This window comes from Thermodesulfobacteriota bacterium, from assembly GCA_035325995.1.
GTDB lineage: Bacteria > Desulfobacterota_D > UBA1144 > Nemesobacterales > UBA2774 > JADLGH01.
This window is the reverse complement of record DAOKYU010000001.1, coordinates 346,681-403,077: the sequence shown is the minus strand read 5'-3', so window position 1 is coordinate 403,077 and position 56,397 is coordinate 346,681. Positions and strand designations below refer to the sequence as shown.

General features: G+C 57.7%; 58 protein-coding genes and 1 tRNA gene (1 of these 59 only partly in view). 25 read left to right on the top strand and 34 right to left on the bottom strand.

Annotation, left to right across the window (positions count from 1 at the left end):
* From PKC29_01875 to PKC29_01860, 4 genes are all read right to left on the bottom strand, one after another.
* A protein-coding gene (locus tag PKC29_01875) for an LLM class flavin-dependent oxidoreductase (GenBank protein ID HML94157.1) crosses the window boundary here: on the bottom strand, positions 1 to 71 show its beginning. The gene continues 889 nt to the left of window position 1, outside the view; 71 of the gene's 960 nt are visible here — the first part of the coding sequence; it begins with the start codon at positions 69 to 71; its stop codon lies off the left edge, out of view.
* 32 nt (positions 72 to 103) lie between these two features.
* Positions 104 to 409 (bottom strand): superoxide dismutase, encoded by a 306-nt coding sequence (locus tag PKC29_01870; protein HML94156.1) that lies wholly within the window; start codon positions 407 to 409, stop codon positions 104 to 106.
* Between the two features lie 43 nt (positions 410 to 452).
* Positions 453 to 1,088: a TetR/AcrR family transcriptional regulator gene (locus PKC29_01865; protein HML94155.1), complete on the bottom strand. Its 636-nt coding sequence runs from the start codon at positions 1,086 to 1,088 to the stop codon at positions 453 to 455.
* Between the two features lie 200 nt (positions 1,089 to 1,288).
* Positions 1,289 to 1,657 carry a hypothetical protein gene (locus PKC29_01860; protein HML94154.1) on the bottom strand — a complete coding sequence of 123 codons (369 nt, stop codon included), beginning with the start codon at positions 1,655 to 1,657 and terminating at the stop codon, positions 1,289 to 1,291.
* Between the two features lie 156 nt (positions 1,658 to 1,813).
* On the opposite strand from PKC29_01860, the gene PKC29_01855 reads away from it, so the two are divergent.
* Positions 1,814 to 2,344, top strand: a complete 531-nt coding sequence (locus PKC29_01855; protein ID HML94153.1) for a hypothetical protein — start codon at positions 1,814 to 1,816, stop codon at positions 2,342 to 2,344.
* 168 nt (positions 2,345 to 2,512) lie between these two features.
* Complete coding sequence (locus tag PKC29_01850) at positions 2,513 to 4,327, top strand: putative Na+/H+ antiporter (GenBank protein HML94152.1); 1,815 nt, start codon at positions 2,513 to 2,515, stop codon at positions 4,325 to 4,327.
* Positions 4,328 to 4,465: 138 nt separating this feature from the next.
* Here the strand turns inward: PKC29_01850 and PKC29_01845 are convergent, their stop codons facing one another.
* The 8 genes from PKC29_01845 to recF form a co-directional block, all read right to left on the bottom strand.
* A complete protein-coding gene (locus tag PKC29_01845; protein ID HML94151.1) occupies positions 4,466 to 5,566 on the bottom strand; it encodes a universal stress protein in 1,101 nt (366 codons plus the stop codon).
* A gap of 13 nt (positions 5,567 to 5,579) precedes the next feature.
* Positions 5,580 to 5,957: a glycine zipper domain-containing protein gene (locus PKC29_01840; GenBank protein HML94150.1), complete on the bottom strand. Its 378-nt coding sequence runs from the start codon at positions 5,955 to 5,957 to the stop codon at positions 5,580 to 5,582.
* A 57-nt stretch (positions 5,958 to 6,014) separates the two neighbouring features.
* On the bottom strand, positions 6,015 to 6,701 hold the full coding sequence (locus tag PKC29_01835; GenBank protein HML94149.1) for a hypothetical protein: 687 nt from the start codon (positions 6,699 to 6,701) through the stop codon (positions 6,015 to 6,017).
* A gap of 184 nt (positions 6,702 to 6,885) precedes the next feature.
* Complete coding sequence (locus PKC29_01830; protein ID HML94148.1) at positions 6,886 to 8,919, bottom strand: FAD-dependent oxidoreductase; 2,034 nt, start codon at positions 8,917 to 8,919, stop codon at positions 6,886 to 6,888.
* Between the two features lie 156 nt (positions 8,920 to 9,075).
* Entirely contained in the window at positions 9,076 to 9,480 is a 405-nt protein-coding gene (locus tag PKC29_01825; protein ID HML94147.1) for a DoxX family protein, read from the bottom strand.
* Positions 9,481 to 9,512: 32 nt separating this feature from the next.
* On the bottom strand, positions 9,513 to 10,385 hold the full coding sequence (locus PKC29_01820) for a protein-disulfide reductase DsbD family protein (GenBank protein ID HML94146.1): 873 nt from the start codon (positions 10,383 to 10,385) through the stop codon (positions 9,513 to 9,515).
* 38 nt (positions 10,386 to 10,423) lie between these two features.
* Complete coding sequence (locus PKC29_01815; GenBank protein HML94145.1) at positions 10,424 to 10,891, bottom strand: PaaI family thioesterase; 468 nt, start codon at positions 10,889 to 10,891, stop codon at positions 10,424 to 10,426.
* 98 nt (positions 10,892 to 10,989) lie between these two features.
* The gene (recF, locus tag PKC29_01810; GenBank protein HML94144.1) at positions 10,990 to 12,090 is read right to left on the bottom strand and encodes a DNA replication/repair protein RecF; all 1,101 of its coding nucleotides are present in this window, start codon (positions 12,088 to 12,090) and stop codon (positions 10,990 to 10,992) included.
* A 117-nt stretch (positions 12,091 to 12,207) separates the two neighbouring features.
* On the opposite strand from recF, the gene PKC29_01805 reads away from it, so the two are divergent.
* The 5 genes from PKC29_01805 to hemG all read left to right on the top strand — a co-directional run bounded on the left by PKC29_01805 (position 12,208) and on the right by hemG (position 19,606).
* Positions 12,208 to 14,370, top strand: a complete 2,163-nt coding sequence (locus tag PKC29_01805; protein HML94143.1) for a CDC48 family AAA ATPase — start codon at positions 12,208 to 12,210, stop codon at positions 14,368 to 14,370.
* Entirely contained in the window at positions 14,363 to 15,196 is an 834-nt protein-coding gene (locus tag PKC29_01800) for a prepilin peptidase (GenBank protein ID HML94142.1), read from the top strand. The genes PKC29_01805 and PKC29_01800 overlap by 8 nt, the downstream gene beginning before the upstream one ends.
* A gap of 93 nt (positions 15,197 to 15,289) precedes the next feature.
* Positions 15,290 to 16,792, top strand: a complete 1,503-nt coding sequence (locus tag PKC29_01795; GenBank protein HML94141.1) for an ATP-binding protein — start codon at positions 15,290 to 15,292, stop codon at positions 16,790 to 16,792.
* On the top strand, positions 16,764 to 18,125 hold the full coding sequence (locus tag PKC29_01790; protein HML94140.1) for a sigma-54 dependent transcriptional regulator: 1,362 nt from the start codon (positions 16,764 to 16,766) through the stop codon (positions 18,123 to 18,125). Before PKC29_01795 ends, PKC29_01790 begins: the two co-directional genes overlap by 29 nt.
* Before the next feature lie 62 nt (positions 18,126 to 18,187).
* A complete protein-coding gene (hemG, locus tag PKC29_01785; GenBank protein ID HML94139.1) occupies positions 18,188 to 19,606 on the top strand; it encodes a protoporphyrinogen oxidase in 1,419 nt (472 codons plus the stop codon).
* Here hemG and PKC29_01780 read toward each other — a convergent pair.
* Both PKC29_01780 and PKC29_01775 read right to left on the bottom strand, forming a co-directional pair.
* A complete protein-coding gene (locus PKC29_01780) occupies positions 19,603 to 20,202 on the bottom strand; it encodes a DUF4126 domain-containing protein (GenBank protein ID HML94138.1) in 600 nt (199 codons plus the stop codon). The two genes, hemG and PKC29_01780, sit on opposite strands and share 4 nt — an antisense overlap.
* A gap of 93 nt (positions 20,203 to 20,295) precedes the next feature.
* On the bottom strand, positions 20,296 to 20,718 hold the full coding sequence (locus PKC29_01775; GenBank protein ID HML94137.1) for a peptidylprolyl isomerase: 423 nt from the start codon (positions 20,716 to 20,718) through the stop codon (positions 20,296 to 20,298).
* Positions 20,719 to 20,928: 210 nt separating this feature from the next.
* Here PKC29_01775 and PKC29_01770 point away from each other — a divergent pair, with 210 nt between their 5' ends.
* Together PKC29_01770 and PKC29_01765 are read left to right on the top strand one after the other, a co-directional pair.
* Positions 20,929 to 21,699, top strand: a complete 771-nt coding sequence (locus tag PKC29_01770; GenBank protein HML94136.1) for an SDR family oxidoreductase — start codon at positions 20,929 to 20,931, stop codon at positions 21,697 to 21,699.
* Positions 21,700 to 21,829: 130 nt separating this feature from the next.
* Positions 21,830 to 22,156 (top strand): hypothetical protein, encoded by a 327-nt coding sequence (locus tag PKC29_01765; GenBank protein ID HML94135.1) that lies wholly within the window; start codon positions 21,830 to 21,832, stop codon positions 22,154 to 22,156.
* Between the two features lie 402 nt (positions 22,157 to 22,558).
* On the opposite strand, the gene minE is transcribed toward PKC29_01765, so the two are convergent.
* Genes minE through minC form a run of 3 tightly spaced genes read right to left on the bottom strand, consistent with a single transcriptional unit; the run spans position 22,559 to position 24,225 of the window.
* The gene (minE, locus tag PKC29_01760) at positions 22,559 to 22,810 is read right to left on the bottom strand and encodes a cell division topological specificity factor MinE (GenBank protein HML94134.1); all 252 of its coding nucleotides are present in this window, start codon (positions 22,808 to 22,810) and stop codon (positions 22,559 to 22,561) included.
* A 3-nt stretch (positions 22,811 to 22,813) separates the two neighbouring features.
* Positions 22,814 to 23,596, bottom strand: coding sequence for a septum site-determining protein MinD (gene minD, locus PKC29_01755; GenBank protein HML94133.1), 783 nt, complete (start codon positions 23,594 to 23,596; stop codon positions 22,814 to 22,816).
* Between the two features lie 11 nt (positions 23,597 to 23,607).
* The gene (gene minC, locus PKC29_01750) at positions 23,608 to 24,225 is read right to left on the bottom strand and encodes a septum site-determining protein MinC (protein ID HML94132.1); all 618 of its coding nucleotides are present in this window, start codon (positions 24,223 to 24,225) and stop codon (positions 23,608 to 23,610) included.
* 324 nt (positions 24,226 to 24,549) lie between these two features.
* Between minC and PKC29_01745 the strand changes: the two genes are divergently transcribed.
* The 7 genes from PKC29_01745 (at position 24,550) to PKC29_01715 (ending at position 31,580) form a co-directional block, all read left to right on the top strand.
* On the top strand, positions 24,550 to 25,623 hold the full coding sequence (locus PKC29_01745; protein ID HML94131.1) for a hypothetical protein: 1,074 nt from the start codon (positions 24,550 to 24,552) through the stop codon (positions 25,621 to 25,623).
* Entirely contained in the window at positions 25,620 to 26,621 is a 1,002-nt protein-coding gene (locus PKC29_01740; GenBank protein ID HML94130.1) for a glycosyltransferase family A protein, read from the top strand. Before PKC29_01745 ends, PKC29_01740 begins: the two co-directional genes overlap by 4 nt.
* Positions 26,621 to 27,997 carry a hypothetical protein gene (locus PKC29_01735; protein ID HML94129.1) on the top strand — a complete coding sequence of 459 codons (1,377 nt, stop codon included), beginning with the start codon at positions 26,621 to 26,623 and terminating at the stop codon, positions 27,995 to 27,997. Before PKC29_01740 ends, PKC29_01735 begins: the two co-directional genes overlap by 1 nt.
* Entirely contained in the window at positions 27,990 to 29,501 is a 1,512-nt protein-coding gene (locus PKC29_01730; protein HML94128.1) for a glycosyltransferase, read from the top strand. Before PKC29_01735 ends, PKC29_01730 begins: the two co-directional genes overlap by 8 nt.
* A complete protein-coding gene (locus PKC29_01725; GenBank protein HML94127.1) occupies positions 29,498 to 30,673 on the top strand; it encodes a hypothetical protein in 1,176 nt (391 codons plus the stop codon). The genes PKC29_01730 and PKC29_01725 overlap by 4 nt, the downstream gene beginning before the upstream one ends.
* A gap of 119 nt (positions 30,674 to 30,792) precedes the next feature.
* Positions 30,793 to 31,446, top strand: coding sequence for a hypothetical protein (locus PKC29_01720; GenBank protein HML94126.1), 654 nt, complete (start codon positions 30,793 to 30,795; stop codon positions 31,444 to 31,446).
* Between the two features lie 62 nt (positions 31,447 to 31,508).
* Positions 31,509 to 31,580: transfer RNA gene (locus tag PKC29_01715), tRNA-Thr, on the top strand.
* A 198-nt stretch (positions 31,581 to 31,778) separates the two neighbouring features.
* Here the strand turns inward: PKC29_01715 and PKC29_01710 are convergent.
* Together PKC29_01710 and PKC29_01705 are read right to left on the bottom strand one after the other, a co-directional pair.
* Positions 31,779 to 32,141, bottom strand: a complete 363-nt coding sequence (locus PKC29_01710; GenBank protein ID HML94125.1) for a hypothetical protein — start codon at positions 32,139 to 32,141, stop codon at positions 31,779 to 31,781.
* A gap of 362 nt (positions 32,142 to 32,503) precedes the next feature.
* Entirely contained in the window at positions 32,504 to 33,754 is a 1,251-nt protein-coding gene (locus PKC29_01705; GenBank protein ID HML94124.1) for a M23 family metallopeptidase, read from the bottom strand.
* Between the two features lie 283 nt (positions 33,755 to 34,037).
* On the opposite strand from PKC29_01705, the gene PKC29_01700 reads away from it, so the two are divergent.
* From PKC29_01700 to PKC29_01680, 5 genes are all read left to right on the top strand, one after another.
* On the top strand, positions 34,038 to 35,105 hold the full coding sequence (locus tag PKC29_01700) for a Gfo/Idh/MocA family oxidoreductase (protein ID HML94123.1): 1,068 nt from the start codon (positions 34,038 to 34,040) through the stop codon (positions 35,103 to 35,105).
* Entirely contained in the window at positions 35,098 to 36,093 is a 996-nt protein-coding gene (locus PKC29_01695; GenBank protein ID HML94122.1) for a glycosyltransferase, read from the top strand. Before PKC29_01700 ends, PKC29_01695 begins: the two co-directional genes overlap by 8 nt.
* Before the next feature lie 18 nt (positions 36,094 to 36,111).
* Positions 36,112 to 37,335, top strand: coding sequence for a glycosyltransferase family 4 protein (locus tag PKC29_01690; GenBank protein HML94121.1), 1,224 nt, complete (start codon positions 36,112 to 36,114; stop codon positions 37,333 to 37,335).
* 38 nt (positions 37,336 to 37,373) lie between these two features.
* On the top strand, positions 37,374 to 38,897 hold the full coding sequence (locus PKC29_01685) for an alkaline phosphatase family protein (protein HML94120.1): 1,524 nt from the start codon (positions 37,374 to 37,376) through the stop codon (positions 38,895 to 38,897).
* A gap of 206 nt (positions 38,898 to 39,103) precedes the next feature.
* Positions 39,104 to 39,979: a glycosyltransferase gene (locus tag PKC29_01680; protein ID HML94119.1), complete on the top strand. Its 876-nt coding sequence runs from the start codon at positions 39,104 to 39,106 to the stop codon at positions 39,977 to 39,979.
* A 46-nt stretch (positions 39,980 to 40,025) separates the two neighbouring features.
* On the opposite strand, the gene PKC29_01675 is transcribed toward PKC29_01680, so the two are convergent.
* The 5 genes from PKC29_01675 to PKC29_01655 form a co-directional block, all read right to left on the bottom strand.
* A complete protein-coding gene (locus PKC29_01675) occupies positions 40,026 to 40,187 on the bottom strand; it encodes a DUF1328 domain-containing protein (GenBank protein ID HML94118.1) in 162 nt (53 codons plus the stop codon).
* Between the two features lie 183 nt (positions 40,188 to 40,370).
* Positions 40,371 to 40,532, bottom strand: a complete 162-nt coding sequence (locus tag PKC29_01670; GenBank protein ID HML94117.1) for a hypothetical protein — start codon at positions 40,530 to 40,532, stop codon at positions 40,371 to 40,373.
* A 34-nt stretch (positions 40,533 to 40,566) separates the two neighbouring features.
* On the bottom strand, positions 40,567 to 40,701 hold the full coding sequence (locus PKC29_01665; GenBank protein HML94116.1) for a DUF3096 domain-containing protein: 135 nt from the start codon (positions 40,699 to 40,701) through the stop codon (positions 40,567 to 40,569).
* A 21-nt stretch (positions 40,702 to 40,722) separates the two neighbouring features.
* Positions 40,723 to 41,043, bottom strand: a complete 321-nt coding sequence (locus tag PKC29_01660; GenBank protein HML94115.1) for a BON domain-containing protein — start codon at positions 41,041 to 41,043, stop codon at positions 40,723 to 40,725.
* 34 nt (positions 41,044 to 41,077) lie between these two features.
* A complete protein-coding gene (locus PKC29_01655) occupies positions 41,078 to 41,437 on the bottom strand; it encodes a YHS domain-containing protein (protein HML94114.1) in 360 nt (119 codons plus the stop codon).
* 310 nt (positions 41,438 to 41,747) lie between these two features.
* Between PKC29_01655 and PKC29_01650 the strand changes: the two genes are divergently transcribed.
* On the top strand, positions 41,748 to 42,803 hold the full coding sequence (locus PKC29_01650) for an endonuclease/exonuclease/phosphatase family protein (GenBank protein ID HML94113.1): 1,056 nt from the start codon (positions 41,748 to 41,750) through the stop codon (positions 42,801 to 42,803).
* A gap of 49 nt (positions 42,804 to 42,852) precedes the next feature.
* On the opposite strand, the gene PKC29_01645 is transcribed toward PKC29_01650, so the two are convergent.
* The 8 genes from PKC29_01645 to PKC29_01610 form a co-directional block, all read right to left on the bottom strand.
* On the bottom strand, positions 42,853 to 43,287 hold the full coding sequence (locus PKC29_01645; protein HML94112.1) for a low affinity iron permease family protein: 435 nt from the start codon (positions 43,285 to 43,287) through the stop codon (positions 42,853 to 42,855).
* A gap of 35 nt (positions 43,288 to 43,322) precedes the next feature.
* Complete coding sequence (locus tag PKC29_01640; protein ID HML94111.1) at positions 43,323 to 43,832, bottom strand: ferritin-like domain-containing protein; 510 nt, start codon at positions 43,830 to 43,832, stop codon at positions 43,323 to 43,325.
* Positions 43,833 to 43,848: 16 nt separating this feature from the next.
* Positions 43,849 to 44,001: a DUF3309 family protein gene (locus PKC29_01635; protein ID HML94110.1), complete on the bottom strand. Its 153-nt coding sequence runs from the start codon at positions 43,999 to 44,001 to the stop codon at positions 43,849 to 43,851.
* 110 nt (positions 44,002 to 44,111) lie between these two features.
* Complete coding sequence (locus tag PKC29_01630; protein ID HML94109.1) at positions 44,112 to 44,309, bottom strand: CsbD family protein; 198 nt, start codon at positions 44,307 to 44,309, stop codon at positions 44,112 to 44,114.
* 245 nt (positions 44,310 to 44,554) lie between these two features.
* Entirely contained in the window at positions 44,555 to 44,815 is a 261-nt protein-coding gene (locus tag PKC29_01625; protein HML94108.1) for a UBP-type zinc finger domain-containing protein, read from the bottom strand.
* A gap of 13 nt (positions 44,816 to 44,828) precedes the next feature.
* Positions 44,829 to 46,487, bottom strand: a complete 1,659-nt coding sequence (locus tag PKC29_01620) for an FAD-dependent oxidoreductase (protein HML94107.1) — start codon at positions 46,485 to 46,487, stop codon at positions 44,829 to 44,831.
* A gap of 274 nt (positions 46,488 to 46,761) precedes the next feature.
* Positions 46,762 to 46,989, bottom strand: a complete 228-nt coding sequence (chaB, locus tag PKC29_01615) for a putative cation transport regulator ChaB (GenBank protein HML94106.1) — start codon at positions 46,987 to 46,989, stop codon at positions 46,762 to 46,764.
* A 36-nt stretch (positions 46,990 to 47,025) separates the two neighbouring features.
* The gene (locus PKC29_01610) at positions 47,026 to 47,454 is read right to left on the bottom strand and encodes a hypothetical protein (protein ID HML94105.1); all 429 of its coding nucleotides are present in this window, start codon (positions 47,452 to 47,454) and stop codon (positions 47,026 to 47,028) included.
* A 369-nt stretch (positions 47,455 to 47,823) separates the two neighbouring features.
* Here PKC29_01610 and PKC29_01605 point away from each other — a divergent pair, with 369 nt between their 5' ends.
* Together PKC29_01605 and PKC29_01600 are read left to right on the top strand one after the other, a co-directional pair.
* Complete coding sequence (locus PKC29_01605) at positions 47,824 to 49,152, top strand: ATP-binding protein (GenBank protein HML94104.1); 1,329 nt, start codon at positions 47,824 to 47,826, stop codon at positions 49,150 to 49,152.
* Entirely contained in the window at positions 49,152 to 50,528 is a 1,377-nt protein-coding gene (locus PKC29_01600) for a sigma-54 dependent transcriptional regulator (protein ID HML94103.1), read from the top strand. The genes PKC29_01605 and PKC29_01600 overlap by 1 nt, the downstream gene beginning before the upstream one ends.
* A gap of 49 nt (positions 50,529 to 50,577) precedes the next feature.
* Here PKC29_01600 and PKC29_01595 read toward each other — a convergent pair whose 3' ends face one another.
* Both PKC29_01595 and PKC29_01590 read right to left on the bottom strand, forming a co-directional pair.
* A complete protein-coding gene (locus PKC29_01595; protein ID HML94102.1) occupies positions 50,578 to 52,326 on the bottom strand; it encodes a cation:proton antiporter in 1,749 nt (582 codons plus the stop codon).
* A gap of 488 nt (positions 52,327 to 52,814) precedes the next feature.
* Positions 52,815 to 54,392, bottom strand: a complete 1,578-nt coding sequence (locus tag PKC29_01590; protein HML94101.1) for an FAD-dependent oxidoreductase — start codon at positions 54,390 to 54,392, stop codon at positions 52,815 to 52,817.
* A 592-nt stretch (positions 54,393 to 54,984) separates the two neighbouring features.
* Between PKC29_01590 and PKC29_01585 the strand changes: the two genes are divergently transcribed.
* Positions 54,985 to 56,100, top strand: a complete 1,116-nt coding sequence (locus PKC29_01585; GenBank protein HML94100.1) for an AI-2E family transporter — start codon at positions 54,985 to 54,987, stop codon at positions 56,098 to 56,100.
* The last annotated feature ends 297 nt before the right edge of the window (positions 56,101 to 56,397 follow it).

Genomic DNA, 56,397 nt, shown 5'->3' with positions numbered 1-56,397 from the left:
AGCTCCTCCACGCCGGAGCCCCTTACGGGCGACACCGTGGCTATACGATTCGTAGATGAATTTGCGGTCATGTCCGTTATCCCCCTGTCGGTTATGTCCAGTTTTAATCTTCGTCTTCAGCCCTGAATATCCTCTCGTAGGACGTGTATGGCGCGACCGGCATTATGTCAGTTATGGACAGATATCCCTCTCTCGCGAGCGGAAGCCCGGCGAGCATTTTTTCAACATAATCGAGGCTGTCGGCTTCGAGAAGGAGCACGACGCCCCTTACGTCGAGACGGTGATGCACGGAGCGGAGAAAGCCCGATTTATGAAGCCCCCAGACATAGCGCGCCTCCTCGTGGACGAGGGAAGGATTCTCCTCGTACTTTATCCTGTCCGACAATTCTCCGATTGCGAAGTATTGCATGGTTTCTCCTCCCTGCCTGATTTTTACTCCTCAGGGCCGAGCGTCAGGAGCCGGAATCCCCGGCTTCCGTCCCGCTTTCGCACGGCACTATCAGTCTGTACGCTTCCCTGCTGAGGCGCATCATGAATCCGGGGTCGTTGAACGTCTTTCCGAGTAGAGCGAGGCCCTCGAGGTATGCGATTATGGAACGGGCGGAAGCCTCGGCGTCCGTATCCGGAGGCAGATCTCCGGCTGCGACCGAGCGCCTGAGCGCCGCCTCGAAATGCCCTATCCAGCCGAGGAAAATCCGCTCGAGCCTGAGACGTATCGCCTCGTCCTGGGTGCTGAGCTCGACCGCGAGGTTCCCGAGCTTGCAGCCGCGCATGAATCCTTCGGACTCCTTCTCGCGTGAGTAATAATCATAGAATGCCGATGAAAGGCGGTCGAGCTTTTCACGGGCTGTGAGGTCCGGGCCAAGGGCAGGCTCGATAAAATCGTGAAGGTAGACATCCCAGATGGCGTCTATCGCGGCAAGAGTCAGGTCCCGCTTGGATGGGAAGTAGTGGTAGAAACTGCCCTTCGTCACTCCGGCGCTGTCGCAAAGCTCCTGCACGCCGACAGCCGAGTAGCTGCGCGAGCTCAGGAGCTCGATCGCCCTCGTGATGAGTTTTTCCCTCACGCCGCCAGACTCTCTCGTCACTTCGCAGACCCCCCTTTTTTTACCGGCACGGGCAGACTTTATTTAACATACCGACCGGTCGGTATAATAATAGCACCAGGGACTATGTTGTCAAGGATATAAAGCCGAAAAGACAGATGGCGCAACGAGGCCGGAATACGGGAAGAATAGAAAAAAAGCCGTCCGGACAAGACATTACGCTTGAAATTTCACCTTCCGGGTTATTTTCTAAGGACGCCGGCGTCGGCGCATACTGCCCAGGCCCGGGCTCTTATCTCGCCCGGGTTCCGGTTAAGGTTGGTGCACTCGACAAGCCACGCGCCTTCGTCCGGGCGGGGGGCGTTTATGGTGAGGGCCGCGCTCCCCAGCGTGTTGAGATAACCCGTGCACTCCCCTCCCCCGCCGATGAGACTCTTCCCGGAAGGGCACGTGCTCTTTACCGAAATGCTCTTGCCCGTGGCGGCGGACACGATTTCGGATTCATTGGGGACGAAAGTGACCCCGTCCTCCGCCCTGGCGATGTGAGTCGAGACGCCCGAAAAGTAGAGCGCGGCGGCTATGAAAGCCGCTGTGAGAAAACGATTATTCATGAAAAACCTCCTTATTCTTTAATACCGCTTAATAATCTATCACATAATAGACGGGGAGAGGGCATTAAAACCCGTGCGATCCGGTGAGGGACAATCGACGGCCGTTTCGATGAAAACCGTTCTTTCGGAAACCGTGCGGGTGTATAATCAAGCCTCATGTTTACCGGGACTAAAACGACCCGTCTCCTTCATACGGCGCTGGCCGCCCTTCTTCTTGCCGTCGTCCTGTCATCCGGGACCATGGCGCAGGAAAGCGGGGGAGAGGGAGGAAGCGAGGAAACGCAGGCCGCCCCCGGGGGCGGCGGGGCGCCGGTCGTAATAGAAGAAGAGCCTTACGAATACTACTACTGGCCGGACGAGGACCTCGACAACTTCGGACTCTCTTCCATGGGCCGGGGAACGACCATGGGCAAAACCCCGGAAAGGAAAAGCAATCTCGAAGCCAACCCGGTCAAGCCCGGGCCCACCCCCGCGCCCGAGGACGAAGAGGAAGTTCCCCCCGGCGAATCCCCCGGCGCCGGTACGGCCGCGGAGCCCGATGCCGGGAGACAAACGGGCGCTTCCGGCGCCGCCTTCTATAAATGGGTGGATGATAAAGGCGAGCTTTACATCACGAACAACATAGGCGAAGTGCCCCTCGAATACCAGCGGCAAATCTACCGGCAGGAAACCCGGGCCGGAGAATAAAAAGAACCGCCACCCCCCTCGGCTTTGCATTGCACGCTGGATTGTATAAAATCAATCCGCGAATAAAAGGGATTCGCTCCCGGGCTCGATCCCAGGCCGGAAAATGGGCAGTCCAGCGCGCAGCCTGTCGGGCCGCGTAAAAAAATTCACCTAAAACGGATACTCATCATGCGACAGAAAAGATTCTTCATACTGGCAGGGTTCTCGCTCCTGGCCGTAACTGCCTTCGCCGCCTATGCCTACGCGTCTTCCTCTCCATCGGACGCCCTCGCCTTTCCGCCCCCTCTCGAAAGCTATAACGATTCCGGTCTGGGCAGTGTTTCGGCGATATTGATCGATCGTATAAAGCAGGAGCCCTTCAACCTCGTAGTAACCCTGATCTTTTTATTCGCCATCTTACATACGTTCATGGCGAGTAAATTCATGAACGTCTCCCACAGGCTGGAACACGAGCACGAGGAGAAAATCAAAAGAGGCGAAGCTCCGAGGGACTCGACGAGCATTCCGGCCAACGCACTCCACTTTCTCGGTGAAGTCGAGGTCGTGTTCGGGCTCTGGACGGTCGTCCTGTGCGGCGTGATAACGGCTAAATTCGGCTGGCCCACATTCGTCGGCTACATCACGCACAACGTGAATTTCACGGAGCCGGCGTTTGTGGTGGTCATAATGACGCTCGCGGCCACGAGGCCCATACTGAAGCTCGCCGAAGGCGCTATGTGGAAGGTCGCAAAGCTCTTCGGGGGCACCATGGCCTCGCTCTGGCTGACGATACTTACGATCGGCCCCCTCCTCGGCTCGTTCATAACGGAGCCCGCCGCCATAACCATTTCGGCGCTCGTCCTTTCAGAGAAATTTTATTCGCTCAATCCCAGCAGCAGGCTCAAGTACGCAACCCTCGGGCTGCTCTTCGTAAACATCTCCGTCGGCGGCACGCTGACCCACTTCGCCGCCCCGCCGGTCCTCATGGTGTCCGCGCCCTGGAACTGGGGGACCGACTTCATGCTCATGCACTTCGGCTGGAAGGCGTTCACCGGCATCGTCATCGCAAACGGCCTCTATTTCCTCTATTTCCGGAAAGAGCTCGCGCGGCTCCAGAAAGAATTCGCGCTCCAGAGCCTCATGGACCAGATCGAAAACAAATACGTCCCGAAGTACCTCGTAGAATCCGAGTTCGAAAAAATTAAAGACTCCGTCAAGACCGAATCGGGTTACGTAGAGTCCATAAGCGAAAAGACGAGCCAGCTCCTGGCCGTCGTACAGAAAAAAATGGAAGCGGACGTCCTGCCGAAGCTCAAGGCCGAGGGAATAAGCGAGAGTCTCATACACCAGGCGTTCGAGAAGCGCCTCGAGCAGGTAAGGCTCGGCAAAATGAGAAGGCTCCTTCCGGGGCTTCTGCCCGAAGACGAACGCCCGGAATACAGGGACCCCGACTGGGACGACCGCGAAGACCCGGTCCCGCTCTGGGTTACGGTAGTGCACCTCTTATTCATGGGATGGACCATCGTCAATTCCCACAACACGCCCCTTTTCATGCTCGGGCTCCTGTTCTTCCTCGGCTTCGCGCAGATAAGCGCTCCCTATCAAAACAGGATCAACCTCCAGTCCCCTATACTCGTGGGCTTCTTCCTGGCGGGTCTCGTGATCCACGGCGGCCTTCAGGGGTGGTGGATAGCCCCCGTGCTCGGGAGCCTCGGCGAGGTGCCGCTCATCCTGACGGCGACCGTGCTCACGGCCTTTAACGATAACGCGGCCATTACATATCTCAGCACACTGGTGCCGGATTTCACCGACGGGCTCAAGTACGCCGTCGTCGCCGGCGCGGTTACGGGGGGCGGCCTTACGGTTATCGCCAACGCGCCCAACCCCGCCGGTCAGGCGATACTGAGGAAGCACTTCGGCGTCGCCGTATCGCCCCTGGGGCTCTTCCTGGCTGCGCTCCTGCCGACCATTATCATGCTCTGCTGCTTCCTGTTCCTCGGTTAGGCCGCGGCGTAACAGCCGGGGGGCCGGCTCCCGTCTCCCGGTAACGCAGCCGGACTATCCGAGAGACGGCTGTGGCTCAGCCGAATAAAAGTGCGAGAATATTTGGAATGCCCGAAAAGGCAAGGCGGCCGCGAGCTGCTATCTCGCCCACCTTCTCCTTTCGGGGACGGCGAGTATCGGGCAGGTGCTCGTCCTCAGAACCTGCTCCGTCGTATTCCCCCTCAGCGCGTCGAGGAAGCCCAGGTGCCCCTGCGTGCCCATGACTATGAGATCGGCGGGGATATCCGAGGCGACTTTGAGTATGGTCTCGACCGCGTTACCCTGAAGAGTGAGGTGATTCCATTCCCACGAATCCTTGTCGGGATGTTTAATCTCCGGAAGACGCGCAGGGTCGCCGACGTAAAGCAGCGTGAAGACACACGAGCCGTTACCGAGAAGGCTAGCGAACTTCATGGCGGCGTTGACCGCGAGGTGCGGGTCGGGCTCTACGTCTACCGGCACGAGTATGTTTTTGAGATTGATGCTCCCGTCGGCCACAGAAACGAATCCCTCGTTGGCCTTTTTAAGGAACAGCGTCATTCCGCCCGATTCCCTCGATACCCTCTCGGCGACGGATTTGCGTAAGAGCCTTTCGACGCCGCTCCTGCCGTGTGTGGCGATCACGGTGATATCCGAGGGATAAGACTTCAGGTAATTAAGAATGGAGCTCACGGGGTCGCTGTGTACCCCTATGACCTTGCTGTAGGAAAACCCCATTTTCTGTATGTCTTCCTCCGGGTTCTCGGCGGAAATCGTATTCCATTTAATGAGGGTGTCCCTTATCTTCGGGAATTCGGGGAGGACGTTCCGGTCCTTGTCGGGGGACACGTGGAACAGGTTCAGCCTGGCGTTCGCCACTAGGGCGATCTTGAGAGCGTGCGCGAAGGCGGCGTCGCTCTCGGGTGAAAAATCCGTCGGGTGAAACACGCTTCCGAGCAGGCTCGGCCTTCCCCCGGCCATGCGGCCGCCGTTCACAGCCGTGTCGTTCCTCGCCTCGAGGAGCGCCCTCAGCGTGCCGTAGGCCTCGTTTATCTCTTTTATCTTGGTCTCGGCGCGCTCTTTGAGCCTGTCGTTATTCTCGTACTTGTCCGGATGCCAGACCTGCACGAGATCCTTATAGGCGCTTTTTAGCTGTTCGTCCGAGAAATCGTTACCGAGATCGAAGAGATCAAGTAGCTTCCCGATATTTTTGTTGCTCATTCGGATAAGAGTATCAATTCAGAACGTTATACCCTCTGCCTCTCATGCAGTTGCGATATATTTGTTCGTATCCCTTTTCCGAATCATATACCCCTTTCGCTCCGCCCGCAAGACCCCCGATTACGGCGCCGTACGCGAGTCCCGAAACCGTGCTTCCGGCTATGGTTCCGAGCAGCGCACCGGTGCCCGTGCCGACTGCGCCCCCGATTACCGTATCCTTGGCCGTATCCTTCCAGCCGGGCGAGCTCTGCTGCGCTATCGCCTTACACTCGGCCTGGTCGCGGTAATAGGCGTCCTCGTTGCCCACGCTTCTCGGGTCGATGACGGGGCTGTAGGTTTTACATCCTGCAAGAAGCGTAACAACTGCCAGTAACAAGAATACTTTTTTCAATTTTTTGCCTCCCTTTCAGGTTTAAGAATGTACCGTATATCACTATAAATATAACTGTTAATTCCCGACTTCCCGAGCGGTTTCTACGAAATCGCCGCCAATAGGCTCGAGGAGCCGATAACCGACGAGCGGCGTGTAGTCGCCGAGCTTGTAGTCCCTGACCGTAAGAACACACTCCGTCACTCCCTCCGCGGGGTAGCAGGAAAATGAAAGATTCGAGCCCGCCATGGTGGACGAATCGCCCTCCACTTCCACCGAGGGAATCAGGCCGAAGTTGTGAACGTCGAACCCGCCCTTGTCATTTTTCGACGCGCGGAAAAGGCCTACGAACTCTCCCTCCTCCGTGGTGCGGGGCTCGGCACCGTCCTCTTCGACGACCATATTCCTCGCTTCCTCGTATATGATGGGTTTTCCGCCTATGGAGCTAACCCTGTCGAGTATGTTTATGGTCACTTTCTGCACCTGTGCGCCGTCCCTGGTCTTCGTTATAACCGTGGTCGTGGTTATGTCAAAGCTCCCGTCGCTGGCGTTCATGGGCTGGCCGAAGGTCCTTGCCTTCGTGGCGGTGACGCCGTCCTCTTCGCTGGTCGAAACGAGCGTCTTTCCGGCGAGAAGGCTCGTGTAAAGCTGCCTGAACTCCGCCGTGGTGATGTCGCTTTCGGCCGCCGATGCAGCGCCGCCGAAAAGTATCGATGCCCCGAAAAGTATTAATACTGCGTATAAGATGCCGAGAGTCCTGAACATTTACGCCTCCTTGAGCTGAATTTATCCCCCCTCGTTCCGCTGAAAACCATTCTAACCCCAAACAAATTTCAATTCAAGTTGATGCGCGGGCGGCAATGACGCGCGGAGGGAAATCGCACGGAATGCAGGGCGCGAAACGCACGCTCACGGGTTTTGCGGGTATGAAAGGCGGGGAGCAAGTCCGTCAGGTTATGTATCCCGACTCCCTTAATTTCTGTATCACGAAGCCGATCATGACGTCCCTTCTGACGTAACCGAGAATGCGGGGGTCGCACGTATCCTTGACCACCGGAACCCATTTCAAGTCGCGGTCGTGCATGACTTCGGCGACGACTATGCTCGTATCCCCCGAGCTCGCGAGCACGGGGGCCTTGTTCATGAAGCTCGAGACGGGGGTCGTGGTCGCTACGCCGTCGTCCACCGCGCGGAATACGTCCGCATGCGTGATGATTCCCGACAGCTTCTCATCCCCGTCCACGATGCAGCAAAAATCCACGTCTCCCCCGAGGACGTCCACGGCCTTTTCGAATGTGTCGTCCGGGCCGAGAACAGCCGGCACCGGCCTCATGAACGTGCCCAACGGCTCCCTTTCGAGGATCTCGTAGGCCACGGGAAGACGCTGCCATATGTCGCTTCCGCGTTTCCTTACGGCCTCGCTCAGAAAATCCCTGAATGGCTTCAGCGTGCCGGATATCTGCTGGAAGACCTTCTTGCCCATAACGGTAAGCTCGACCCCCGTCTTCGCCCTTATGCCGGCCTTGTGGTCCCTGCCGTCGAGGAGCGCCATCTCCCCGAAGAAATTCCCCGGCCCGAGGACGGCGAGCACTATCTCCCGGCCCGTCTCGGGGGACTTCCTCAGCACCTCGACCTCCCCCGATTCGATTATGTAAAAGTCCGTCGCCGGATCGCCTTCCCTGAATATGTAATCGCCCGGCTGGAAGTGCGCACGCGAGACCCTGTCCGTCTTGTCGCCTTTCGGGTGAGCGAGGTCCCGCGAATAGAAGATCTCCCACGCCCAGTCGAAGCCGACCTTCAGCCTGTGCGAGATGCTCGGGAGCTTGAAGAGATATACGGAGCGCCAGAGAAACCACGCCATGAATCCCGAGATGTGCATACCCAGGAACTCGGCGACGGCGTTGTGCCCGCCGATGGCGCAGAGCTGCCCTAACGGCTTGAATTTAAACGGTTTCGTCTCCTCGCCCTTTATCACGCGGATTATATTCTCGGCCGCCTGCCTGCCCTCCCGCTCGGCGAACTGCCCCGTAGTCGGGCTCATGCCCTTGTCGTAGTCGTTCACGATAAGCGCGCAGTCGCCTATCGCCCAGACGTTCCCCATGCCCGAAACGCGCATGTCGGGCTCCGTTACCAGGCGCCCCTTTTCCTTGGGCACGTCGAGCATCTGCACCATCGGCGAAGGGGCGTTCCCAACGGTGCACACGATGGTCGCGCCGTTCACCCAAGCCCCGTCCGTCATGCCGACGCCTTCGGGGGTGACGCACGAAACACGGCGGTTCAGCATCACCTTAATCCCCGCTTTTTCCATCTCCATACGGGCGAAGTCCCTCAGCTTCGAGCTCACCTCCGGGAGAATCTGGTCGCGGGAATGTATGAGCGTTACCTTTATCTCTTCCTTGGGGATGTTCCTGTAGTATTTATAGGTCGAGCGGACGAGGTCGTTTATCTCCCCCGCAACCTCGACGCCGCTGAACCCGCCGCCTACTATCACGAACGACAGGTACCACTTCCTGAGATCGACGTTATCGCATATCTCGGCGTTCTCCATCTGCCTGAGCACGTGGTACCTGAGTGCGACGGCGTCGCCCACTGTCTTGAGCGGGAAGGAATGGTCGGCCATGCCCGGTATCATCGAGAGATTCACGTCCGAGCCGCAGGCTATCACGATGTGGTCGTAATGCATGAATCCCATGTGCCCGAGGTCGTCGACGAATTCGACGGAGCTCCTGTCGAGGTGAATCTTCGTGATGTCCTCGGTCCTGCAGTAAACCCCGGGGAGCATCTGTCGAAGCGAAACCGCAACCGGCTCGGGGCTTATCGACGCCCCCACGACCTCGGCCAGGAGCGGCTGGAAGACCATGTAATTCTCGCTGTTGAAGAGAACGACGTCCGCCTCGTGACGCTTGAGCTTTTTCCGGAGGGTCTCGGCGCACTTTACACCTGCGAATCCGCCGCCGATTATGAGTATCTGTTTTTTTACCATGTGACGAGAGCTCCGTCCTGAAAGTCTACGCGGGTGCGGTTAATTTTCCGTTAAGAATAACCCGGAAAAAGATAGCGGTGAAAGGCCGCAAAAATAAAACCGGCGGATACGTGAAACCGGGCGCCCGGGAGCCGCCCGCGGCTGTAAAGACCGGTTCTACGAGCGTACCTTCATCCCCGTCAGCCTGCCGAGGGTCCACCTGCCCGGGCCGGCGAGCGCGAGGAACCCGAAGGCAAGGAAATAAAGGAGCGCCTTTTCGGTATCGGCGAGCGAGTCGCCGCTCATGATCAAATGATGGACGGCGGCGGCGACGAGCATGTTTCCCGCCGCTATCACGGACGAGACGCGCGTGAAGAGGCCGAGAATAATAAGGAGCGGAAAGAGGGTCTCGGCGGAGATGGCAGCGTATCCCATGACCTCCGGGAGCGGATAGCCGCTGTTTTCGAGGTGCCCTATAAACTTAGACGGGTCCGAGAGCTTCTGCAGGCCGTGCCACGCTATCATCATAGCGCCCGAAATTACGCGGAGCAGCAAGAGTCCCAGGTCGTTCAGAAATCCCATTTATATCCCCTCCAGGTTAAGCCGTGGTGTGATTATTCGGCAATATCCAGTGTAACCGGCAGCTCGACGCCCGACCTCGCGCCGTCCTTTTCGGTAAATGCGATAAGCGTGTCGAGGTTTATCTGTGTCGTGCCGCTCCTCCTGAGCCTTTTTACGAGGAACGATATCTCGGTGTGATTTTCGCCTGGCCTCGGCGTTACCCTTATGTCCTCGACTACGAGCGAATCGCCGGGGACGGGATAAAGCGCGATGTCCGTAAGCTCGCGCCGCGCGTCGAGGAGAATATTCACCGAGGTCAGGTTCTTCGCGGTGCTCTCCGTATTCACCTCTATGTCGAACGGGTTACGGGGATCGAACTCCCCCATCGGGAGCCGCTTCTCCCATTCGGTAAAGAGAGGCGTATTGGCCGGTTCCGATTCGCCCGAGACTGGAAGCACAATTTCGAGCTCCGCCTTCCCGGGTATGCATATCTCCTTACAGCTCACCCACGACACGACGGCCTTCAGCGGAACATTCTCCTCCTCCGAAAGCCCTTCGGGGACCATGACGTTCGAATAGAGGAAGAGCGAATCCTCGTACCCGTAATCGACGACGTCCCCCGCGCCGACGAATACGACAGGGACGGGCCACCTCGGCTCGCCTGCGTGAAACCCCTCGGGGAGCGTATATTCCACCGACGTCGGAAGCCCCGAATCGCCCGAGTTCTTCCAGTAAACGTGCCAGCCGGGGGAGACGTTCAGCAGTACGCCGAGATTGAACGTCGAGCCGGGGGTGATCGACGTTACGTCGGCCGCCAGCTTGGCCTTCACGGTCTTGGGCGCGTTCCTGGCCCCGGCCGGGGCGGAGACTAAAGCAAAAAAAGCACACACTAAAAAAATTGCGGTTATCGGTTTATGTAATTTCATTCACGCCTCTCGGTTATATGCGGCCGGAACGAAAGCCCCTACCCGTACCATTTCTCCGGCGGCACCCTCACGGCCAGCACCTCGCCCTTTGCGCAGAGGACGCCGCCCGAATACACGCCGCACGTGACGACGCTCTTCCTGCCCTCCCTTCTTTCGACGCTGGCCCTGAGACTTACGGGGGCGTCGATAGGCGTGGGCTTGTAGTAATCGACCTTGAGCGAGCCCGTCACGTACCATATGAAGGGCTCCGAGTTGAGCGCCCTCCCCTCCTGCCTGTACGCGTCGGCTATGGCCGTGCATATGGAATGACAATCGACGACGGTGCAGATTATCCCGCCGTTAAGATAATTATCGGGGCCCGCCTTATGGTACGGTGACGGGATAAATTCCGAGACGGCCTCGGCCCCGGCCCAGCGGCTCTTTAAGTGAAGACCGTGCTCGTTCTCCCCGCCGCAGCCCCAGCACCTGTTCTTTTCCCAGTAATCCTGAAACGCTTTTTCACCCATGATTCCACATGCTCCGGTTAAATTATATCAAGCTTTACGGCATAAACCGAGAAATTTTAGTCATGGACGCCCAATATGGGGAACCCGGACGCGCCGTTTTATCTTTTCACGAGCGCGGGCTCGGCGCGGCCCTTTCGGATGCGGAAGGCCTTCATCTCCCCTTTAAGAAGTATCTCTTCCGGGTTGGTCGTCGTTATGAAAATCTGTCCGGGGAATCCCCCGAGCATGCCGAAGAGGAACTTCCTCCTCCGCTCGTCGAGCTCGCTCGTCACGTCGTCCAGGAGAAGCACGGGCGTCTTCCCGAGCGTCGCCTTTATGAGGTCTATCTCGGATGCCCTTAAAGCGAGGGCGAAATTCTTCGACTCCCCCTGGGACGCATAGACCGACGCGTCCCTCCCGTCTATGAAAAAGGAGAGATTATCCCTGTGCGGCCCGACGGTCGTGTGCCCGCGCGCACGGTCCCTGGCGAAGGACGCCCGAAGGCTCTCGGCGTACGCCGCCTCGACGTCGCCCCCGGCCGCGAATGACGCCGCGTACCTTAGCCCCGCCTCCGAACGGCTCCCCGAGCTGTCCGCGTATATCCTGGCGAGGAGCGGCGTCATCTTCTTCACGTACTCAAGCCTCCGGGATATGACCCGGCTACCCGTCTCGACGAGCTTCTCGTCCCATATCTCGAGGCTCTCCGGCGTGACGTTCCGCCCCTTGGAGAGTACGGCGTTACGCTGCACTAAAAACCTGTGGTACTTCCTGAGCTCTGCAAGGTGCGCGGGCTCGAGCGAGAATATGAGCGCGTCCAGGTACCGCCTCCTCGCCTGCGGGCTCCCCTTCACGAGCTCGATGTCCGACGGCAGGAACGCGACGACGTTATACCTCCCGAGGGCCTTCGAGGCATTGTATACGAGCTTTCCGTTCAGCTTTATAGTCCTCTTCTCGCCGCCGAGGACGATGTGCACCTCGTCGAGCCCGGCCGGCGATTCTATCTCGCCCTTTATCCTCGCTTCGGAGGCCCCGATGGTGATAAGCTCCTCGTGCCTGACCTGCCTGAACGGCCGGAAAGCCAGGAGGAAATGGACGGCTTCCAGAAGGTTCGTTTTCCCCTGGGCATTCTCGCCGTATATGAGGTTGACCCTGTCGTGGAAAGCGAAATTCTCCGCCGCGTAAGACCTGAAGTTTCTTAGGGTTAGGGAGCGCAGCTTCACTGGTGTTTCATTGCGTAGGATTTGAGAGATTATAATAAATGCAGCATCTTAATTCAAACGGCCGTTAGGGACCCAAAATTTTCTTGACCGTAAAAATCGCGAGCGGTAATATCTTTATTGGGATTAGCCATGATATCGTTCAGGATTTGCGAGCTGCCGAGAAAGGACTCCGGCAAGGGCCTCGCGCGTATAAAACCGGTCGACATGAAGGAATTGGGGGTAAGCGCGTGGGACCTCGTCGAGATAGGCGGGAAGAGAAAGACTGTGGTGCGCGTCGCGCCGCTGGACAAGAGCGCGTCCGGGCAGTCCGTCATCGAAATCGACGACACCACGCGTGAAAACGCCCGCGTCGAGCTCGACGATCACGTCTTCGTGAAGAAAGTAGGCACCAAGTCCGCGACGAAGGTCGTCCTTTCGCCGCGCAACACGGACATGCTCTATAACGGCAACGAGAACAAGTACCTTCTCGAAAGGCTCGACGGCTATCCGATAACGGTCGGCGACAGGATACGGGTGAAGCTCCCGACAACGGGGCTCGAGGACTTCCAGGTCCTGGGAGTCATCCCATCCGACTCGGTCGTCATAAGGGGCTCCACACGCCTCGACATACGAAAGAAACCCAAAACCAAGTTCGACAGCTCGCGCGTCAGCTTCCAGGACGTGGGCGGCCTCAGGGAGCAGATAGCCAAGGTGAGGGAGATAGTCGAGCTCCCGCTCAAGTACCCGCAGCTATTCGAAAAACTCGGCATAGACCCGCCGAGAGGCGTCCTGCTCGTCGGCCCTCCGGGGAGCGGGAAAACCCTCCTCGCCAAGGCCGTGGCCCATGAAACGAACGCTAACTTCCAGGTCATAAACGGCCCCGAAATAATGCACAAGTTCTACGGCGAAAGCGAGGCCCGGCTCCGCGACATATTCGAAATCGCCTCGCGGAACCAGCCGTCGATAATCTTCCTCGACGAGCTCGACGCCATCGCCCCCAAGAGGGACAAGGTCTCGGGCGACGTCGAAAAACGCATCGTGGCCCAGCTACTGTCCCTCATGGACGGGCTCAAGCACAGGGGCAACGTCGTCGTCATAGGCGCGACGAACCTCCCCTCCGCGCTCGACCCGGCGCTCCGGAGGCCGGGCCGCTTCGACAGGGAGGTCAGCCTCGACGTCCCCGACCGTAACGGCCGGGCGCAGATATTAGACATACACACGCGCGGGATGCCGCTCGACGACGACATTGAGCTCGAACGGCTGGCCGACATGACGCACGGCTTCGTCGGCGCCGACATCGAAAACCTCTGCCGCGAGGCGGCGATGAAATCGCTCCGGAAGTCGCTGTCCGAATTCGAGGACGCCGACGACGGCTACCTCCTCCAGAACGGCGAGATAACACCCGTCAAGGTCTGCATGGGCGATTTCATGGACGCGCTAAAGGAAGTCGAGCCCTCCGCGATAAGAGAGATTTTCGTCGAGATATCCAAGATTACGTGGGATGACATAGGCGGCCTCAAGGACATAAAGGAAAAGCTCGTCGAGGCCGTGATATGGCCCTTCATTCACAAGGACCTCTTCGAGATAACGGACACCAAGGCCCCCAAGGGCATACTCCTCTGCGGGCCTCCCGGCACGGGTAAGACGCTTCTCGCCAAGGCCCTCGCCAACCAGAGCGGGGCCAACTTCATATCCGTAAAGGGGGCGGAGCTCCTCTCTAAATACGTCGGTGAGTCCGAGCGCGCCGTGAGGGAAGTGTTCAAGAAGGCAAAGCAGGTCGCGCCCTGCATAGTCTTCTTCGACGAGATAGACGCCCTCGCTCCGCCGCGTAAGGAATCCGACGGGACCCGCGTCTCAGAGCGCGTCGTAAGCCAGCTCCTCACCGAAATGGACGGCGTCGAGGACCTCCGTGAGGTCCTCATACTCGGCGCGACGAACCGCGTCGACATGGTCGACCCGGCGATACTCAGGTCCGGGAGGTTCGACCTCATCCTGAATATCCCCTACCCGAGCGAGGAAGAGCTCTACGAAATACTCAAAATCCACACGCGCGGAAAACCGATTTCCAAGGACGCGGGCCTCAAAGAGCTCGCCTTAAGGGCGGCCGGGCTCTCCGGCGCGGATGTAGAGCTCCTCTGCCAGCGCGCCTCCATCATCGCAATAAGAGAGCACCTCAAGAACCGGAAGAAAAAGCTCAGGATAACCGAGAAACATTTCGCCGAGGCCCTCGACGAGATAAAGAGCAAGATCATCGCCAACGTCGAATTCAAGAGCGAGCCGCCGGAAAGGTTAAGTGTCTGAAAACTCCGCCCTGCTGTACGTCTTCGCTTTCATATTCGGCTCCGTCGTCGGCAGCTTCCTGAACGTCTGCATCTACAGGCTCCCGCGGGAAGAATCCATCGTCTTCCCCCCTTCCCGCTGCCCCTCCTGCGGAAAGGCCATAAGGTTCTACCACAACATCCCCATATTCGGATACCTGGCCCTCCGCGGTAAATGCGCAGACTGCGGCTCCCGTATCTCGCCCGTCTATCCGCTCGTCGAGGCTCTGGCCGGTGTCATGGCCGCCGCGGTGCTCTGGAAATTCGGGCTCTCGATGGACGCCGGCTTCTACCTCGCGCTCATTTACGCGCTCATAGTTATAACGTTCGTAGACCTCGAGCACATGATCATCCCGAACGTGATTACTATCCCCGGCATACTCGTCGGGCTTATCTTCGGCGCTCTCTCGACCGACTGGGGCGCGAGCCGGGCGCTCATGGAGAGGGTCGGCTACGACCTCGGCGGCTTCCTTATCCTCCTTAACGAAGTGCCGTTCCTCGATTCCGTCTTCGGGCTTTTGATCGGCGGCGGCGTCCTGTACATAATAGCCTTCCTCTACGTCGCACTGAGAAAGAGGGAAGGCATGGGCATGGGCGACGTCAAGCTACTCGCGATGCTGGGTGCGTTCCTCGGATGGGAAGGCGTCGTCTTCATAATGCTCGTAAGCTCCGTCCTCGGGACGGCAGCGGGGCTTCTCGTCATATTCCGTAAGAAAGGCGACCTCAAATACGCCCTCCCCTTCGGGCCATTTCTCTCCATAGCCGCCGTGATATACATATTCACCGGCGGCTTCCGCGCTTTGACATAACTGGCAATCCCGCGCGAACAGACCTAAACTTATGAAAACCCATTCCGCCGGCGCGCCGTCTCCCCCGCGCTCCGCGGGCAAGGTCGAAAAACCGTGCGACAAACTGGCCTCAGGGCCGAGATACTCGTAAATATTATCCTCATAACGGCGGTCGCCATGTTCCTCATCGGGGTCATAGCGTTCAAGCTCACCGAGCGCTCCGCCGTCGAGGGCAACGTCAACGGCGTCAAGGCCGTAATCGCAGCGCTCGAAGGCTCTTATCTCACAAAAGGCGACCTCGGCGGCGGGGCGGAATTCCTGAAGCACGCCCTTAATCCCGGGTCATGGGGGATAATAGAGCTCGGCGGAAAACGCGTGTACTTCGATACGCGGGAGACAAGCGAAGCGAAGCCGAAGACCGACCCGCTCCTCCTTCAGGCCATAACTACCGGCAACACCGTAATCGGCTTCGAAGGCGTCAACTTCCCCCCGTTCACAGCCTTCGACGGCCTTAAGGTCGCGGTCCCCGTAAGGCCGGCCGGCGGCCCCTCGGGCGCAGTGTTCGTATACCAGCCGCTGGGGCCGCTCCAGGAGAACCTCCTCCTGAACCGCAGGCTCATAGCGCTCTGGATAATCCTCTTCCTCGTGATAATCACGCTCTTCGGGTTCTACATTCTCTCGCGAAGGATAGTCCGCCCCGTCCACGAGCTCATAAAAACGACCGAAAAGATCGGCGCGGGGAAGTTCTACGAATCGGCCGACATAGGCGGCGTGAAGGAGATAAACCGGCTCTACGACGCCCTCAGGAAAATGTACGTTGAGATTGAGAGCGGCAGGAAAAAGCTCGGCGGCAAGATAGCCGAGCTCGAAGAGGCCAACGCCGAGCTCAGGCTCGTCCAGAGGGAGCTCGTCGCGGCGGAGAAGCTCGCCTCCCTCGGAAGGCTTTCGGCGGGCGTAGCCCACGAGATAGGTAACCCCCTCTCGGCCATAAAGGGCTACGCCGAGGTGATGATGCGCGCCCCCGGGATGGACGACGAGAAGCGGGCCGCATTTCTCCGGGACCTCCTCGACGAGGTGGGACGCATAGACCGCATCATAAGAACCCTGCTCGACTACTCGCGGCCGAAGAGCGTTTCGCTAAGGCCGCTCGACGTAAACGAGGCGGCCTCTAAAACGGCCGACCTCGTAAACAGCCGGGGCGTTCTCAAGAACGTCGGGCTAAGGCTCGACCTCGCCCCGGGAATCCCGCCAATCGAGGCCGACCCCAATCAGCTCTCCCAGGTCATAATTAACCTTATACTTAACGCGAGGGACGCCCTCGGCGGCGAAGGGGAAATAGCCATATCGACCTCCGACGGCGGCGGTAAGGTAACGATAAAGGTGAGCGACACCGGGCCGGGCATCGGCCCTGAAATCCGGGACAAAATATTCGACCCCTTCTTTACGACGAAGGACCCCGGGCAGGGGACGGGGCTCGGGCTGTCCGTCTCGGCCCGCATAGTCGAGACGTTCGGCGGGCGTATAGAGGTCTATAGCGAGCCGGGAAAGGGGGCTTCGTTCAGCCTCGTATTCCCTGCGGCAGGTGATTATGAAAACGCAGAGAGTTCTGGTAATTGACGACGAAAAGGGAATAAGGGAGACGCTCTCCCTCATACTCGGGATGGAGAATTTCGAGGTCGAGGCCGTGGAGAACGCGGCCGGGGGCCTTTCGCGCCTCGGCGCAGGAGAATTCTACGACTTCATCATATGCGACATCAGGCTCCCCGGAATGAGCGGCATCGAATTCCTTAAAGAAGCGCGGGAAAGAGGCGTCGAGGCGGTAATAATAATGATCTCCGCCTACGGGACGATGGAGAACTCGCTGGAAGCCATCAAAGCCGGGGCGGCGGACTACATAAACAAACCCATAAACTCCGAAGAGCTGATCCTGAGAATGCGAATGGCCGAGGAGCGGCAGAAATTAAAGGCCCGTAACGACTACCTCGAGCGCGAGCTCGGAATGGCAGGGGACACCGGCGGGATAATCTATACGAGCGCCGGGATGGCGGACGTGATGGAGCTTTCCCGGAAGGCCTCCCGGTTCAGGACGACGGTCCTCATCACCGGCGAGAGCGGCACAGGTAAGGAGCTCGTCGCCAAGGCCATACACGCGGGCGGCCCGCGCAGGGACGCGCCTTTCGTCGCCGTCAACTGCGCCGCGATACCCGAAACACTGATCGAGAGCGAGCTATTCGGTTACGCCAGGGGGGCCTTCACGGGGGCCGAAAACGCCAGGCGGGGTCTCATCGAAGAAGCCGACGGAGGGACGCTCTTCCTCGACGAGATAGGCGAGCTCCCCATGCTCCTTCAACCCAAGCTCCTCAGGGTGCTCCAGGAAGGCGAGATAAGACGGCTCGGTGACACGAAGGTCCTGAAGGTGGACGTCAGGGTCATAGGGGCGACGTCCCGCGACCTCGGGCAGGACGTCTCCGACGGCAAATTCAGGAACGACCTCTACTACAGGCTGAACGTCTTCCCCGTGAGAATACCCCCGCTCAGGGAAAGAAAGGAAGACGTCCCCGCGCTCGTCGCGCACTTTATCGCGAAGTACGGGAAGCACGTCAACAGGCGCGTAAGGGAAGCGACCCCCGAGGTAATCTCCGAGCTCTCGTCCTACGACTGGCCGGGCAACGTGAGGGAGCTCGAGAACGTCGTCGAAAGGGCGATAATACTCTCCGACTCCGAATACATAACACGGATCGACAAGCTTGCGGGCGGCTCCGGGCCCGGGGCGGCGATAAAGGACTGGATGGGCAGGCTCAGCTTCAACGAGGCCAGGCAGGAAATAGAAAGGGCGTACATCGAGCGGGCGCTGACAGAGACGGGGGGCAACAGGACCCGCGCGGCGAAGGTGCTCGGCATAAGCAGACGCTCTCTCCTCTACAAGCTGAAGGAGCAGGAAGAATCCTGAAATCCGGACGGCCCTCCCCAATGGCGCATTGAACCCGGGCCGCTTCATGGTTAAATAATCCTATGAGCAAACGAATCGTCGTCATCGGCGGCGGCATCACGGGACTCGCCGCGGCCAACCGCATAAAGGAAATAGCTGCCGAGAAGCATCCCGGACTCGAAGTCCTCCTGATAGAAGCATCGGAAAGGACCGGCGGCCCGATACGCACGATAGAGAGGGACGACTTTCTGGTCGAGGAAGGCCCCGACGCCTTCATCACGACAAAGCCCTGGGGGCTCAACCTCTGCCGCAGGCTCGGGCTCGACGGCGAGCTCATCGAAACCGACGATAGCAAGCGCAGGACATATATCCTCCGAGGGAGCGATCTCGTCGAGATCCCCGAGGGGTTCGTCATGCTCGCCCCCTCGCGCCTCGCGCCTTTCCTGACCTCGCCCCTCTTCTCGTGGCGGGGAAAGCTCCGTATGCTGATGGACCTCGTCATACCGCGCAGGCGCGGCGGCGACGAGAGCGTGGCCGGCTTCGTCAGGAGGCGGCTCGGCCGCGAAGCGCTCGACCGCGTCGCCCAGCCGATGATAGGCGGCATCTACACGGGCGACGCCGAGCGGCTCAGCCTCCGGGCCACGATGCCGCAGTACATGGAGCTCGAAGAAGAGCACGGGAGCGTCATCGCCGGCATGCTCAGGAACTACAGGCAAAAGAGCCGTGCGCGGAAGAAAGACAGCGGCGCACGCTACAGCATGTTCGTATCGTTTAAAAAGGGCATGAGCACGCTCACGGACAGGCTCTCGTCGGGCCTCGGAGAATCACTCAGGCTCGGGGAAAAGGTGAGCGCGGTATCTAAATCCGAAGGCGGATATACCGTCTCCACGGACAAAGGCGTCTATGAGGCCGAAGGCGTCGTGATTACGACCCCGGCGTTCGTGGCGGCGAAACTCGTCGAGAAGCTGGACCCGGAAACGGCTGCCCTCCTCGCGGGCATAGATTACGCCTCGTCCGCCGTCGCCGTACTGGCTTACAAGCTCTCGGACATAAAACGCCCCATAGACGCGTTCGGATTCGTCGTCCCGGTGCTGGAGAAAAAAAGGCTCATCGCGTGCTCCTTCAGCAGCGAAAAATTCCCCGGGCGCGCGCCCGGGGGCTATACGGTGCTGAGGGCGTTTACGGGCGGAATGCTCGACCCCGGCGTGCTCGACTTGGGCGACGATGCGATAATGGAGACACTGAAATCCGAGCTCCGCCCCGTGCTCGGCATAACGGGCGAGCCCGTGTTCGGCTTCCTCAAGAGATACCCGAGATCGCTTCCGCAGTACTACGTCGGTCATCCGGATCTCGTGCGGAAGATCTTGTCGGGCGTCAAAAAATTGAAGGGGCTGGAAATAGCCGGGAGCGCCCTGGGCGGCGTAGGCATTCCGGACTGCATAAACTCGGGTGAAAGCGCGGCCGAAAAGGTCGTCGAAACCGTTTACGCACCCGGCCGCTAGGGATTGAGCCGGGGATTATCCGCTTCGGCCCCCAGCTTGTTCCGCCTGAAAATCCAGGCGTATATCTTCCTGAAAGCGACTATTAAAATGGCGAGGACAAGTATCGCCGCCAGCACGGGAACGGCGAGCGCGAGTATGGACATTACGAGCGAGCCGCCCGCCTCGGCCGTCGAGACGACGGAATTCCCGAGCCCTCCCGTCGTGGCCGTGGACGCGATTCTGGTGATGGCGGTGAACCCCTGCACGGTGCCCGCTACACCGCCCCCGACTATAACCGCGAGCCCCCACTTAAGGAACGGGCTCATGTCGGACACGGCCGAGGCCATGACGATAGTCCCCGCAACCGTAGCGGCCGGGACGGCCACGGTGTCGAGGAGGTTATCTATCCACGGGACATAATATGCGGCGACCTCGAATATGGTGGCGATGGCGAAGGCCGCAAGCGCCGGGTAAGTGCCTATCCAGCCGAACTCCGGCGAAAGCGCAATCTGCCCCGACAACGACGCGACGCTCATAACGAGCAGCGGTACGAATATCCTGAATCCGCACGCCGCCGCCAGCCCGATGCCGACGAAGATGGCCAGAAGAGTTTCCATTCCGCTTTCTCAATTAAATAGTATATGAAGGCCGGGCTGCGTTGCAAGCCGGATTTACAGGGCGGTGCGGCGGATCAACGGGCCGCGCGGCGGCTACTTCTTGGCGACGTTGATTACCTTCACGTGATAGTCGAGCGTCCTCCCCGCAAGCGGGTGATTGTAGCTTATCTCGACCTTGTCGTCGAGAACGCGCGTGATGTGGCAGTTGCCGTTAGGCGTCTTGAAGACGAGCCCCGGCTCGGGGTTCATGCCGGCGTCCGCGAAGAGCTTCTTCTCCACGGTCTGAACCAGGTCCGGGTTTTCCACGCCGTACCCCTTTTCCGGCGCGACCCGGAAGGTCTTCTCCTCCCCGGCGGCCATGCCGATAAGCTCTTCCTCGAGGCCCTTTACGAGCGCCCCCGTCCCGAGCTCGACAGCGAGCGGCTCCTCGTCGAACGTGTGGAACGTCGAGCCGTCCTCGACCTTGCCTTCATAGTTGAAAGTTACGGTGTCGCCCATATCTATTGTAGTGCTCATTTATAGCCCTCCGGAGAATTTAACGTTTATGCCTGTGCGAATGCGGCATCGGAGGCGGAATATTTATACGCCGCCCTCGTCTCTCTGACTGTGATAATATCATCTTGCGCCCCCGATTTCGAGCCCCGCCGGGCGGGCGCGCCGACGGCTTGATTAAAATCGCGAGTCTATTATAATCATCTTTCTAAATATCCAAAGGAGACTAAGTAGATGAAGCTTAAAGACAAAGTAGCTCTCATAACGGGGGGGAGTCTCGGTCTTGGGCAGGCCACGGCCTACCTTTTCGCGAAGGAAGGGGCCAAGGTGATAATTACGGGAAGAACCGAGCAGACCCTTAAGGACGCAGTCGAAGAAGGAAAGAAGCAGGGCGTCGATATCGAATATCTCGTCGCCGACGTATCGAAGGAAGAAGACTGCAAAAAGACTGTCGATCACATAATCGGCAAGTACGGCAAGATAGACATACTCTTCAATAACGCCGGCGTGCTCTACACCTCCCATACCCACGAAACGGCCACCGAGATATGGGACAAGACCTTCGACATCAACGTGAAGGGCACATTCTTCATGTCGAAGTACACTATACCCCACATGCTCGAAAAGGGATACGGAGTCATAATCAACAACTCCTCCATCCTCGGACTCAAGGCCGTCCCCGGTCTCGCCGCCTACAACGCGACCAAGGGCGCTGTAACGCAGCTCACGAGGAGCATGGCGCTCGAATACGCCGCCAAGGGCATCCGCGTTAACGCCGTCTGCCCCGGCACGATCGAGACCCCAATGGTCGACGGGCTCCTGGACCAGGTGGCTGAAGGCAGCAGCAGGGAATCGGCCGAGGAGCTCTTCAAGTCGTTCCATCCGATAGGAAGGCTCGGAAAAGCGGACGAAATCGCGCACGCCGTCCTTTTCCTCTGTGACGACAACGTGCAGTTCATGACGGGGAGCATGCTGTCCGTAGACGGCGGCTGGGTCGCGACGTAAAACCGGGCCTAGATTTCTGTTTAAGTTTGCATAAGAACCATCACGCAGCACTGGACAATTAGCCGTGTGATATGCTAGATTATTAGTGGCCTCCGGGACAGGGGGCCACATCACCTTAGAGGAGGCCCGGATGAAATTTGTCATTTCGGCGGTAATAGCCATAGCGGCGGTGCTCGCTTTGTTTGCGCCCGAAAGTCAGGCCCTTAGCCCCTATTACAAGCCTACCGCTTCCCAGCACCACTTCACGACAATCATCGACCAGTTGAAAACCTTCAGGAACGTAACCTGGGAATCGCCCGTATCAATGTGGGTACAGATACCCGCAAGCCAGCAGGGGAGAGCGGCCGAGCTTGCGGATACAATAGAAGACAGGGCGAGGGGCGCCCTGATGCAGCCTTTCTGCGTACACATCTACGTAACGAAAGACAAGACCCTCGCAAGGTCCTGCGTCTATTAATTACAAACCTCTAAATGCTTCGGGGGCGGCGCGCGGCTGAAGCCGCACGCTGTCGCCCTCCCTCTCCGCCCCCTTCATCCGGCGGCCGCGCACCCCGGCCGGTTACGCACGCTATATCCAGTAACAAAAATATACGAATCCCTCTCCCGGGACTCGAAGTTAAATTCCGAGCTTCCGTCCTGCCGCCTCTCGTACTTATCGCGCCGCGGATTTAGAAAAATCGCGGCGGCAAACCGGCGGAATTTCAGGAATCGATTGTCGAAGCAAACGAGGCTGGTTTCAGGGGCGGCGGCGCAGAGGATTCGAGGGGCAAACGGAGAGATAAAAGCTTTTCAGGGGCATGACCCGTCCGAAGCCTCCGGCGCAGGCCTTACTCCGGATTATCGGGCACATACCCCGCCGTCAGTTGTGTCCGCGCTGCGCGAACGGAATGGAAATCGAAAGCTCGTCCCTCTGGTTTCCCTCTTTCACGTTTATCTCTATGGCCGAGACGTTCAGCTGAGGGTACTTCTTAAACACACGGATCAAGTCCTTCTGGAGCTTGTCCGCGAAGTTCGGAGGAAGATCTTTTCTTTCGTAAGAAAGAACCATCCTGAGCCTTTCTTTCGCTACGTTGGCAGATTTGTTCCGTCTGAAAAATCCGAATAGAGACATTGATCATCCCCCTAGAAGTCTGCTGAAAAATCCTTTCTTGTCCTCGAGCTCGCTGAAAGCTACATCCTCTCCCATTAGTCTCCGGGCAACGTTCGTAAGGGCGGCGCCGGCTCCGGTATTATCGGAGAGGACAATGGGCTCGCCCTTGTTCGTGTAATCGACCATCTTTTCCTCGTCGGGGATTACGCCGATTTTCTTTATGCGGAGGACGTCTTCTATATCTTCGACCGAAAGCATCTCGCCCTTCTTTACGCGAGCGGACCTTATCCTGTTTACGATCAGATGGATTTTATCCTTCCCCATGGATTCGAGGAGCCCTATCACCCTGTCGGCGTCCCTTACCGAAGAAACCTCGGGGTTGACGACGACCAGGGCTTCCTCGGCCGGTGTCGCTGCGGTCCTGAACCCGCCCTCTATTCCCGCCGGCGAGTCTATTATTATGAAGTTGAAGTTGTACTTAACCCTCTCCACTATCGAAGACAGCTGCTCGCCGCTGACGGCCTCCTTGTTCTTCGTCTGCGCGGCCGGAAGCAGATACAGCGACTCGCTCCTCTTGTCCTTGACGAAAGCCTTTTCGGGTGTGACCGTGCCCTCGACGACGTCTACTATGTCGTACACAATGCGGTTCTCGAGCCCGAGTATCATGTCGAGATTCCGAAGACCTATGTCGGCGTCTATAGTGAGCACCTTGTTGCCCATGGACGCAAGCGCGGCCCCGAGATTCGCGGTAACCGTCGTCTTTCCGACACCGCCCTTCCCGGATGTAATAACTATAACTTTCGCCATTTGCTTACCCCTCAGCTACGAATTTTTTCTATTATTATCTGGTTGTTCCTGACGTACGCCTTCTCGGGATACTCGGGCCCCTCGGAATCGTCCGGCGACCTCGTAATCCACTTGGCTATCCGGAGCTGCTGTGCACGGAGCTTGAGCGCTATGACTATCGCGCCGTCGTCGCCTCCCGCTCCCGCATGCACGATGCCGCGGAGCGTGCCCATGACTATGATATTCCCCGAGGCTGTTATATAAGAGCCCGGATTCACGTCGCCGATTATGAGCACATCGCCGTCGTGCTCGACGTTCTGGCCGCTCCGGATGTTCTTGTCTATGAGCTTGAGCGTCCTGACGCCCGCGGCCGGCGGCTGAGGCGCTTCCGCCTTTTGATTTTTCTCTAGCTTGAGCGAGGGCTTGTACCCGACAAACCTCGTGTTCGTGCTCCGGACGGCCTCCTCGATTTTCCTCATGTCCCCTTCGGAGAGTCTCGCACTCTCGTAATCTATTACAGCGAGGGACCCCTTGAAGAAATCACTTCCGAGCTTGGCTTTTATCTGCGAAATATTCTCTTCGACAGACAGGCTTTCGTCCAGCTTGACAAGTAAGGCCGGCACAGTCATGCCTTTAACGACTATTCCCATTTGGCTTCTCTAAGTACGGCGAATAAGAAGGTCCTCTCTTCCCCTGTACAAATTATCATATGTTGAATGACAACACAAGAAATTAACCATGGCGGCGGGATATCCTGAAAAAACGGCGCGAAAGCTACGGGAAACCCGACCGCTGAAGCGCCCGAAGCTCGCGGGGAAACCAGCCCGAACGGCGGCGAGGGAGCCCGGCGGAGTCTCCAAACGGCGATTTTCCGGGTTCTCGAACGACGATTGTTTTAAACCTCTCATATGCTATACTCACACGATTGATCGCAGCTTCTTTTAGCGATTTCCCCTAGCCGGATGCTGTAAGAGATGCCGAAACAAAACCCGAACACGGAACCCCCTGCAAGACAGGCGGGCGCCACTTCCCCCTACGCTGTAATAAATATCCACGGGCTCGTAATCGAATGCAGATCGGGCTCTCCCGATCTCGTGCGCGGGATGGTCAGGCCGTTTAATTTCTTCAAGGTCGAGACGGGCCGTCCGGCGGTAACTGTAACGGCGATCGAATCAGAGCCGCCCTACTCTTCCTTCCCGAGCCTTAAGTCGAGCTTCTCGACGCCGAGGAACATCGTGTTCACAAAAGGCGGCACCAAGATCATAGACTACTTCGGTAAGGGCGTCGTGCTCGTGGAGGGGGGCGGCCGCATCTATACGATTTACGGCACGGACCCGAATTTTCTCCAGGAAGCGTTCTACCTCCTCGTTCTGTCGCTCCTCGGCCAATACTGCGACGAGAAAGGGATTCTCCGAATACACGCGCTCACGTTTTCACTGAACGACACGGCCGTGATATTTTCTGCGCAGTCGGGCGGCGGCAAATCGACAATGGCGTTTTCCGTCCTTGAAAGGAGCGTGTTCAAGCTCATATCGGACGACGAGGCGCTCGTCGACGGCGGCGGCCGCGTGCTCCCCCTGCCCCTCCGCATGGGGACGCTCGACGAGGAAAAGATAAGCTCCATCCCTCCGGAATATGTCTACCATATCGACCGCATGGAGTTCGGCGGCAAGTATTTCATCGACATAGACTACTGGGGAAATAAGCTCGAGCGGCGGCTCCTCGAGAAAAAAATCCTCTTCACGGCAAAACGTCTCATTAACGGAAACCCGTACATTGAAAAGATGTCCCGCTTCGCCACGCTGAATTCGCTCATGAGCGCGGCCGTAATAGGGCTCGGGCTCTACCAGGGCATGGAATTCGTGTTCAACAGCTCGCCAGGTGAGATTTTCTCCCGCGTGCCCGTCTTCATCAGGCGGCTTTACACGGCGCTCAAGCTGACCGCGACGGCCGAGAGCTATAGAATATTCCTCGGCAGGGATCAGTCCGAGAATATAAAGATATTGGAAGAATTTTTAAGGAAGAGAGAAACCGGGGCACGGCCATGAACCCGAAAGTAGACGTCTCGCTCATCGTGCTTACGTATAACCGCCCTGCCCCCCTCAAACGCTGCCTGGAATCGATAGCCTGCATGGATAAGGGAGGGGCTTCCTTCGAGGTCCTGGTCGTCGACGACGGCTCGACGTCCGACAACAAGAGCGTAATCGACGGATTCCGTGGCAGGCTCGATATCGAATATCTCCTCAAACCGAGGGGCGGCGTGGCCTCGGCCAGGAACCACGGCGGCGCTCATGCCCGGGGCGGTCTCATAGCCTTCATCGCCGACGACTACATACTTCCCCCGGATTACATAAAAGACACGACGGAATTCCTGGCCGCGAACCCGGACGCCTGGATCATTACCCACAACATACTCCCCACGGGCCCGAGCATTTTCAGGTACGCCCAGAGGCTCTACTACCAGATGACCCTCCTTCAGAGATTCAGCAGTAAAGATTTTCGGAGCAGCGTCCTCGAGAGCTTCGGCCTCCCCCCATCGCGGGCGGCGGTGTTCAGGAAGGAGATGTTCGACATCACCGGATGGTTTAACGAAAAGCTCCTCACGGGCGAGGACGGCGATCTCGGGATGAGAATGGCCGCCGAGGGGATACCCGTATATTTCTTCGTCGATAAATACATTAAACACTGGGAAGAAAAAGACCTCTCCGGCTATCTCGAGCAAAGAACCCGCTACGGCGCGAGCTTCTACAGGGTCTTGAAAGACAGGGACGGAAACCGGATGACAGAGCCCTCTTTATCGTGGGTCGTTAAATCAGTATCGGAAAGATACATATCGTGGCTCCGTCTCTCTTTCAAGCTCGGGAGAAAGACGGAGTTTATACTCCTGACCCCTCTGACGCTCCTCTTCCTGTCATTCTACTTCCGGGGTTATTACTCTGAATCGAAAAGAGCGGCCCCTTCGGAAGGCGTCGTCGCGGCGCAGGCGGAGCGGCCGGGTCAGGGAGCCCCGGACGAGCAGCGCAAAACGAGCCTGAACCCCGAATAATGAACCTTAAAGAAACCGTCTACAAAATATCCAGCCACCCGGCCCTGGGCCCGGTAGGCAAATCCCTCTACTTTCTCTGCGAGCGGCTGCTCACCCATACGTTCAAGGGCTTTCCCGAAATACGCTCGGCATACGTAGCCGGCAGCATGGCCGAGGGCGACATAGTCCCGGGCCTGAGCGACATCGACTGCGTCATAACCATAGACGACCTCGACGCACGCGAAGAGTACGGGCTAATGACCGGGCTCGAGCGCAAAACGAGATACAGGATGCCCCCCTTCGGAAAGGACAAAATCGGGGTTCACGTGGTCGCCTATTCCTTGGCCGAATGGGCCCTCCTGGGCGACCTCTTTCTCGGGAAGAAGGCCGGCAGGCCGAGGGTGCTTTTCAGGGATCGCGAAATAGCGCCGGATAATACAATAAGCGATAGGGTAAAAATCCTTCACCATCTTTACAAGGCCTACTGGAAGATAATAAACCTTCAGGACAGCACCCTTAACCCCTCCGGGAGCCCGCTCGAACGAGAGTTAACGAAACGTATCGCCGAAAGGACGATGACTGCTTTGGACAATGCGATGAAGGAGGCGGGAAGCGGTAACGTGCCACGGGGATATTCAGGCCTTGGAGACCGCGCCCGCGAATCATGGGAGCTTTTAAAAAGATCGGACGACGAATCGAAGTACATAGAAATGCTGGCTATCCTGCTTCATCTTTTCGACGTCGCGGCAGGGGCGGTCTGCCAGAGAGGGACAAATGCGGACGGAGATTCTTCCGGCGAGGCTTCGGCGGCCGGCGAGATACCGGCCCCGCCCGCCGGGATTACGGATGTCGTGGCCGCTATTCGGCAGCGGCGGAAAGACAGCGCCGCGGTCGTATACACAAACGCCGACAAAGCTGATATATTCCTCTTCGATCCCGCTGATAACGGGCTCACAGCGGCCATCGTCGAACACTATAAAAGAATCGGGGATTCCGGCCTCAGGGTCATGTCTATAGATAAATTCCGGCAGTTTTTTCTCAATTTTTCAGACCGGGCCGCCGTCGATCTTTTAAGCGGCGAGCCTCTCGCGCTCGTGGGAGCACGCGACCCCGAGGCGCTCCTGCTCGACGCCTATTCCATACTTCCCCAGTTAAGGTCTCCCAGGACCTGGCAATCGGCGGAGATGTACGAATCTTTTCGCGGCAAGGCGGGGAGAATCATCCGGGAGCTGAAGACATCCGCCCCCGGGGGCGGAGCTTCGTATGACGGCCCGAACGAGGGGCGAGGCATACCGCGGGACGAATACGAACGTTTCGTCAATTTAAAGGTCCTCTCGCAGACGCTTACGGAAACGCTGCGCGAGTTTCTATCTCCGAGGCAAGAGTCACATGATTAAAACAGGCTTCGTAATACTCGTAGCGGGAAAACCCGACAGGCTCGGCGAAACCCTCGGCGGCATCACAGGGCAGACGGGAGAACCCGGAGGCATTGTCTGTATCGTCGACGGCGCATGGAGAGAAACCGCTGCCGGAATCATCGAGCGCAGCCGCGTCCCCGTCACCGCCGTCTATTCCGACATCGCTTCGGAAGGAGCCGGGGCGGCGCTTAACCGGGGCATATCCCTCTCGGGATGCGACGTCGTATTCCTCGTAACGCAGGCAGTAACGCTCCCTCCGGGATTCGTCGCCGCGTGTATCGAGAAGCTCTACTCCTCACCCTCCGTCGGACTTGTCTACGGAAACTATATAGAACAAAAGGGGGAAGACGGAGAAGTCTTCATACAAACCGGGACAGACAATTACGACTTCTCCGAATCGTCCAGGCTCGGCCCTGTGCGGGCTATAAAAAGAGAAGTCTTCGACACCGTCGGCAATTACGACACGTCCCTTAAATACGCTTTCGATTACGAGCTCAGGATGAGAATTTTCGAGAAATACGATATCGCGGCGCTAGACGATGTCATCTACAAAGTCCTCCACAGCGGGGACGATGCCAATAACCACGACCCCGCACTGCCCCGCGAGTCGTATACGGACTATAGCCCGGAAAAGGAAGCCGAGTTCAGAGAAGCCTGCTTCGCCTCGCTTAAAAGACGCGGGGCATTTCTCTTCGGTCCGCCCGCCCGCGCGCCCGAAAGCGAATCGAAGAACCCCGGCGGGCCGGATATAAGCGTCGTCATTCCCCTCTATAACCGTGAGAAGTACGTAGGACGAACCATAGAGAGCGTTTTAAAGAGCGAGTGGAAAGGGTACGAGATTATAATAGTGGACAACGGCTCGACGGACGGGAGCTTCGAAGCTGCGTCGAGATATATCGGCGCGGGGCGCGTAACCATCCTCAGGAGCGAGGCCGCGCGCAACACTGCCGCCGCGCTGAATGCGGGAATAAAATACGCGAGGGGAAAGTACGTTTGCCAGCTCGACTCGGACGATCTTTACACCTCCGACGCGCTCTCTATAATGTATGACTACATGGAATCCAACCCGGGATTCGCCCTCGGCGTTTCATATTACGACTGGATAGGGCCCGACGACGATGTGCTGGAAGAATACGGCGTCGTAAAACACCAGGAATACGACAGGAATAACATCCTCAGAACGGAAGGAGTCGGCGCCGCACGCATATGGAGGCGTAGCGTCCTCGACGAGATGGGAGGATTCGACGAGATAAACCTCGGGAGTTATGCCGAGGATTACGACCTGGTTCTGAAAGTATCCGAGAAATACGACATTTTACGCATACCTTACGTGCTTTACCATTACAGGATTAACCACAAGGAAACCGGGGAGGAAGCTGATTATATATCGAGGCACGAAAAGAAAACCTTCGCGAGAAAATCGGCCATTGAAAGAAGGCAGATGATTAACGATTCGCTTTCTAGGGTGCGGCTCGTAAAATGATAATCCATCATCCGGAGATATCTTCTAAAGACGGGAAGCTTACAGTATCTGCCGGGATAGAATTCGACCCCACCGTCCCGGGCATGCCGGAAAGGCTCTGGTTCGAGTTTCCCGAGGACTGCGGCGATCTCGTTACAGACAGGGCCGACGCCTTCCTTTCCACGATGCTGCTCGTGGCCATGCGGCGCGGCGAGAAGGTAATAGAGGTGAGAGGGAAAGTCTCCCCGCGGTTCCTTATCGGGATCAACGAATATCAAACGGCCTTTTGCATATGGCCTGTCTGGAGGTTCGAACCGGTCCGTATAGAGTGCGAATCCCTCGTCCCCGCGGGCGCTGAGAACGGCCCGGATATCGTGATGTCGGCCTTCTCCGGCGGATTGGATTCCTTTTTCACCTTAAAGTCTTTTCTGCCGGGAAACGGGCTTCCGGAATCCGTACAGATATCGCACCTTCTATTCGTACACGGCTTCGACATAAAGCTGGAAGACACCGAATCCTTTACGCTCCTGAGAGACGCCTACTCGACCATGTGCGGCCGGCTCGGTATAAAGCTGATAACCTGCAGAACGAACTGCCGGCAATTCGGCATGGAGCGTAACTGGGGGCTATTCCACGGCTCGGCCCTGATCGGCGCGGCGCACGCAGCGGGGCGGCGGGCCGCCATGTTCCACGTCCCCTCGTCACACAGCTTTACGAGTCTCATGCCCTGGGGGTCCGATCCGGGAATCGACTACCTCCTTTCTACGGAAGCGACGCAGGTCCTGCATCACGGCAGCGGCTACACAAGGACTGAAAAAACGGAGGCGATAGCCCATTGGGAAGAAATCCGGGACAAACTGAGGGTCTGCGCCTTCGGCGACGGCACCCGTATCAACTGCTGCAAATGCGAGAAGTGCCTCCGCACTATGATGACCCTCGACATGATCGGGGTCCTGGAACGCTACTCGGCATTTCCGGGCCCCCTGACCGCCGGCCTCGTACGAAACTGCAGATACTGGAACAGGAGCGATTTTTCATTCGCACACGAGATTATGGGCTACGCCCGGCAAAAGAAGAGATGGGACATCGTCGCCAATCTCTCGTACGCATACGTAAGAAGCCGCATACTCCAGACGCTCAGGTTTGCGAGAATAAAACTGAGCGACGCAATAAAAAGAACTCGGGCCAGCTAGCCCGCTTTATCGCCTCGCCCCCTGTAAAAAATCCCTTTTAGCTATATTATTTCAGGTATTATTGGACCGAAAGCCGCGCATTTATCGGCCCGGCAATCTCACAGCTAAAGGGAGAAAACATGACACCAAAATTTCAGGCCTCCGGCGCCTCTTTATACGGAATCATACTGCTGGTATTTTTAATCCAGGCAGGGCTTGCGTTCGGCGAGGAATCCGACAAGTGCTCTTCGGCCGTAAAGACGGTCAAGATGGAATCGACCCAGGCGACCGCGTCCTTTTTCGCTAACGAGAGGAACAAGCCCGGATCTATAAGGTACGAATCCGGCGCTATCCTCGAAAAGGCCGACAGCGGCCTGGCGTCGGCCGAAAAGCCCGGAGGCCTCTGCCCCGCCGGATGCACGCTTCCGGAAAAGCCGGTCATCGTATTCCGCGCCGTGCCGCAGAAATTCCTGACTGATTATTCCGATTACAACATGTGCCAGAAGCTCCTGGAGCAGACCGAAAAGGCGCCCTTCGAGTACAACAAGGACTTCAGCTCCATGCCCCAGGTACAAAGCTGGTTCTCCGATTTTTCGAGGGGTAAAGGGCCCGACGGGCAGAATATGTACGAAAGGTGCAGCGGCCAGTGCAGCCCCCAGTATGAATTTTTCATCGTGAACACGAACGGCAAGCTCGCTCTCGACGCGGACGTCGTCTGCGGACACGCGAGGGACAAAAACAACAATATGTACGACATTTCCTACAGCTATAAATGGCAATGTCGGGCGCAGTAAAAAATTCGCTCCGGGCTTTGAAAAATCCGTAAGTTCGTATATTATACTTTCCCTCGATTGAAGCCGACGTAGCTCAGTGGTAGAGCAGCTCACTCGTAATGAGCAGGTCGGAGGTTCAAATCCTCTCGTCGGCTCCGTTCCCTAACTCCCTCATTGCCGCAATCATTTCCTGCTTTCCAGCTAAACGGTCAAAATTATTTAAAGACGGCAGCGCAGCGGGAACTGCGGGACTACTCACCTCGTTGATTTCTCCCAACGATACGGATACCGCTCAGAAGAATCTTGATAAAACGTAAGCTTTGTACGAGAGCCGTGCATCGTTCTTCACTCGACTAAGGAAAATAATAAGGAGTCCTGTCGCTTATCGACTTCTTCTCCCCGGTTTTCCAGTCTATAACGTTATACGTGCCCGAATCGTTGGGGAACTGTAAATAGCGTACGCCGTCCCTGTAAAGAATCTCCTTCACGCTCCCGATCTCGGCCAATACCTTGATCGCGTTTATCTTCGCGGTATTAGACGTCCAGTCGATCTTTAAAGTTCTGGTGAAAAACCCCGTCAGCTCCGCCTTGCAAACGCGCCCGTACTGCGTATTGAGAAGATAAACCACGTTCTCCGCGTCCCCCGCCTCCGCTGAATCTATAACAGCAAAGTGAGAAGCGGAAACAAAAGCTATCAGCAGTAGCACCCTTCTCATATCCCCTCCTTCAACTTCACCAGTAGCATTTAATTATATAATCTGCAATCTGGCTCGGTAATCAGGCGACTCTCACCCCGGCCCCGGAATAAGTAAAATACGGGGCTGGCGCGGTCGGTCGCTTCCGGTAAGAGAACGAATGCGAACGAGCGAGCATTAGAACATCCGCTCTGTCATTCCCAACGATTTCGAGCGAGCGAGGAATCGGACGCCGCACCCTTGAAATGGAAACGTTTATCCAGTACTGCTCAGGCCCTGCCTTCTTTAGTATCAAGGCCTGTATCGGGAATCCATTCTTTTCATCTTTTACTTTTTCTCACACTCCCTCTTGTCCGCGCGACCGCCTTCGAATCCCCGCCGAATCATTCCGGAAAAACGACTATGCTCTGGTCGAGATAGAGGTCGTTCACATGCGGGCCCGGGTTCGACACCGAAACCATTTCCAGCGGCACCCCGTTTATCTCGGCGTTGTCGAACGCCTCGGTCGAGGCGCTCCTCGCGAGGAGCTCGTACCCGTCCGCCACGTACGGCAACCCGTTCGATCCCAGGCTTGCCGGCCCGGCCAGCATATGAAAATGAAGATGCGGGGCCGACGTGTTGCCCGAATTCCCGAGATGCCCTATAACCTGCCCGCGCGTGACGAAATCCCCTTCCTTTACAGCTAAGCTGCCCTTTATCATGTGCGCGTAAAAGGCGAAGTTCCCGCCGCCGATGTCTATAACAACGTAATTGCCGTCGGCCTCCTCTATAGGAAGCCCCGGCGGTAGCTGCCCCGGTACCTGGTCTTCGTATTTATCCACGGCCGTTACGACGCGCCCGCCGGCCACCGCCAGCACATCCTCGCCGTACGAGAAATAGCTGTGGACGTCCTTCGGGTCCCCGGCGTAAATGAGGTCGTCGTCGTTCAGCTTCTCCCAGTCTATGGCGAAGCGCTGGGCGACCGTGAACTTGCCGTTTATCGGAAGCGCCGCGCGCACGTGCCTGTGGGCGAGGCAGCATCCGTCGGCGGCCACCCATCTGCCCCCCCTGAGCGGCGGGCCTATAACCGCGGCCTCCCGGCTGCCTACGCCCGTCTCTGCGTATACAAAGGCGATTTCCTGCGTCCCGGGCGTAAGGCTGAGGAACGAAAGAAACCCTTCCGGGATACCGCCCGGGACGGTAATGGCAAGGCGGTGAATAATCGCGGCCGGGATTTCATTCTTCGAATCCACAGAGAATGTTATGAAGAAGAGTGATGTTTTGCCGGCGCCGATATCCGCTGACAATTCATTTCCCGGGATTATACGGTTCTTCGCCGCGACGTCGTCGCCGGAGAACGACGTGAGGACGCGGGACCGATTATTCTTGTCCAGCGCTTCGAGCGAATTTATATGCCAGGTTAGCTGAGTCGTGTTTGTAAGCTGAAGCTCGTATACGAGATGATATTTTCCGTCCGACCCGAGGACGGGACGAGGCTCGGCAAGAAATGACACGATAATCGGCGTGAACTGGTTTGAGCCGGATTCGACAGGCACGCCGCCCTTCCCTCTCTCGCCGGCGTAGCCCACCGGCTGAAATGCGTCGTTCGCTATGAGTGCAGCAAGAACTATAAACAGAAAGTAGACTTTCCTCATTTTATCCCCCTCCTTCGTATCTGGAACTTAAGAGCGATTCCCAATTATACAACAACGCCCGGGAAAAATCGGTAGTGCGAAATCCCGGAACCCGGAATCCGGAGCGAGCGGCGGCTCTGCCGCGCCGGGACGTACAATGAGAATATAGTATTCGGCACTTGGGTTATATCAGGCTTTATACACCGCGCCGCCTGCGGATTCGAGACAATTATTTCTCTTTGACTCCACAGACCAATTAACAATCCGGCGAAAATTAATTATTATAGAACCACCTCTGATGACCATGCCAATAAATCTGGGACTAATAGGCTGCGGACGGATAGCCAGGCTCGTCCACTTGAGCAGCATCAAAAAACTGCACGGCGCGAGGCTGGCGGCCGTTTCCGACATTGACGGCGACTGCGCCAACGCCGCCGCCAGGGCCGCGCCCGGCGCCAGGGTTTACACGGACTACAAGGAGCTCCTTCGGAGCGGAGACGTCGACGCAGTGGTTATATGCCTCCCGACATTCCTCCACGCCGAAGCGGCTTCCGAGGCTTTCGATCATGGAAAACACGTCTACCTCGAAAAGCCGCTCGCGCAGAACTCCGAAGAGGCGGCCCGGGTCATGGAGGCGTGGGAGAAAAGCGGAAAGTGCGGGATGTCCGGCCTTAACCTCCGCTTCAATCCGATATACGCCGCGCTTAAGGAAAAGGTCGGCTCCGGGGCGGCCGGTAGCATTAACGCCGTGAGGACCGTATTCACGTCCTCATCAAGAAACCTTCCCGAGTGGAAGCGGAAAAGGGAGACGGGCGGCGGCGTGCTTCTCGACCTCGCCTCGCATCATGCGGACCTCCTGAGGTATATATTCGGGGCCGAAGTCGCCTGGGTGAAGGCAGGCATGGAATCGAGGGAATCCGAGGACGACAACGCATTCGTGGAATTGAGAATGGAGAACGGAATAAGAGTGCAGTCTTTTTTCTCCCTCAACTCGACGGACGAAGACAAGATAGAGGTTTACGGGAGTAAGGGCAAATTGACGGCCGATAGATATAATTCGTTCGGCGTGACGTTCACACCCGCCGGGCGAGCCAGAGGCAGCCTCGGAAAACTGGCCGATCGCCTCTCGCAAATCCCAGGGAGCCCCGTGCTCAAAGACAGGCTTCTCGGAACCGGGCGCGAGCCCTCGTTCGAGCTCGCGCTCGGGCACTTCGCCGCCTCCATTTCCGGCGGCTTTCATCCGAGCCCCGGCCTTGCAGACGGGCTCGCCTCGCTCAAGATAATCGAAGCGGCCGAGGAATCGGCCGGAACCGGAAGGGCCGTATCGACGGGCGGGCGTCCCCGCTCCGGGCGGGAGGAAGCGAATGCCTGAGAGGGAAACCGGAAACGCACCGCTCATGACCGTCATAATCACGACTGTCTCCGGGGGCGGCTCCATGCGGGTCGCAATCGAGCACCTGAAGAATCAGACGGTCGCCGGCGATCTAGAGATAATAGTCCTCGGCCCGACCGGCGCATGGCCGGAAGGCATGGAAGAAAATCTCGGCGGCTTTTACGGGTATGAAATCATGGACGTAGACCTCGATGAAGACCCCTACGCCGCCTGGGCGGAGGCCATCGGGAAGGCCCGGGCCCCCATAGTCGCCCTCGGGGAAAACCACGCCTTTCCCGAGCCCGAATGGGCCGAGGCCGTCATAGAAACGCATAGAGGTCCGTGGACGGTAGTGGGATGTGTCTTTAAAAACGCGAACCCCGGTACCCATAACAGCTGGGCGCAGCTCTACATGACCTACGGGCAATACACCGAGCCCGTCCGCTCCGGCGAAGTCGGCGACCTCCACGGGCACAACGGCTCCTACAAACGGGACGCGCTCCTTGATTACGGGGACAGGCTGGGGAATATGCTGATAAGGGCGAATATACTTCACATGGACCTTCGGGCGAAAGGCCACAGGCTTTACATGGAGGACAGGGCCGTCATACACCACGTTAACGTATCGAAAACCGTATCGATACTCTTCGACCTCTTTTACAACGGGTGGCTTTACACGGCGGCGCTTGCCGATTACAAAGGGCTTTCACGCGCCGGGCGGCTCAAGGGAATCATCATGGAGCCGCCGATAATCGCGAAGCATTTCCTGGGCGCCCTCGGGAGCATTCGACGCGCCGGGAAATCGAGAGAGCTCCTTCCCCGGGCGCTTCCTATAATCATATCCGGGCTCGCCGTCCACATGGTTGGGAAAATGTACGGTTACGTCGCCGGGTACGGCAGCGCACAGAAGCACATTAACTCATATGAATTCGACAGGTACGAACATATAACCGCGGAAGATATCGAGCACATCGAAAAGCTCGCATAACAACTGTGGATGCCGACGATGAAAATACTGCTTGTCAACGACTACGGCACCCCGGACGGCGGGGCGGAGATACAGATTTACAGGCTTCGCCGGCTACTGAGGGAAAGGGGCCACGATGCGAGGCTCTTCACAACCGGCATCACGAGCCCCGGGATGAACAACGCCTCGGATTATAAATGCACGGGAACCAGGTCGCCCTTCCGCGTCCTGCTCCAGACGGCGAATCCCTGGGCGTATCTCAGGCTGAAGGATATAATCCGCGAATTCAAGCCCGACCTCGTCCACGTAAAGATATTCCTCACGCAGATGTCCCCGCTCATACTCCCCCCGCTCAAGAACGTTCCCAGCGTTTACCACGTTGCATGGTACAGGCCGATCTGTCCGACGGGCTTAAAGATGCTGCCCGACGGCTCCGCCTGCACCTTCAAAGCCGGCCCCGTCTGCTACGCGAAGGGATGCGTTCCCGCCAGGGACTGGATTCCGCTCATGCTCCAGATGAAGCTCTTCAGGTCGTGGCACGGGGTATTCGACTCCATCATGGCGAACAGCGACTGGGTCAGGAAACGCCTGGCCGAGGAGGGGATCGAGCCCGTCGAGGTCCTTCGCTACGGCGTAGAGAGCGTAGGAGAAGAAGCGCCTCTCTCAGAAGAGCCGACGGCGGTCTTCGCCGGGCGTCTCGTAAAGGAAAAAGGAGTGGACGTCCTCCTTCGGGCGTTCGGCAAGGTCTCGGCGAAGGTGCCCGCGGCGAGGCTTGTAATAGCCGGGGACGGCCCCGAAAGAAAAAACCTCGAAGCCCTGGCTTCGAGGCTGAACCTGACGCCGAGCGTCAGGTTTGCCGGGTATCTCCAGCAGGAAGAGATGAACGACGCATTGAAAGGGGCATGGGTCCAGGTTATTCCCTCCCTCTGGGACGAACCGTTCGGGATAGTGGCGATAGAGGCGATGGCCAGGGGGGCGCCGGTCGTGGCGAGCAGCTCGGGCGGCCTCGGCGAAATAATCGAGCCCGGCGTCGACGGATTCCTGGTGCCCCCGGGCGACGCCGACGTCCTTTCGGAAAAGCTGACGGCGCTCCTTACCGATAAAAACCTCGCGGCGTCGATGGCGTCTTCGGCCAGGAAAGCCGCCTCCGGGAGATTCAGCGAAGAAGCGTTCCTGCGCCAGCTCCTCGGAATTTACGATTCGGTCCTCGCGGCGAAGAGCGGGGGCACGGGGAAACGCACGCAGAGCGAGCTCCCGGCTTGAATGTTTTAGACATCCGTCAAAGGAAGGCATAATTGAACATGATTTCAAAAGAGAAAAAACCGCCCCTGATAGTCTTGGGGATAGATGCCGGAGACCCCAGATTCATAGAGGAATGGGCGGCCGAGGGGCGTCTTCCGGCTATAGACTCGATAATGAAGAACGGCTTTACGGGAAGGACCGCCGGGCCCGAGCTCGTCACGGAGCACGGCGTCTGGATATCCATATTCAGCGGGCTTTCGAGGGGGCAGCACGGGTATTACTACTTCAGGCAGCTCGTTCCCGGAACATACGGGCTGGAACCGGTAACGGGGCTCGATGTGGACGCCCCGCCGTTCTGGTCGAGGCTCGCCGGGACAGGCCTTAAGTCGCTCGTGATCGACGCGGCCGACACGAAGCTCTGCCCCGGAGTCCCCGGGGTCCAGGTAGCCAACTGGGCGACCCACAACAACTGGGACCCCGATCACTTCGTCACGGCCTCCGAGCCCCCGGGCGTCATCGAAGACGTAAAACGGAGATTCGGGGAAAAGCTCGAGGTGAGAGAGAACCATTCGAGCACGTTCCGGGAAGACCTCGAAATCTACGGCAAGCTGCTCACACATGTCGAAAAGAAAGGAGAAATGTCCCGCTATCTTTTGGAGAAGGACGAGTACGACCTGTCCGTGATTATCTTCGGCGAATCCCACGCAGCGAGTCACCAGTTCTGGAAGTATCACAGGCGGAACAGGGAGAAAGGGGCCTCCGACAACGAGCTCACAGACGCCATACTCAACGTATACAAGGCGATAGACAGGGAAATAGGGCGTATCGTCGAAACGAGGAAAGACGCCAACGTATGCATATTGTCCTCCGTAGGGATGGAGGACGATTTCCCGAATGCCGCACTCTCCGAAACCCTTTGCAGGCTGCTCGGCTGGCAGGCCGCGCCCGAGGCGGGCCGCGCGTCGCTCAGGCCCATAGATATCGCGAGGCGGCTCCTTCCCGAAAGCGTGAGAGTCGCGCTCACGAGAGGCCTTTCCCGCGAGAGAAGAGAGCAGCTCCTCTCGGACGGCTTTACGAGCGGCACCGACTGGAAACGTACCCGGGCGTTTTCCATACCGGTCTCCTACACCGGGTTCATAAGGGTTAATCTAAAAGGCCGCGAGCCCGGGGGCATCGTCTCGCCGGGGGCTGAATACACATCCCTCCTCGACGAGATAGAGACGGCGCTCACGAAGCTCCGGGACGCCGAAACCGGCGAGCCGGCCGTCGTCAATGTAAGCCGTGTCCGCGAGCTCTTCGGCGAAGACAGCCACCCCGCCCTCCCCGACCTTTTCGTCGAATTCAAGCCGGGAAGATTCATGGACAGGGTAATCTTCGACGGGAAGGAAATCGACATGAAGCGGCCGGAATTCTTCAGGAGGAGCGACCATTCGTGCTACGGGTTCTTCGCGCTCTCGGGCCCGTCCGTCAAAAGGCGGGGCACTGCCGGCGACATAAGCGTCCTCGATATCGCGCCCACCCTTCTCGACCTGATAGGCGAGCCCGTACCCGAGGATATGAAGGGACGCCCCCTCGATCTCTGAGGCCATGTGCCGAAACCACCCGCGTCTACCCCACGACTCCTTAAACGCTTACCATTCTCGCGTGTATTCGGGTATCGTATTTTCACGCAGGGGCCGGAGCGGGCCCCGCGAGATCCGGGAGAGAAAGCGCGCCGCCGCACGGGAGAGCGGACATTTCCGGACGCATCGGGATAAAATATCCCGAACAGGCATTCCCGGCTTCGTAAATGAAAGACAAGCCTTTTTTCACTATAGTAATACCGACCTACAGACGCTTCGATCAGCTCGGGGAATGCCTCCGCTCGATAAGCGGCATCGACTACCCGAAAGAAGATTTCGAGGTCGTGGTCGTGGACGACGGGAGCCCCTCTTCGCCCGAGAACATCGTCGAGCCCTGGAAGAGTCGGTTTAACGTAAGGCTCGTCACCCAGCCCCACGCCGGGCCGGCGACCGCGAGGAACAGGGGCGTGAGCGAGGCGGCGGGGGCGTTCATAGCCTTCACCGACGACGACTGCATGCCGGCGCCGGACTGGCTTGCGAAGCTGAAGCCCCGGCTCGACGCAGACCCCGGCGGCGTTGTCGCCGGCAATACCGTGAACACGCTTACGGACAACCCATACTCCACGGCAAGCCAGATGCTGATCGATTATCTGAACGCCTACTACAATAAGGAGAACGCACGCTTCCTCACCTCGAACAACATGGCGCTCTCAAAAGAAGTGTTTATGAAAATCGGAGGCTTCGATACCAGCTTCCCTCTCGCAGCCGCCGAGGACAGGGAGTTTTGCGACAGATGCGTGCATTTCGGGCTCAAGACAGTCTTCGCCCCCGAGGCCGTTGTCCGGCACGCACATCCGCTTACGCTCAAGAAATTCATACGTCAGCATTACAATTACGGAAGGGGAGCGAATAATTTCCACAGGATAAGGGCAGAGAGGACGAGCGAAAAAATCAGGACAGAGCCTCCGCGTTTTTATATCGACCTCCTGTTCCATCCATGGAAATCGGAGACGGGCAATAAAGCACATCTCGCCTTCCTCATGTTCCTGTCGCAGGCGGCCAACGCTGCAGGTCTCTTCAGGGAAAAGCTCGGGAGCCGGTAGGCGGGCCGGGTTTTCGCCCGCACCCGCCTCGAATCAGCCCCCCGGCCTAAACGGCCCGTCTGCCGAATATGAGTGAAATGATAAATATCACCAGGAATACGATGAATAAAATCTTGGCTATGCCCGCCGCGGCCCCCGCTATTCCGGAGAACCCCAGCACTGCCGCTATTATCGCAATAACCAGAAAAACCAGAGTCCAGTGCAGCATGTTAACACCTCCTCATTTCATTTTCTTTTTTCGTGCTTCCGGCCCGGGGCCGGCGAGACGGAGAGAGCAGGCTCGATATTCGTCATATCCATCCACCCTCTCCCCGTCGTCTCAACCGGTTGTTACGCCAAGCCGTCCACTCTACTGCATTCAGCCATTTGTTATAAACTGCAATACTCCTTCCTAGTCCGCAGCGTCTTCAATCTTGTCGCCGGCGTCTTCGGCGGCGTCATCTATACGCTCCCCGGTCCTCTCGGCAGGCCCGTCGTTGTCGGGACAGGCATAAATGCCGGCGGCCGAAATCCCGAGAAGGATAAGGAAAAGAAATCGTCTAAGCTTCGTCATCGTGCGCCTCCTTCCGTGTTCGTCTTTCAATCTCTCAGCCGACGAGGCCGAGAACGCCTATTATTATCAGGTATATCGCTATCACGTAGTTGAGTATCCTGGGGAATATCAGGATCAGAATCCCCGCTATCAGCGATACTACCGGTGTCAGCTCCAGATTAAGCTGCATTGCCGCCTCCTTTTTTCACCGCTACATCGAGTCCGCCGCGGACGAGTCCACCGTCAGGTTGTTCTTTACGGAAACGACGCCGTCGACGTCCTCGGCTATGGATTCGGCCTTTTCGGATTCGGCTTCGGTGTTCACCGTCCCGTTAAGCTCGACGACTCCTCCGTTGGTGTCTACGTCGATGTCAAAACCGCTGACACCCGAATCCGCCAGGAGCTTCGTCTTGACCGCCGACGTTATCACGGTATCGTCTATCACCTCGCCGGTCGTCTTGTCGCCGTCGCAGGCGTACACCGCTATCAGAATAAAAACCCCTATCACTGCAATCAGGCTCTTTTTAATCATGTTGCGCCTCCTTAATCGTGTTTCGATCCGGGAATCAGGGGGTAACGTGTTTCCCCGAAAGTCCCTTGTAAGTCATAGGGTCGGCGATAAATTCAATCCTGTGCTTTTCGCAGCAGAAGTAATATTTCTCGTCCGACTGCTCCTCGCGGTATTCCTGCCGCACCGCCGTTTCCTCGGAAACTTTCTCCCCGCATACAGAGCATTTAATAGCCCCCTGGGTATCCTGTCCGCGTTCCGGGCGGCTTATCTTGGCGGCGTATTTTTCAGGATCGCTCAGAAATTCCATTCTGCATTTTTCACAGCAGAGGTGATACTCCTCGCCTTCGTACGATTGCCTTACTACATCTTCTATTTCGCGTCCGCATACGACGCAGTGTGATTTAAATCTGGTCATGATCGATACCTCCGTTTAACCGGATTTCACTTACGGTTAAATAAGGAGCAATATCCGTACCACGGAGAGAAAAGAGAAAATAATGCATATATTAAAGGCGGTTACGTGGCATTTTGCGACGCACTGTGTTCCGGTGACACGGATATTGTAGGCAAGATGACAATGCCTATTGCTGAATATTCAACAGCCGCCCGGGACGGGCCGCCTCACTCTACGCGCCGCCGCGGGATTTACCCGGCGGGGAAGAAAAGCTGTTGTATACGCCTCCTTTGCATGACATCATCATTATCTAAAAGGAGATACCGGCCGAATGCAGACAGCGCTCCTCGCCGTAGCATGTATTTTCATAATCGCCACTTTGCTGCCCCTTCTCAGACACGAGGCATGGTGGATAAGGATATTCGACTTCCCTCGAACGCAGATAGCGGTCGGGGGAGCTTTGACAATAATCATCTACTCCCTTCTCTACAAAGAGCGCGGACTGGCCGACAACCTCGTCCTCCTCGTGTGCGTCGCATACCAGGTGTCGCGGATGTTCCCGTACATGCGCCTTTCGAGAAAGCAGGTGCTGGGCTCGCGTGAAAACGGCCCCGACAGAAAAATCAGCATCCTGGTATCCAACATCTACAAGAAGAACAGGAACTACGAGCGGTTTCTCGAGCTCGTCAGGGATAAAAATCCGGACGTCATATGCATACTGGAGCCCGACGAGTGGTGGAACAGAATGCTCTCGCCCCTCGAGGAAGAATATCCCTACTCCGCCCGGCATCACTCGAACGACGGGTACGGGATGATTTTCTTTACTAGGCTGAAGCCAAGCGGGATGAAGGTCGACTATCTCGTCGAGGACTACGTGCCGTCTGTTTTCGCCGTGCTCGAGCTAAGGTCCGGGGAGCCCGTCGAATTCTACTGCCTCCACCCGAATCCGCCCAACCCCAAATACTCTACAGATACCACGGAAAGGGACGCCGAGCTCCTCATGGTGGGAAAACGCGTCAAGGAATCCGGGAGGCCCGCCCTCGTGGCGGGCGACCTTAACGACGTCGCCTGGTCCCACACGACCCTTCTCTTCCTCAAGATAAGCGGCATGCTCGACCCGAGAATAGGCAGGGGGTTCTTCAATACGTTCCACGTGAAGTGGCCGTTTCTCCGCTTCCCGCTCGACCACATATTCGTCACGGCGTCCTTCAGGTACGTCACGCTCGAAACCCTGCCGGACATAGGCTCCGACCATTTTCCCATATACGCCGAGCTCAGCTACGAGCCCGGCATAAAAGAAGCACAGGCGAATAATAAATACGAGGCCAGCGCCGAAGATAAAAAGGAAGCCAGGCAAAAAATAAAGGAAGCCCGGGAACAGGAATAATAGGAATATATCTTTCGCAGACGCGCCGATGCCGTGCCGGGCGCGGGGCTTAATTTCCGTGGTTTCTCACGCCGTCGGGCGCGTCGGGAATGCCGTTCCTTGCCCTCGCTGTAAGCTCCTCTCTCGCTTTCCGGGCAAGCGTTTCATACTGTTCCCTGATGCATTCGAGCTCCTTTTCGTCGAGCTCTTCGAGGTCTAAAAGGACGTTGTGCGCCCCTTCGAGCGCGCGTATAAGCTCGTCCAGCTTTATCTGTATGGCGGCCGTATCCCTGTTCTGGGTGTTCTGTATGAGGAACACCATAAGGAAGGTGATTATCGTGGTCCCGGTGTTTATCACGAGCTGCCACGTGTCGCTCCAGCCCACGACCGGCCCCGAGACGCCCCAGACGACTACCACGCCCAGCGCCGCGGCGAAGGCCGCGGGGTGCGCGACCAGCTGAGATATCCTTTTCGAGAAGCGCGTAAAAAAGGATGCGGATTTCATGACCTGCCTCGAAGCGCCATTGAGACGGCCGCCCTTCATCCCCCACCGACGGCGGAGGCGCCGGGATAGGCCCTCTCGACTGCCATCCGGATGAACTCCTTGTCCGCCTCTTCTTCCTCTTTGATGGTCTTGTCCAGGAGCCCGGCCGATTTTTTATCGCCGAGGAGCTTCGCGTACGACGACAGCGTTCCGTAGGCGGCGATCTCGTAATGCCCCACCCTCCGGGCCGCGGCTATAAGCGACACGTCCAGCACGCCAGGGGGAAGACTATGTCCCTTTTCTACGAGCTCCTTGCCCTCGGCTATCAGACCCCCGATGCCGCGGCTCTTCCTTCCCGAAGGATTCATGCCCAGGTTTCCGAATATCTCTTCCAGCCTGCCGAGCTGCCTGCTGCTCCTTTCGAGATGCTCCACGAAGGCGTTTCTCAGCTCGGGCGTCGCGGCCGCATCCGACATCAGGGGCAGCACATCGACGAGCTCCTTTTCGGCGTCGTAAAGGTATTCGAGGTCGCTTTTAAAAAGCTCTCTAAGTGTTTCCATTTCCATTTCGATCACCCCCTGGCTAGAGATATCCGAGAAGAAGCAGTATCAGGACGATTATAAGCACGGTCCCGAGTATGCCCCCGGGAAAATAGCCCCACTCCCTGCTGTAGCCCCAGGTCGGTAGCGCTCCGATCAAAAGCAGCACCAGTATTATAAGCAGTATAAGTCCCATGATTGCCTTCCGCTAATCGTTATTTAAGCCGGCACCGAAGAAACCGTCCCCGCCCCCTGGGGGGAAGGGACGGTAAGAGGTATGGGGTAAAATAGGCCCGGAGCCGGGAATCAGTGCCTGCTCGACCAGTCGTCCGCGGCCTTTTCGGCCTGCTCCTTCGAGTACCCGTATCTTTCCTGCAGCTTCCCGACCAGTTGATCGCGCTTGCCGCTTATGACGTCGAGATCGTCATCCGTCAGCTTGCCCCACTGTTCCTTGACTTTCCCCTTCACCTGCTTCCAGTTGCCTTCTATCTGATCCCAGTTCATTTGAATAGCCTCCTGAATATTTGATTTTTACCGCCGCATCACCCGGCGTCTTCGGGCCCGGGGACTAAGACGATTACGAAAACCTGAATCGCAATATGCATGCCACTTTCAGGGGAATTTTCAAATATGTCGGTATTGCAGTAGGTTGGAATCAGCAGACGGAGCTCCGGGTATCGTCCCCCGGAGCGGGGCTGTTTAATATCGGACAGCGGCCGGTGTATAAAGGTGGACTGTAGAGCCCGGCGTCATTCCATGAAAAGCTGGTCCGGGTAGCACCACATCCACGACTCGCCCGGCTCGAAGGAGCGGATTATAGGGTGGCTCGTTTTCGTGTAATGCTTCGTCGCGTGCTTGTTCTTCGATGCGTCGCAGCAGCCGACGTGTCCGCAGGTGAGGCACAGCCTGAGATGTACCCAGCTGTCGCCCGTCTTAAGGCACTCCTCGCATCCGTCCGAGCCCGGAACGACTTCCCTTATCTGGTCCAGATGCGTGCATTCCTTGGCCATCGTATTCCTCCGTCTATGCCGATTTTAGAACTTCGTGTACGAACTGCACGGCCATGGCCCCTTCGCCGACCGCCGACGCCACCCTCTTGACGGACCCGAGCCTCACGTCCCCCGCCGCTAGTATGCCCGGACGGGTCGTTTCGAGAAGGAAAGGCCGGCGCGGGAAACGCCACTTCCCGGAATCGTTCGCGAGGCTTCCGGTAAGGACGAACCCGTTTTTGTCGAGCCCTACCGAGCCGTCGAGCCATCCCGTGCGGGGGATCGCCCCTATGAAAACGAAGAGCCCCGGGCATTCGACCGTTTCCCGCTCGCCCGTTTCGATGTTCGTAAGATCCACCGTCTCGAGCCACCAGTCCCCGCTGACGTCCGACACCTCGGTCCTGTACCTGACCTCGATGTTCGGGCTCTGCTCGATGCGGCGGACGAGATACTCGGACATGCTCTTTCCGAGATCGTCTCCCCTTATGACTACGATGACCTTCCTCGTCGAGCCCGAGAGGAACACGGCGGCCTGCCCGGCGGAATTGCCCCCGCCGACCACGACGACCTGCGAGCCGCTGCACATCTGGGCCTCGACGACCGTGGCCGCATAATAGACCCCCGAGCTCTCGAAACGCTCGCACCCCTCGACGCCGAGCTTTCTGTATCTGGCGCCGGTAGAGATGAGTATGCTCTTCGCCTGCACCTCTGCCCCGTCCGAAAGATTCAGCTTGTGGCAGCCGTTGTCGCAAACGAGGCTGACGACCTCCGTCGGCATCGACAGCACCGCGCCGAACTTCTGGGCCTGTATAAGGGCCCTCTGCGCGAGATCGCTCCCCGAAAGGCCGTCCGGGAACCCGACGTAGTTTTCGATTTTAGAGCTCGTTCCGGCCTGCCCTCCCGGGCCGAGGCCGTCCACGAGAAGCGTCCTGAGCCCGTCCGAAGCCCCGTAAACGGCGGCTGCGAGCCCGGCAGGCCCCGCGCCGACTATGGCCAGGTCGAAGACCTTCTGCGAAACCGCCCTCCTTATGCCGAGGCATTCGGCCAGCGCCACGTTTGAAGGATTCTTGAACATCGAGCAGTCGGGGCATACGACGATAGGCGTGTCGTCGACCGTAACGTTAAAATGCTCCAGGAGCTCGTTTACGTCGGGATCGTTCTCGAGGTCTAGCCATTTGAAGGGGACGAAGTTCCTCGACAGGAACTCGCGTATGCGGTGGGTGTCCTTGCAGAAGCGCGAGCCCACCACCCGCACCCCGACGAAGCCCGATTCGAGCAGCAGCTGGCGGCGCATGAGAAAACCGCGAAGGAGAACGTCGCCGATGAAAGGGACTTCACCGATGAGCTTTCTCAGATCGGCCGCCGACATCTCGTACACCTCGCAGTCCGTCCGGGCGATGGCGCTGACCACCGACGGACGGCCCGTGAGCATGTCTATGTCGCCCGTGAACTCACCCGGCTCGTGAATCGTGACCGTTTTGTACTCGCAGCTCGAATCGTCGATAATCTCGACTTCGCCGCTTATGACGACGTAAAATTTGAAATCCGGCTCGCCCGCGGCGAAGAGCGTTTCACCGGCGGCGAAGGTTCTCTTTCCGGCAAAGCCGGCAATGATGGAAATTTGCGCGCCCGAAAGCTCCGGGAAGGCCACGGGGTCCCGTTCAAGACTTTGCTCTATGACGGTCATGGGCATGCCTCGCTTACGTAGAAGGTAAAAATAACGTTATCACAACTTTGGCGGTTGTCATTTTCTGCGTAAGCGCAGGCCCCGTGCGAGCCGGGCCGGCCGCCGGCCCGGGACGATAGGGGAAAGTTCCAATGCGCTTATTCTATTGGATTTTTAAACGAGTAACGGTATAAACGCAGCCCGTCCGTCAGAACCTTTGCACATGCAAAGATTCCACCGGTGGACGGCGTGCGGGAATACCCGGAAAATTCGGCCGGTTTTCAACGTCCAATGAAGGAGGTTAGCCCTTCTTCCGCCATTTGCCGTCTTTTTTTTCGTACTTGTTTTTCACGGCCGCCCAGGCCACCTTGTGGGCCGTCTCTTCCCGGGAGGCGTCGCCGCGCCTCTCGTCCGGGTCCTTGTACTCGTCCCACGCGCTGTTGTATGCTTCCTTGTAGATCTCCTGCGCGTGTTTCGGGAGATTATCCTTCACCGAATCTGGTAATTCGGATTTTCTGTCGTAAGGCATCTTGCTCGCTCCTTCCGCGGCCCCTCCGGGCGCTGGCTAGTATAATCCGGATTCGTCATCCTTCCCCTCGGGCTCGACTATCCGTATAACGCTCGCCATCCCCATGTTCCTGTGATTGTCTACGGGGCAGTAGACGTTATACCCCGAGGGCTTTAGCTCGACGCTTATCGTCCTCGTCTCGCCGGGCCTCAGGTTCTCTTCCAGCCTCTGCATGACGTCCAGCCCCTCGATAACGAAGCTGTGCTCCTTATCACCCTCGTTCGTAACCTCGAAGACCGTAAGCCCCGGCCCGATGGGCTTCTCGTTTAAAAGCTCCATGTCGTACTCCGAGAGCTTCACCCTCACGAAGTTTTCTTTTTCCTTGCCGGTGTATTCCTTGCACGAAAGAAATAGCAGGCAGGCAAAAAGCACCCCGAAAAGTGCGGGAATAACCGTGCGGGCCGTGTGACGCTTAACCGTTTCCATTTGTCGGTCTCCTTTTAATCCGTCTTATTCCGTCGTCATTGGTCTCTGTTCCGTCCATACACCGAAACGGGCAAAAACCATGCCGCTCCGCCGAGGAGCCCGTAATACCCATTATTGATAGAGGCTTACAGAGGCCCCGCAGGGCACGACAGGTCCCTGAGTGTTTAATATCGAAAAGTATCGACTGTTTAAATTTGTACAGTTAGGCCTGTACGCCTCGGGGGCTTCACATACGGCGACAAGTGAGCGTTCACACTTAACACCGCGTCATTATTGATTATATCCGTTCATTCGCACACGACCCCCACGTGGCACCGAATTTGCCATTTCTATTTTGCGAGCCGGATTTTATACGCACAGGGGATATTGATGACTCTCGATAAACAAATAACGATCGGATATCTCGTAATGCTTCTGATAATCATCGCCGTGAGCCTGTTTTGTCTGTTCAGCATCGACGGGCTCAAAAATACGAAATCGACGATTGGCGACAGGCAATATACCCTTACCGAAATAATTTCGGGCGCTGCCGACGACGAAAGCGGAGCGCCTCAAAATATTTTCGAGAAGGAGAGCCTCTTCGGGGCCATAAAAGCCGCCGACCGGCAGATAGCGATTGCCTACATGAACATTATTTCCGTGGCCGCGCTGGCCATACTCTTCGGCGGCATAATCACGGTGTTGTTTCCGAGGAGGATCACGAGGCCGATACTCAGCCTCGTCGAGGCTGCCGAAAACGTGAGGGACGGCGATTACTCCTACAGGGTAAATGACATACACGGCACGGACGAGATAGCGAAGCTGGTTACGTCGTTCAACCGGATGCTTTCGAGCATAGAAAGGGAGCACGGCGAGCTCGAAAAAAAGAACGCCGAGCTCGAACGAAAGGATGCGCTCAACAATATGCTCCTCGAAGAGACGAGGAACTTTAACAGAGTGATCGAAGAGAAGGTCGGCGAGGTAAAGGCGGACCTCGAAGAAAAGCATATCGAGCTTCTAAGAACGGAGAAGCTGGCCACGATCGGAGAAATTGCCACCAGGATTGCCCACGAAATCCGAAACCCGCTCTCCGGCATAGCGGTCGCGCTCGAGAACCTGAAGTCGGGGAACATTTACGGCGAGCGTGACGGCAGGATCCAGGAGATAATAAGCGAAGTCGGCAGACTCGACAATATAATAAAAGAGCTCTTCCAGCTCGCGAAGCCGCGCGAGGTCAGCCTCGTAAGCGGCAACCCGAACGAGCTCGTGGAAAGGGTCGTCGGCCTCACCTCCCCCGGTGCGATACTAAAGGCCATAGACATCGAAGTCGTCCCGTGTCCGGACGATCTCGAAATAGTCCTCGATTTCGAGTTGATGGAACAGGTGCTTATGAATCTCGTCATCAACGCCATTGACTCGATAGACAGCCCGGGCGGGAAGATCACCATAAGGTCCTACAATTCCGGCGACACGTTCAACATAGAGGTTTCCGATTCGGGCTCGGGCATCGCGCCAATGGATATGGAAAGGATATTCGAGCCGTTCTTCTCTACAAAGAAAACAGGCACCGGTCTCGGGCTCGCCATATCGAAGCGCATAATCGAAGTCCATAAAGGAAAGATAACGGTCGAAAGCCGTGAGGAGAAAGGCAGCCGGTTCACTCTCATGCTGCCCACGAACCTCAGCGAAGGGGAAATAACCACGACGGAGGGAGTATAATGCCGAAGACCATATTGCTGGTAGACGACGAGGTGTTCTTCACGAAGAAGCTCGCCAAGAACCTCTCGGATTCCGGGTACGACGTTCTCACAGCATTTACCGGAAAGGAGGGAATCGGGATCGCCAGGGAGCAGACGCCCCGCGTCGCGATTATCGATCTCAAGCTGCCCGACATAAGCGGCCTCGACGTCATAAAAAGCCTTAACGAGCTCGAGCGGCCGCCGATAACGATAATGATCACCGCGCACGGCTACATCGAAGCGGCCGTATCGGCCATGCGTCTGGGCGCGTACGACTTCGTCGAAAAGCCCTTCCCCGTGGACAAGATCAAAATCATACTCCAGAACGCGCTTAACTCCGCGAATCTCAAAAAGACAGTGGACGTGGCGACAAAGCACGAAAAGCAGAAGCACGGCATCGGGGCGCTCATAGGGGTGAGCCCGGTAATAAAAAACCTGACGGGGCTTCTCACGAAACTCGCGGCCGAGGATCCGCGCATGGTGCTTATCACGGGCGAGACCGGGACTGGAAAGGGGCTCGCCGCGAAAGTGCTCCACTATACCGGGCGGCGGGCCGAAAAGCCGTTTCTCGAAATGAACTGCGCCGCGATACCGGAGAACCTGCTCGAAAGCGAGCTCTTCGGATTCGAAGCCGGCTCCTTCACGGACGCCAAGAAATCGAAGTCGGGGATATTCGAGGACGCGGACGGCGGGACGATTCTCCTCGACGAAATAGGAGACATGAGCCTTAATCTCCAGGCCAAGCTCGTCAAGGTCGTCGAGGAAAGAAAGTTCAGGAGGCTCGGGGGGAAAAAAGATATCAAGGTCGATCTCCAGGTGATCGCCGCCACGAACAAAGAGCTCAGAGACGAGGTGAAAAACGGCAAATTCAGGCAGGACCTCTACCACAGGCTCAACGTGATCGGCTTCGAAATGCCGTGCCTCAGGGAAAGGAAAGAAGACATCCCGCTCCTTACGGACCATTTCATCCGGTTCTTCAATAACGACATAAACAAGACCATAAAGACCGTCCCCGAGGAAGTGAAGCGCGCCTTTCACGCCTACAACTGGCCGGGCAACGTGCGCGAGCTCAGGAGCACCGTCGAGCGGGCCATGATACTGAGCGAGGGAGAGGAGCTCAACCCGCGTTATATTTCACTCGACACGGAGGGGGGGAACGTAAACCTCGACGAGCAGAACGGAAGGATGAAGCTCGAAGTCGATCTCGACGATTCGTCCCTCGAAGACATCGAGCAGAAGATAATAAGAAAAACGCTCGAACAGAATAACTGGAACCAGACCCGCGCCGCGGTGGCGCTCAAGATGAACAGGCAGAATCTCCGGTACAGGATGAAGAAGATGGGGCTCCTCGGCTAAAGTGCGGTATAAATAAAATCCTCCTCCACCGACGCTTACGCGAGAGCTGCTAGTCGAGCTTTACTTTCGAGTCATCCCCTTCCACGGCCGCCGCAATTATAGCCTCGATCTGCGTCTTCGGCGCCTTTATATCCTGGAGCAGCGCCTCGGCCAATGCATGCGCGGCCTCCGCCTCGTCGCATCGTACTATCGTAGTCCCTGCGTGCTCCAGCCCCTCTACCTGATGAAGGAACCTCGCCCGGGCCAGTATGCGGACCTCCGGGTTCTCCTCCCGGGCCGTATGGACTATACCGAGACTCATCTCGGAATGAGGCATCGTTACTATGAGATACTTCGCTGTCGTTATGCCGGCGACCTCCAGTATCTCGCTGCGCGACGCGTCCCCGTATATGGCGTGATGCCCCTCGGCCTGGATTTCGAGCACGGTGTCGATGTTGAGCTCGATTATAGTCGGCTCTATACCGAATTCGTACAGTATCTTCGTCACGTTCTGACCTACCGGACCGTAGCCCACCACTATCGAGCGCACGCTCGAGGGTTTGGGCTCCTGCTCGATAGCCCTTGCATTGGCCTTCTCTCCCGATTTGCCACCCCGTATCTCGATGAAGGAATTCAGCCACCGTATGCGGCTCAGGCGCGGCTCGAGCGCCAAGAACGATCTGAATATCCACGGGTTCAGGCTTATCGAAATTATCGCCCCTGCGACGAGGACGTTGTGCGCCTCCCCCGGTATGAGTTTAAGAGACTTCGCGAACTCGGCGAGGATGAACGAGAATTCCCCTATCTGCGCGAGCCCCCCGGCGACAGTAAGCCCGGTTCTGAGGGAATAACCCGATATGAGCGTTATAATGAGCGCAGCCAGCGGTTTTACAATTATTATGACTGCAACGATACCGATCATGAGAAAAGGCGAATCCAGGACCGTCCTGTAATCGAACAACATGCCCACGGCAACGAAGAAGAGAACCGCGAACGCGTCCCTGAGAGGAAGAGCGTCGGCCGCGGCCTGGTGGCTGACCTTGGACTGGCCGACTACCATGCCCGCCAGAAACGCGCCGAGCGCCATGGACGCCCCGAAGGCGAGGTAGGATACCGTGGCCACGGAAATCGCCATCACGAGAACCGTTAGCGTGAAAAGCTCGCGCGACCTCAGACGCGCCACCCTGTACAGAAGATGCGGCACGAACCGGGCGCCGGCGAACATCATTATAACAGTAAGTACGACGAGCTTTACAACCGCTATGCCCGCAGTCTTGAAGATTCCGCCCTCGCCTTCCGCACTCGCCGCAAGCGGCGGAAGGAGAACCAGGACGAGCACGGTGATAATATCCTCCACGATGAGCCAGCCTACGGCGGCGTGCCCCTCGGGCGCGTCAAGAAGGCCCATATCGAGAAGCGATCTCAACAGTACGACCGTGCTCGCCACCGATACTGCTATGCCGAAGACGATTCCCTCCTGCCACGACCAGCCGACGATCACAGCGATAGCCGTGCAGGCCACGGTCGCCGCGAAGCTCTGGCCGATGGCGCCGGGTATGGCTATGGATTTCACGGCCAGAAGATCCTTCAGCCGGAAATGGAGGCCCACCCCGAACATGAGCAGGATCACGCCTATTTCCGCGAGCTGCGAGGCGATGACAGGGTCGCCGGAGATTCCCGGAGTGTAAGGGCCGACGATTATACCGGCTATCAAATAGCCTATTATCGGGGACAGACCGAGACGCTTTGCGAGAAGGCCGAAGACGAGCGCCGCAGCCAGGCTGAGCGCTATGGTCGTTATAAGAGATATTTCATGCATCGGCAGTCCTTCTTTGACAGAGGAGAATTAGGCTGCATAACTCATGGTCTAAAGTCTCTCGATGGCTTCGGCTCCACCTTCGGTCCGAGACAAAACGAGACAACTCCCGGTACTACTGCGAGTGCAGAACGTATACGAATAATCACTTGTGATATATTTGCACCCGGAAATATCACCGGACGCATACGGCCAACCCGGCTTCGGAGGACCGCACATCGCGGCGGGGAAAACTCATGCCCGCAACGTACACGGCTTCCCGGTTGCAGCAAGCGGGAATGAAAAGGACAGGTCGCCCCTTTCGCCCCTGGCACCGGCAACGAATGTCACCGGACTCCAATCTAAGTATAGGTAACCGGAGAATAAAACGCAAATTATTATCACCCGGGGGAATATCGATGATTAAAGCTTCGGCGGACATACCGGAATTGCGCCGTTTACTCACCACGAAAACGTCTCGCGAGCGAGTCCGGCGGCCGCCCGAAGGCCCGTCAAAGCAGGGCCTTCAGGTCGATCGGCCCCGAAGCGAGCTCTTCGGGCCAGGGCATTTTCTTTAGCCTGAAAAGCTCCTCGATAACGGCCATCTCGGCATCTCTCCAGTGCCCGCACGCGGCCAGAACGACCCCGTTCGACACATAAAAGGTGATGAATTCCTTGTCCTCGACGCTCCCCCACGTAATCAGGCTGTCCCACGACGACGCGTGGCCCACGTACTGAAGGTTCAGGCCCGCCTGGTCCGTCCAGAAGAACGGCACCCCTCCATAACGCACTTCCATCCCCAGCATGTTCATCGCGGCCGTCCTCCCCTGCTGCATGGCGACGCGCCAGTGCTCTATGCGCGCCCGCGTGCCGGCCCTCAAGTCCGGGTACGACGCGATGTCCCCGGCGGCGAAGACATTGCCAGCGGCGTGGAGATAACCGTCCACGGGGATGCTCCCGTCGGGAAGCAGCTCTATACCCTTCACGAACCCGGTTTCGGGGACGACCCCTATGCCGACCAGCACCATATCGGTTTCGATTTCGGTCCCGTCGTTGAGTAAAACCTTTTCCACCCTGTCCTCGCCGAAAAACCTGGAAACGTTCTTTTCCAGCTCGAAAACGACGCCGTGCCCCTCGTGCTCGCGCTTGAGAAGGAGTCCTATCTCCTCGCCGAAGACGTGCTCGAACGGCACCGCTTCCTTGCCCGCCACGGTTACCTCGAGGCCGAGCTCCGTAAGGCTGTGAGCGGCCTCCATGCCGATGAAGCTCGCCCCTATGACGACCGCCCTCGACGCGCTCTTCGCGGCGGCTATGACGGCGTCGGCGTCGTCGAAGCTCCTCAGCGTAAAGATATTCCCGAGCTCCGAGCCCGGAACCCCCAGCTTTCTCGGGCGCCCACCCGTCGCCACGAGGACGCCGTCCGGCTCCATCGTCCCGCCGTCGGCGAGGACTACCTTTCCCGTGTCAGCTTCGAGGGACACCACCTCTTTCCCCTCGACTATCTCTATGTCGTGGTCGGCGTAAAAAGTATCTTCCCTGAGTGGCATCCATTCGTCCTTGGCCTTGCCGTGAAGATAATCCTTACTCAGGTTCGGGCGGTCGTACGGGAGCCTTCTCTCCCTCGTTATCATGATAACCCTGCCCTTAAACCCGTTTTCCCTGAAACTCTGGGCTGCGTAATAACCCGCGGCGCCCCCGCCGATTATGACGAACGTCCTGTCGTCGGCTTTCGGGTCCCGGCGCGTCATTTCGGGCAGACGCCGCCCGGGCGGATCCTCCGGAATTCTGACCTTGAGATTCTCCCCGTCCTTCCACGCTTCGTAAGAAACGAGCGCATCCGTCGCCGGGGGATCCAGGACGTCCCCGTTCCTGGCTTTAAAACACGTATGGTGCCACGGGCACACGATCCTCCCGTCGCTGAGGATCCCCTTTTCGAGCGGGGCGCCGTAATGCGTACAGAAGGCGCTCAGCGCATGAAACTCGTCTCCCACCCTCGCTATCAGTATTTTCGCGCCGTCGACCTCGACGGTCTTAAGGCCGTTTTCTTCGAAGTCCTCTATTTTTCCTGCCGTGATTTCTTTCCAGCTCATATCGCTCTCCTCCCCGGCGTTTTCCGGGACTCCCTACAGTCAAGCCGGCCGCATCCCGTATACGTATGGATGCAGCAACTCCGCCGCGGGATAAGCCGCATGATTCAAAGCCTGCTCACCCGGCCGGAAAACCGCCGGGTTCCCGATTCACCCTGAGCCGCGTCCGTCCCCTTGAACGGAGGCGGGAAAGACAAGGCGCACGCCCGGGAAAACAGAGATCCCTTCAGCCTCTCTTGCCGTCTTCCTCGACTGAATCCGTCGGGTCCGGAGGCGGAATCTCCGGAGGCGGGCCCGGCTCCGGATCGGGCGGAGGTATCTCCGGTGGTATGTCCGGATTCGGACGGTCGAAACGATATCCTCTTCTGTCGTCTCCATTGTGCATTTCCGTCATGACTGTCTCCCCGTAATAAAATCGCCCATCCCTCAGTCACCCATCAAGAATGTTAACATATTAAAGCTCGGATTCCGCCTGGAATTCCGGCCGCAAATATATATTGAATACGAATCCGCCGTGACGAATAATTGATGGAGACATCCGGGCCGGGGCGAATTCTCCGCCGCGCATGGGGATACTCCGGCACGGGATAACGAAATGAGCGACGAAAAAACAAAATCCATTCCCGGCAACAACGGACCGGGCGAAAAGCCCGGGGTATCCCCCTGGCCTCGGGCAAAGGCGGCCGGCGTCGCGCTCACGGGTTTATTCGTCCTGGCCGTCGTCTATACGCTCTATTTCGGTCGGGCGATTTTCATCCCGGTTTTCTTCGCGCTCCTTTTAAACCTCCTCCTCTCCCCGGCCGTGGACGCCCTGGAGAGGGTCCGCGTTCCGCGGGTTCTCGGCTCCGCCCTCGTCATCACCGCGCTGCTGCTCGTGGTCACTGCCTCCTTCTCCATCTTCTATCAGCCGGCCGCCGACTGGGTGGACCGCGCACCCGAGAGCCTTCGGACCGTCGAGGAGAAGCTGAGGTTCATAACGAAGCCCGTCGAGAAAATAGGCGAGGCCACAAAGAGCGTCGAGGATATAGTGGACGTGGGGTCCGAATCCGGCGGGGCGACGGTCGCCGTAGGGAAGACGGGATTTCTGAACAGGCTCATTTACGAGACGTCGGAGCTGGTGTTCGGGCTAGCGACCACGATAATACTCCTCTATTTCCTTCTCGTCTCAGGCGACATGTTCTTGAGAAAAATCATAAACGTCCTCCCCACGCTGAGCGACAAGAAGAAGGCCGTCGAGCTCGCACGGAAGGTCGAGAGCGATATATCGGTCTACCTCTACACCGTCGTCGCGATCAACATATGTCTCGGCGCTATAGTCGGAACGGCGATGTACATACTCGGCATGCCGAGCCCGTTCCTCTGGGGCGCCGTCGCCGGGCTTTTAAACTTCATAATGTACCTCGGCCCCGTCGTCGGTATTACAGTAATCGCACTCGTCGCCATAACGAGCTTCGACAGCGTCGCCGACGCGATTCTGCCTCCCCTCGCCTACTTCGTAATAAACGGTATCGAGGGTAACTTCGTCACGCCGTTCATACTCGGGCGGCGTCTGGTCATGAATCCTATAGTCATATTCCTGGCGCTTCTCTTCTGGGGGTGGCTCTGGGGGGTGCCGGGGGCTTTGATAGCCGTCCCCATAGTGGTGATACTCAAGATAATCTGCGACAACACCGAAACACTGAAACCGGTCGGGGAATTTCTCGGCAGATAGAAATAAGCCTGCGACTTATTGACACTGATATCACAAGCCCTGCTTGCCTCCCGCGCGCATGGCGTCCTCCCTCCGATCGAAGAACACATCGGCTACATACACCGGCGCTCATAAGTTGATTTCCGCGATCTACACACTGCGGCGTCTATTTCGAGCACGCGTGGCGTACCTCATTTCCGACCCGGAGAAGTTATCGGCAATCAGCTCAGACGCAGAGGGACGATTACGCCTCCTCCCGGGCCTTCGCAGATTTCCCCTGCACACACGTTTGTGTGCTTTTCGACGTAGGCAAGGGAA

Excerpts from the sequence above, each read along its gene's own strand:
- PKC29_01695 (HML94122.1), top strand. The coding sequence starts at position 35,098 with ATGCCTGAGAGGGAAACCGGAAACGCACCGCTCATGACCGTCATAATC.
- PKC29_01790 (HML94140.1), top strand. The coding sequence starts at position 16,764 with ATGAAAACGCAGAGAGTTCTGGTAATTGACGACGAAAAGGGAATAAGG.
- PKC29_01650 (HML94113.1), top strand. The coding sequence starts at position 41,748 with ATGCAGACAGCGCTCCTCGCCGTAGCATGTATTTTCATAATCGCCACT.
- minC (HML94132.1), bottom strand. The coding sequence starts at position 24,225 with ATGGGAATAGTCGTTAAAGGCATGACTGTGCCGGCCTTACTTGTCAAG.
- PKC29_01770 (HML94136.1), top strand. The coding sequence starts at position 20,929 with ATGAAGCTTAAAGACAAAGTAGCTCTCATAACGGGGGGGAGTCTCGGT.
- PKC29_01675 (HML94118.1), bottom strand. The coding sequence starts at position 40,187 with ATGCTGCACTGGACTCTGGTTTTTCTGGTTATTGCGATAATAGCGGCA.
- PKC29_01635 (HML94110.1), bottom strand. The coding sequence starts at position 44,001 with ATGGGACTTATACTGCTTATAATACTGGTGCTGCTTTTGATCGGAGCG.
- PKC29_01820 (HML94146.1), bottom strand. The coding sequence starts at position 10,385 with ATGAAATTACATAAACCGATAACCGCAATTTTTTTAGTGTGTGCTTTT.
- PKC29_01705 (HML94124.1), bottom strand. The coding sequence starts at position 33,754 with ATGAGGAAAGTCTACTTTCTGTTTATAGTTCTTGCTGCACTCATAGCG.
- PKC29_01605 (HML94104.1), top strand. The coding sequence starts at position 47,824 with ATGACTCTCGATAAACAAATAACGATCGGATATCTCGTAATGCTTCTG.
- PKC29_01725 (HML94127.1), top strand. The coding sequence starts at position 29,498 with ATGATAATCCATCATCCGGAGATATCTTCTAAAGACGGGAAGCTTACA.
- PKC29_01600 (HML94103.1), top strand. The coding sequence starts at position 49,152 with ATGCCGAAGACCATATTGCTGGTAGACGACGAGGTGTTCTTCACGAAG.
- PKC29_01835 (HML94149.1), bottom strand. The coding sequence starts at position 6,701 with ATGTTCAGGACTCTCGGCATCTTATACGCAGTATTAATACTTTTCGGG.
- PKC29_01660 (HML94115.1), bottom strand. The coding sequence starts at position 41,043 with ATGATTAAAAAGAGCCTGATTGCAGTGATAGGGGTTTTTATTCTGATA.
- PKC29_01845 (HML94151.1), bottom strand. The coding sequence starts at position 5,566 with ATGAGCAACAAAAATATCGGGAAGCTACTTGATCTCTTCGATCTCGGT.
- PKC29_01765 (HML94135.1), top strand. The coding sequence starts at position 21,830 with ATGAAATTTGTCATTTCGGCGGTAATAGCCATAGCGGCGGTGCTCGCT.
- PKC29_01690 (HML94121.1), top strand. The coding sequence starts at position 36,112 with ATGAAAATACTGCTTGTCAACGACTACGGCACCCCGGACGGCGGGGCG.
- PKC29_01855 (HML94153.1), top strand. The coding sequence starts at position 1,814 with ATGTTTACCGGGACTAAAACGACCCGTCTCCTTCATACGGCGCTGGCC.
- PKC29_01640 (HML94111.1), bottom strand. The coding sequence starts at position 43,832 with ATGGAAATGGAAACACTTAGAGAGCTTTTTAAAAGCGACCTCGAATAC.
- PKC29_01870 (HML94156.1), bottom strand. The coding sequence starts at position 409 with ATGCAATACTTCGCAATCGGAGAATTGTCGGACAGGATAAAGTACGAG.
- PKC29_01610 (HML94105.1), bottom strand. The coding sequence starts at position 47,454 with ATGGAAACGGTTAAGCGTCACACGGCCCGCACGGTTATTCCCGCACTT.
- PKC29_01720 (HML94126.1), top strand. The coding sequence starts at position 30,793 with ATGACACCAAAATTTCAGGCCTCCGGCGCCTCTTTATACGGAATCATA.
- PKC29_01620 (HML94107.1), bottom strand. The coding sequence starts at position 46,487 with ATGCCCATGACCGTCATAGAGCAAAGTCTTGAACGGGACCCCGTGGCC.
- PKC29_01585 (HML94100.1), top strand. The coding sequence starts at position 54,985 with ATGAGCGACGAAAAAACAAAATCCATTCCCGGCAACAACGGACCGGGC.
- PKC29_01590 (HML94101.1), bottom strand. The coding sequence starts at position 54,392 with ATGAGCTGGAAAGAAATCACGGCAGGAAAAATAGAGGACTTCGAAGAA.
- PKC29_01830 (HML94148.1), bottom strand. The coding sequence starts at position 8,919 with ATGGTAAAAAAACAGATACTCATAATCGGCGGCGGATTCGCAGGTGTA.
- PKC29_01680 (HML94119.1), top strand. The coding sequence starts at position 39,104 with ATGAAAGACAAGCCTTTTTTCACTATAGTAATACCGACCTACAGACGC.
- PKC29_01655 (HML94114.1), bottom strand. The coding sequence starts at position 41,437 with ATGACCAGATTTAAATCACACTGCGTCGTATGCGGACGCGAAATAGAA.
- PKC29_01735 (HML94129.1), top strand. The coding sequence starts at position 26,621 with ATGAACCTTAAAGAAACCGTCTACAAAATATCCAGCCACCCGGCCCTG.
- PKC29_01780 (HML94138.1), bottom strand. The coding sequence starts at position 20,202 with ATGGAAACTCTTCTGGCCATCTTCGTCGGCATCGGGCTGGCGGCGGCG.
- PKC29_01815 (HML94145.1), bottom strand. The coding sequence starts at position 10,891 with ATGGGTGAAAAAGCGTTTCAGGATTACTGGGAAAAGAACAGGTGCTGG.
- chaB (HML94106.1), bottom strand. The coding sequence starts at position 46,989 with ATGCCTTACGACAGAAAATCCGAATTACCAGATTCGGTGAAGGATAAT.
- hemG (HML94139.1), top strand. The coding sequence starts at position 18,188 with ATGAGCAAACGAATCGTCGTCATCGGCGGCGGCATCACGGGACTCGCC.
- PKC29_01685 (HML94120.1), top strand. The coding sequence starts at position 37,374 with ATGATTTCAAAAGAGAAAAAACCGCCCCTGATAGTCTTGGGGATAGAT.
- PKC29_01745 (HML94131.1), top strand. The coding sequence starts at position 24,550 with ATGCCGAAACAAAACCCGAACACGGAACCCCCTGCAAGACAGGCGGGC.
- PKC29_01730 (HML94128.1), top strand. The coding sequence starts at position 27,990 with ATGATTAAAACAGGCTTCGTAATACTCGTAGCGGGAAAACCCGACAGG.
- PKC29_01665 (HML94116.1), bottom strand. The coding sequence starts at position 40,701 with ATGCAGCTTAATCTGGAGCTGACACCGGTAGTATCGCTGATAGCGGGG.
- PKC29_01850 (HML94152.1), top strand. The coding sequence starts at position 2,513 with ATGCGACAGAAAAGATTCTTCATACTGGCAGGGTTCTCGCTCCTGGCC.
- PKC29_01645 (HML94112.1), bottom strand. The coding sequence starts at position 43,287 with ATGAAATCCGCATCCTTTTTTACGCGCTTCTCGAAAAGGATATCTCAG.
- PKC29_01670 (HML94117.1), bottom strand. The coding sequence starts at position 40,532 with ATGACGAAGCTTAGACGATTTCTTTTCCTTATCCTTCTCGGGATTTCG.
- minD (HML94133.1), bottom strand. The coding sequence starts at position 23,596 with ATGGCGAAAGTTATAGTTATTACATCCGGGAAGGGCGGTGTCGGAAAG.
- PKC29_01740 (HML94130.1), top strand. The coding sequence starts at position 25,620 with ATGAACCCGAAAGTAGACGTCTCGCTCATCGTGCTTACGTATAACCGC.
- PKC29_01710 (HML94125.1), bottom strand. The coding sequence starts at position 32,141 with ATGAGAAGGGTGCTACTGCTGATAGCTTTTGTTTCCGCTTCTCACTTT.
- PKC29_01625 (HML94108.1), bottom strand. The coding sequence starts at position 44,815 with ATGGCCAAGGAATGCACGCATCTGGACCAGATAAGGGAAGTCGTTCCG.
- PKC29_01700 (HML94123.1), top strand. The coding sequence starts at position 34,038 with ATGCCAATAAATCTGGGACTAATAGGCTGCGGACGGATAGCCAGGCTC.
- PKC29_01595 (HML94102.1), bottom strand. The coding sequence starts at position 52,326 with ATGCATGAAATATCTCTTATAACGACCATAGCGCTCAGCCTGGCTGCG.
- minE (HML94134.1), bottom strand. The coding sequence starts at position 22,810 with ATGTCTCTATTCGGATTTTTCAGACGGAACAAATCTGCCAACGTAGCG.
- PKC29_01630 (HML94109.1), bottom strand. The coding sequence starts at position 44,309 with ATGAACTGGGATCAGATAGAAGGCAACTGGAAGCAGGTGAAGGGGAAA.
- PKC29_01860 (HML94154.1), bottom strand. The coding sequence starts at position 1,657 with ATGAATAATCGTTTTCTCACAGCGGCTTTCATAGCCGCCGCGCTCTAC.
- PKC29_01775 (HML94137.1), bottom strand. The coding sequence starts at position 20,718 with ATGAGCACTACAATAGATATGGGCGACACCGTAACTTTCAACTATGAA.
- PKC29_01825 (HML94147.1), bottom strand. The coding sequence starts at position 9,480 with ATGGGATTTCTGAACGACCTGGGACTCTTGCTGCTCCGCGTAATTTCG.